Source organism: Escherichia sp. MOD1-EC5433 (assembly GCF_002966005.1).
GTDB classification, from domain to species: Bacteria; Pseudomonadota; Gammaproteobacteria; order Enterobacterales; family Enterobacteriaceae; genus Escherichia; species Escherichia ruysiae.
Genome location: NZ_PTRL01000006.1, coordinates 1 through 57,671, shown reverse-complemented (window position 1 = coordinate 57,671; position 57,671 = coordinate 1). Strand labels below are relative to the sequence as shown.

The 57,671-nt window shown below is 51.6% G+C and carries 55 protein-coding genes (1 of these 55 running past the window's edge); 38 read left to right on the top strand and 17 right to left on the bottom strand.

Annotation, left to right across the window (positions count from 1 at the left end; genetic code table 11):
- The 7 genes from mrcB to fhuB all read left to right on the top strand — a co-directional run.
- Positions 1-270: the 3' end of a bifunctional glycosyl transferase/transpeptidase gene (gene mrcB, locus C3D30_RS13520; protein WP_000918199.1), read on the top strand. It extends 2,235 nt beyond the left edge of the window; the window shows 270 of its 2,505 coding nt (coding positions 2,236-2,505); the start codon falls outside the window, past its left edge; its stop codon occupies positions 268-270.
- A gap of 326 nt (positions 271-596) precedes the next feature.
- A complete protein-coding gene (locus C3D30_RS13515; RefSeq protein ID WP_000986361.1) occupies positions 597-2,753 on the top strand; it encodes a DNA methyltransferase in 2,157 nt (718 codons plus the stop codon).
- On the top strand, positions 2,753-3,718 hold the full coding sequence (locus tag C3D30_RS13510) for a hypothetical protein (RefSeq protein ID WP_000323818.1): 966 nt from the start codon (positions 2,753-2,755) through the stop codon (positions 3,716-3,718). The genes C3D30_RS13515 and C3D30_RS13510 overlap by 1 nt, the downstream gene beginning before the upstream one ends.
- Positions 3,719-3,972: 254 nt before the next feature.
- Positions 3,973-6,216, top strand: coding sequence for a ferrichrome porin FhuA (gene fhuA / locus C3D30_RS13505; RefSeq protein WP_000135209.1), 2,244 nt, complete (start codon positions 3,973-3,975; stop codon positions 6,214-6,216).
- Between the two features lie 50 nt (positions 6,217-6,266).
- Entirely contained in the window at positions 6,267-7,064 is a 798-nt protein-coding gene (gene fhuC / locus C3D30_RS13500) for a Fe3+-hydroxamate ABC transporter ATP-binding protein FhuC (protein ID WP_001158929.1), read from the top strand.
- Positions 7,064-7,954: a Fe(3+)-hydroxamate ABC transporter substrate-binding protein FhuD gene (gene fhuD, locus C3D30_RS13495; protein WP_105286982.1), complete on the top strand. Its 891-nt coding sequence runs from the start codon at positions 7,064-7,066 to the stop codon at positions 7,952-7,954. Before fhuC ends, fhuD begins: the two co-directional genes overlap by 1 nt.
- Positions 7,951-9,933 (top strand): Fe(3+)-hydroxamate ABC transporter permease FhuB, encoded by a 1,983-nt coding sequence (fhuB, locus tag C3D30_RS13490; RefSeq protein WP_105285879.1) that lies wholly within the window; start codon positions 7,951-7,953, stop codon positions 9,931-9,933. The genes fhuD and fhuB overlap by 4 nt, the downstream gene beginning before the upstream one ends.
- 34 nt (positions 9,934-9,967) lie before the next feature.
- Here fhuB and hemL read toward each other — a convergent pair whose 3' ends face one another.
- A complete protein-coding gene (gene hemL / locus C3D30_RS13485; protein WP_105286981.1) occupies positions 9,968-11,248 on the bottom strand; it encodes a glutamate-1-semialdehyde 2,1-aminomutase in 1,281 nt (426 codons plus the stop codon).
- Between the two features lie 165 nt (positions 11,249-11,413).
- Between hemL and C3D30_RS20630 the strand changes: the two genes are divergently transcribed.
- Genes C3D30_RS20630 through erpA form a run of 4 tightly spaced genes read left to right on the top strand, consistent with a single transcriptional unit; the run spans position 11,414 to position 13,320 of the window.
- A complete protein-coding gene (locus C3D30_RS20630) occupies positions 11,414-11,476 on the top strand; it encodes a hypothetical protein (RefSeq protein ID WP_212741837.1) in 63 nt (20 codons plus the stop codon).
- Positions 11,473-12,894, top strand: a complete 1,422-nt coding sequence (gene clcA, locus C3D30_RS13480) for a H(+)/Cl(-) exchange transporter ClcA (protein ID WP_000846360.1) — start codon at positions 11,473-11,475, stop codon at positions 12,892-12,894. Before C3D30_RS20630 ends, clcA begins: the two co-directional genes overlap by 4 nt.
- A gap of 23 nt (positions 12,895-12,917) precedes the next feature.
- Complete coding sequence (gene yadW / locus C3D30_RS20380; protein ID WP_122998795.1) at positions 12,918-12,983, top strand: small protein YadW; 66 nt, start codon at positions 12,918-12,920, stop codon at positions 12,981-12,983.
- The gene (gene erpA / locus C3D30_RS13475) at positions 12,976-13,320 is read left to right on the top strand and encodes an iron-sulfur cluster insertion protein ErpA (protein ID WP_001295564.1); all 345 of its coding nucleotides are present in this window, start codon (positions 12,976-12,978) and stop codon (positions 13,318-13,320) included. Before yadW ends, erpA begins: the two co-directional genes overlap by 8 nt.
- Before the next feature lie 46 nt (positions 13,321-13,366).
- Here erpA and C3D30_RS13470 read toward each other — a convergent pair whose 3' ends face one another.
- From C3D30_RS13470 to mtnN, 3 genes are read right to left on the bottom strand one after another with little or no spacing between them, the layout of a single operon-like run.
- Positions 13,367-13,990 (bottom strand): TRIC cation channel family protein, encoded by a 624-nt coding sequence (locus C3D30_RS13470; RefSeq protein WP_000964220.1) that lies wholly within the window; start codon positions 13,988-13,990, stop codon positions 13,367-13,369.
- A gap of 36 nt (positions 13,991-14,026) precedes the next feature.
- A complete protein-coding gene (btuF, locus tag C3D30_RS13465) occupies positions 14,027-14,827 on the bottom strand; it encodes a vitamin B12 ABC transporter substrate-binding protein BtuF (RefSeq protein ID WP_105286980.1) in 801 nt (266 codons plus the stop codon).
- Positions 14,820-15,518 carry a 5'-methylthioadenosine/S-adenosylhomocysteine nucleosidase gene (gene mtnN, locus C3D30_RS13460; protein ID WP_000689855.1) on the bottom strand — a complete coding sequence of 233 codons (699 nt, stop codon included), beginning with the start codon at positions 15,516-15,518 and terminating at the stop codon, positions 14,820-14,822. Before mtnN ends, btuF begins: the two co-directional genes overlap by 8 nt.
- Positions 15,519-15,601: 83 nt before the next feature.
- Here mtnN and dgt point away from each other — a divergent pair, with 83 nt between their 5' ends.
- The 3 genes from dgt to cdaR all read left to right on the top strand — a co-directional run bounded on the left by dgt (position 15,602) and on the right by cdaR (position 19,984).
- Positions 15,602-17,119, top strand: coding sequence for a dGTPase (dgt, locus tag C3D30_RS13455; RefSeq protein ID WP_105286979.1), 1,518 nt, complete (start codon positions 15,602-15,604; stop codon positions 17,117-17,119).
- A 129-nt stretch (positions 17,120-17,248) separates the two neighbouring features.
- Positions 17,249-18,673, top strand: a complete 1,425-nt coding sequence (gene degP, locus C3D30_RS13445; protein ID WP_000753946.1) for a serine endoprotease DegP — start codon at positions 17,249-17,251, stop codon at positions 18,671-18,673.
- 153 nt (positions 18,674-18,826) lie between these two features.
- Entirely contained in the window at positions 18,827-19,984 is a 1,158-nt protein-coding gene (cdaR, locus tag C3D30_RS13440; protein ID WP_000929428.1) for a DNA-binding transcriptional regulator CdaR, read from the top strand.
- Positions 19,985-20,047: 63 nt separating this feature from the next.
- Here the strand turns inward: cdaR and C3D30_RS13435 are convergent, their stop codons facing one another.
- The 4 genes from C3D30_RS13435 to map form a co-directional block, all read right to left on the bottom strand.
- Positions 20,048-20,434: a DUF3461 family protein gene (locus C3D30_RS13435; protein WP_000272188.1), complete on the bottom strand. Its 387-nt coding sequence runs from the start codon at positions 20,432-20,434 to the stop codon at positions 20,048-20,050.
- A 315-nt stretch (positions 20,435-20,749) separates the two neighbouring features.
- Positions 20,750-21,574, bottom strand: a complete 825-nt coding sequence (gene dapD, locus C3D30_RS13430) for a 2,3,4,5-tetrahydropyridine-2,6-dicarboxylate N-succinyltransferase (RefSeq protein ID WP_001186663.1) — start codon at positions 21,572-21,574, stop codon at positions 20,750-20,752.
- Positions 21,575-21,604: 30 nt separating this feature from the next.
- Positions 21,605-24,277 carry a bifunctional uridylyltransferase/uridylyl-removing protein GlnD gene (glnD, locus tag C3D30_RS13425; RefSeq protein ID WP_105286978.1) on the bottom strand — a complete coding sequence of 891 codons (2,673 nt, stop codon included), beginning with the start codon at positions 24,275-24,277 and terminating at the stop codon, positions 21,605-21,607.
- 177 nt (positions 24,278-24,454) lie between these two features.
- A complete protein-coding gene (gene map / locus C3D30_RS13420) occupies positions 24,455-25,249 on the bottom strand; it encodes a type I methionyl aminopeptidase (RefSeq protein ID WP_001018187.1) in 795 nt (264 codons plus the stop codon).
- Positions 25,250-25,616: 367 nt separating this feature from the next.
- Here map and rpsB point away from each other — a divergent pair, with 367 nt between their 5' ends.
- From rpsB to tilS, 20 genes are all read left to right on the top strand, one after another.
- Entirely contained in the window at positions 25,617-26,342 is a 726-nt protein-coding gene (rpsB, locus tag C3D30_RS13410) for a 30S ribosomal protein S2 (protein ID WP_000246882.1), read from the top strand.
- Positions 26,343-26,476: 134 nt separating this feature from the next.
- A complete protein-coding gene (tsf, locus tag C3D30_RS13405) occupies positions 26,477-27,328 on the top strand; it encodes a translation elongation factor Ts (protein ID WP_000818112.1) in 852 nt (283 codons plus the stop codon).
- A gap of 146 nt (positions 27,329-27,474) precedes the next feature.
- A complete protein-coding gene (gene pyrH, locus C3D30_RS13400) occupies positions 27,475-28,200 on the top strand; it encodes a UMP kinase (protein WP_000224573.1) in 726 nt (241 codons plus the stop codon).
- A gap of 291 nt (positions 28,201-28,491) precedes the next feature.
- Positions 28,492-29,049, top strand: a complete 558-nt coding sequence (gene frr, locus C3D30_RS13395) for a ribosome recycling factor (protein ID WP_000622418.1) — start codon at positions 28,492-28,494, stop codon at positions 29,047-29,049.
- 92 nt (positions 29,050-29,141) lie between these two features.
- Positions 29,142-30,338, top strand: a complete 1,197-nt coding sequence (gene ispC / locus C3D30_RS13390; RefSeq protein ID WP_105282598.1) for a 1-deoxy-D-xylulose-5-phosphate reductoisomerase — start codon at positions 29,142-29,144, stop codon at positions 30,336-30,338.
- 188 nt (positions 30,339-30,526) lie between these two features.
- Positions 30,527-31,285, top strand: coding sequence for a (2E,6E)-farnesyl-diphosphate-specific ditrans,polycis-undecaprenyl-diphosphate synthase (gene ispU / locus C3D30_RS13385; protein ID WP_001517776.1), 759 nt, complete (start codon positions 30,527-30,529; stop codon positions 31,283-31,285).
- Between the two features lie 12 nt (positions 31,286-31,297).
- Positions 31,298-32,155 (top strand): phosphatidate cytidylyltransferase, encoded by an 858-nt coding sequence (gene cdsA / locus C3D30_RS13380; protein ID WP_000922433.1) that lies wholly within the window; start codon positions 31,298-31,300, stop codon positions 32,153-32,155.
- 11 nt (positions 32,156-32,166) lie between these two features.
- The gene (rseP, locus tag C3D30_RS13375) at positions 32,167-33,519 is read left to right on the top strand and encodes a sigma E protease regulator RseP (protein WP_000948225.1); all 1,353 of its coding nucleotides are present in this window, start codon (positions 32,167-32,169) and stop codon (positions 33,517-33,519) included.
- Positions 33,520-33,548: 29 nt separating this feature from the next.
- Positions 33,549-35,981 carry an outer membrane protein assembly factor BamA gene (gene bamA / locus C3D30_RS13370; protein WP_001240898.1) on the top strand — a complete coding sequence of 811 codons (2,433 nt, stop codon included), beginning with the start codon at positions 33,549-33,551 and terminating at the stop codon, positions 35,979-35,981.
- Between the two features lie 121 nt (positions 35,982-36,102).
- Positions 36,103-36,588, top strand: a complete 486-nt coding sequence (gene skp, locus C3D30_RS13365) for a molecular chaperone Skp (protein ID WP_000758956.1) — start codon at positions 36,103-36,105, stop codon at positions 36,586-36,588.
- A gap of 3 nt (positions 36,589-36,591) precedes the next feature.
- Positions 36,592-37,617, top strand: a complete 1,026-nt coding sequence (gene lpxD, locus C3D30_RS13360) for a UDP-3-O-(3-hydroxymyristoyl)glucosamine N-acyltransferase (protein ID WP_001139274.1) — start codon at positions 36,592-36,594, stop codon at positions 37,615-37,617.
- A 104-nt stretch (positions 37,618-37,721) separates the two neighbouring features.
- Positions 37,722-38,177 carry a 3-hydroxyacyl-ACP dehydratase FabZ gene (gene fabZ, locus C3D30_RS13355; RefSeq protein ID WP_000210739.1) on the top strand — a complete coding sequence of 152 codons (456 nt, stop codon included), beginning with the start codon at positions 37,722-37,724 and terminating at the stop codon, positions 38,175-38,177.
- A 3-nt stretch (positions 38,178-38,180) separates the two neighbouring features.
- Entirely contained in the window at positions 38,181-38,969 is a 789-nt protein-coding gene (gene lpxA, locus C3D30_RS13350) for an acyl-ACP--UDP-N-acetylglucosamine O-acyltransferase (RefSeq protein WP_000565966.1), read from the top strand.
- A complete protein-coding gene (gene lpxB / locus C3D30_RS13345; protein WP_105286977.1) occupies positions 38,969-40,117 on the top strand; it encodes a lipid-A-disaccharide synthase in 1,149 nt (382 codons plus the stop codon). The genes lpxA and lpxB overlap by 1 nt, the downstream gene beginning before the upstream one ends.
- Positions 40,114-40,710, top strand: coding sequence for a ribonuclease HII (gene rnhB, locus C3D30_RS13340; protein WP_105286976.1), 597 nt, complete (start codon positions 40,114-40,116; stop codon positions 40,708-40,710). The genes lpxB and rnhB overlap by 4 nt, the downstream gene beginning before the upstream one ends.
- 36 nt (positions 40,711-40,746) lie before the next feature.
- Complete coding sequence (gene dnaE, locus C3D30_RS13335; RefSeq protein WP_001294794.1) at positions 40,747-44,229, top strand: DNA polymerase III subunit alpha; 3,483 nt, start codon at positions 40,747-40,749, stop codon at positions 44,227-44,229.
- Positions 44,230-44,241: 12 nt separating this feature from the next.
- Entirely contained in the window at positions 44,242-45,201 is a 960-nt protein-coding gene (accA, locus tag C3D30_RS13330; RefSeq protein ID WP_000055746.1) for an acetyl-CoA carboxylase carboxyl transferase subunit alpha, read from the top strand.
- Positions 45,202-45,422: 221 nt separating this feature from the next.
- Positions 45,423-45,677: a DUF4282 domain-containing protein gene (locus C3D30_RS13325; protein ID WP_000644313.1), complete on the top strand. Its 255-nt coding sequence runs from the start codon at positions 45,423-45,425 to the stop codon at positions 45,675-45,677.
- Between the two features lie 164 nt (positions 45,678-45,841).
- Positions 45,842-46,231, top strand: a complete 390-nt coding sequence (locus C3D30_RS13320; RefSeq protein WP_000901104.1) for a VOC family protein — start codon at positions 45,842-45,844, stop codon at positions 46,229-46,231.
- Positions 46,232-46,295: 64 nt separating this feature from the next.
- A complete protein-coding gene (gene tilS, locus C3D30_RS13315; protein ID WP_105286975.1) occupies positions 46,296-47,594 on the top strand; it encodes a tRNA lysidine(34) synthetase TilS in 1,299 nt (432 codons plus the stop codon).
- A 48-nt stretch (positions 47,595-47,642) separates the two neighbouring features.
- On the opposite strand, the gene rof is transcribed toward tilS, so the two are convergent.
- Together rof and C3D30_RS13305 are read right to left on the bottom strand one after the other, a co-directional pair.
- The gene (gene rof / locus C3D30_RS13310; protein ID WP_000062320.1) at positions 47,643-47,903 is read right to left on the bottom strand and encodes a Rho-binding antiterminator; all 261 of its coding nucleotides are present in this window, start codon (positions 47,901-47,903) and stop codon (positions 47,643-47,645) included.
- Positions 47,890-48,090, bottom strand: a complete 201-nt coding sequence (locus C3D30_RS13305; protein ID WP_000417058.1) for a YaeP family protein — start codon at positions 48,088-48,090, stop codon at positions 47,890-47,892. Before C3D30_RS13305 ends, rof begins: the two co-directional genes overlap by 14 nt.
- Positions 48,091-48,255: 165 nt before the next feature.
- Between C3D30_RS13305 and C3D30_RS13300 the strand changes: the two genes are divergently transcribed.
- Genes C3D30_RS13300 through nlpE form a run of 3 tightly spaced genes read left to right on the top strand, consistent with a single transcriptional unit; the run spans position 48,256 to position 49,945 of the window.
- The gene (locus tag C3D30_RS13300; protein ID WP_001185297.1) at positions 48,256-48,801 is read left to right on the top strand and encodes a YaeQ family protein; all 546 of its coding nucleotides are present in this window, start codon (positions 48,256-48,258) and stop codon (positions 48,799-48,801) included.
- Positions 48,798-49,220, top strand: coding sequence for an alternative ribosome rescue aminoacyl-tRNA hydrolase ArfB (gene arfB, locus C3D30_RS13295; protein ID WP_000635551.1), 423 nt, complete (start codon positions 48,798-48,800; stop codon positions 49,218-49,220). Before C3D30_RS13300 ends, arfB begins: the two co-directional genes overlap by 4 nt.
- A 14-nt stretch (positions 49,221-49,234) precedes the next feature.
- Positions 49,235-49,945 carry an envelope stress response activation lipoprotein NlpE gene (gene nlpE, locus C3D30_RS13290; protein ID WP_000239166.1) on the top strand — a complete coding sequence of 237 codons (711 nt, stop codon included), beginning with the start codon at positions 49,235-49,237 and terminating at the stop codon, positions 49,943-49,945.
- Positions 49,946-50,100: 155 nt separating this feature from the next.
- On the opposite strand, the gene C3D30_RS13285 is transcribed toward nlpE, so the two are convergent.
- The 7 genes from C3D30_RS13285 to metN all read right to left on the bottom strand — a co-directional run bounded on the left by C3D30_RS13285 (position 50,101) and on the right by metN (position 56,565).
- Positions 50,101-50,925: a YaeF family permuted papain-like enzyme gene (locus C3D30_RS13285; protein ID WP_010351968.1), complete on the bottom strand. Its 825-nt coding sequence runs from the start codon at positions 50,923-50,925 to the stop codon at positions 50,101-50,103.
- A 52-nt stretch (positions 50,926-50,977) separates the two neighbouring features.
- A complete protein-coding gene (gene proS, locus C3D30_RS13280; RefSeq protein WP_001260711.1) occupies positions 50,978-52,696 on the bottom strand; it encodes a proline--tRNA ligase in 1,719 nt (572 codons plus the stop codon).
- 110 nt (positions 52,697-52,806) lie between these two features.
- Entirely contained in the window at positions 52,807-53,514 is a 708-nt protein-coding gene (gene tsaA, locus C3D30_RS13275) for a tRNA (N6-threonylcarbamoyladenosine(37)-N6)-methyltransferase TrmO (protein WP_000094017.1), read from the bottom strand.
- Complete coding sequence (rcsF, locus tag C3D30_RS13270) at positions 53,511-53,915, bottom strand: envelope stress sensor lipoprotein RcsF (RefSeq protein WP_001202318.1); 405 nt, start codon at positions 53,913-53,915, stop codon at positions 53,511-53,513. Before rcsF ends, tsaA begins: the two co-directional genes overlap by 4 nt.
- Before the next feature lie 117 nt (positions 53,916-54,032).
- Positions 54,033-54,848 (bottom strand): methionine ABC transporter substrate-binding lipoprotein MetQ, encoded by an 816-nt coding sequence (gene metQ / locus C3D30_RS13265; protein WP_000874226.1) that lies wholly within the window; start codon positions 54,846-54,848, stop codon positions 54,033-54,035.
- A gap of 39 nt (positions 54,849-54,887) precedes the next feature.
- Positions 54,888-55,541 carry a methionine ABC transporter permease MetI gene (locus tag C3D30_RS13260; RefSeq protein WP_001294600.1) on the bottom strand — a complete coding sequence of 218 codons (654 nt, stop codon included), beginning with the start codon at positions 55,539-55,541 and terminating at the stop codon, positions 54,888-54,890.
- The gene (metN, locus tag C3D30_RS13255) at positions 55,534-56,565 is read right to left on the bottom strand and encodes a methionine ABC transporter ATP-binding protein MetN (protein ID WP_000593991.1); all 1,032 of its coding nucleotides are present in this window, start codon (positions 56,563-56,565) and stop codon (positions 55,534-55,536) included. The genes C3D30_RS13260 and metN overlap by 8 nt, the downstream gene beginning before the upstream one ends.
- Positions 56,566-56,752: 187 nt before the next feature.
- Here metN and gmhB point away from each other — a divergent pair, with 187 nt between their 5' ends.
- Complete coding sequence (gene gmhB, locus C3D30_RS13250) at positions 56,753-57,325, top strand: D-glycero-beta-D-manno-heptose 1,7-bisphosphate 7-phosphatase (protein WP_032224508.1); 573 nt, start codon at positions 56,753-56,755, stop codon at positions 57,323-57,325.
- The last annotated feature ends 346 nt before the right edge of the window (positions 57,326-57,671 follow it).

Below are 57,671 nucleotides of genomic sequence, written 5' to 3'. Positions count from 1 at the left end.
ACGCCAACGCCGCTGAATCTTGTACCGCCGGAAGATATTGTGGATATGGGCGTGGACTACGACGGTAACTTTGTTTGCAGCGGTGGTATGAGAACCTTGCCAGTATGGACCAGCGATCCTGATTCGTTGTGCCAGCAAAGCGAGATTCAACAGCAGCCGTCGGGCAATCCGTTTGATCAGTCTTCTCAGCCGCAGCAGCCTGCGCAACAGGAACAGAAAGACAGCGACGGCGTAGCAGGCTGGATCAAGGATATGTTTGGCAGTAATTAACGTTCTTAGGTAGTAATGCGTTGATACTAATGGCAGGTTCTCTGTTGATACAGGGAACCTGCTAAATTTAGTGGGATGCAAATATCAGAAGAAATTGACCTGTTTAATATTCAACGCAATGAATTTAAATATTTTTTGCGTGAAGCATTCTTCCTTTGATGCCAAAAGACATCCTCTCAGAATGGTCGATGAAAGCGTATCGACACAGCCTTTGCCGGACTTAATGAGAAAGCGAATCAAAAAGGTAAATAGTGAATGACTATAGCAGTGCACGCTAATGAGGTATCTCTCAACGTTGTTATTGGTATTAATGAGGGGGGCAAAAGATGATGCGCTCTGGTCAGCAAGTATCACATCCTGAGAATCACTATCAGGCATTATTGCAGGAAATTATGGCATTAAGTGGCCTGGATCCGAAAGGCGTGGCGCAGTATCTCGGCACTTCTTACATTGCAGTTACTCGCTGGATTCGCGGAGATATTGAACCCAGTGCCGATACGATAAAAGAATTGCATGAGCTACTTGCGAAGCTCAATGCGGGTCTGGCGATCGATCTTGCAAATCTGAATACGACACGAACATTCGCCTCTCGTGGGATACGTAAAAAAACCACAGCCGACAAATATGAAGGCACGATTGTGCTGCGCGATGAGCCGGGCCCGGCTCTGCTCTCCCGACTTAAAAAAGGAGAACTTTGGGGCAATGGTGAATACCAGTTGGCTGAAATTCTTTCATCGCATCCTGAAGCCGCGCAGACCGTGAAAGAGGCTGTAGCGGAGGGCGTTTCAGCAGGAAAGAATACGTATACTTATGACGCGCATACATATCACACCAAAGTTCCGCCTCAAGGGATTGCCCAGGTGCTGCAAAAATATTTGCCCGAAGGCGGACTGGTGCTTGATCCCTTTGCGGGAAGCGGTATGACAGGGGTTGCGGCGCTGACGACCGGCCATGATGTCATTCTCAATGAACTGTCACCTGCAGCCAGTTTTATCGCTAATCGATTTACATCGCAATGCGATCCCGCTGCGCTCGCGGCGGCGGTAAAAGTAGTTACTGAGAGTCTGGCGGATCTGCGCAAAACCCTTTACACAACGCAATGCCGTACCTGTGGAAAAGAGGCGGAGTTGCTCTTTACTGTCTGGTCATACAAAGTCATTTGCAGCGAGTGTAGTAAGGAGTTTGTGCTTTGGGACGAATGCCGTAGCTACGGTAACACTGTGCGCGAACATAAATTTTTGCGCGAGTTCCCGTGCCCTTATTGTCATCATCAGGTCAAAAAATCGCGCCTTGCCCGAACGACGCCAGTGCCGGTTCTTGTGGGGTATAAATGCTGCGGTAAAGCTCAGTCCGAGGTGCCGCCTGTGGAGGCCGATCTCAAGCTCATTGCCGCAATTGACGCAGGCAAATATCTTGCTGAGGGGTTCATCCCGGATTTCGAGCTGCCAGATGGAGTGAATCTGGCACAGCCCAAGCGTCATGGTCTGACTAACATAAAGCATTTTTATACTGCCAGAAATCTGGCGGCGATGAGCCAGTTGTGGAAAGCGATTCATCGCGTTGAAGATACCAATATTGCCGCATTTCTCGGCTTTGTTTTCACTTCGCTCTATCAGCGTGTGACCCGGCTTTCTGAGTACCGTTTTTGGGGCGGCAGCGGTAATACGGCAAATTTTAATGTCCCGTATATTTTCAATGAAGCGAATATCTTTTTGACCTTCGAACGCAAGGCCAGATCAATTATTGATCACCTTGAAACCACGGCTAAAGCTTACGTTGGCCGTTGTCAGGTTAAAACGGGTTCCGCGACCGATCTTTCGTTTCTACCGGATAATAGTGTTGATTTGATTTTCACCGATCCGCCGTTTGGAGCCAACATTAACTATAGCGAAATGAATATGTTGTGGGAGTCCTGGTTAATGTCCTATACGGATGCCACGGATGAAGCCATAGTTAATCGCGTACAAAAAAAGGATGCCAACAGATATCAGGAATTAATGACGCAGAGTCTGGCTGAAAGTTATCGTGTGCTAAGACCAGGACACTGGATGGTGTTGGTATTTATGAACTCTTCGGAGGACATCTGGAATCGTCTGCGTAATGCAGTGCTGGATGCTGGTTTTACCATTGAAAGGATCGATATTTTCGACAAGCAGCACGGTACGTTTAAGCAATTTGTTAGCGATAACACCGCAGGTGCTGATCTCATGCTGCATTGTCGTAAAGTTGAAAATGGCAACAAGCAGGAAGTGTCAACGGCGGAGACGAAAACCATTTCAGTTAAGGAATTCCTGAGCCAGCGAAATGGTACGATCCCCGTGCTTCCTTATCTGCACGTTAAACGTGAGGCTGATATTGATTATCGCACTCTCTACAGCGAATATCTGGCTGAAAGTCTTTTACTGCATGGGAAAATGTTGGACTTCGCGACCTTCAGGTCTCAGGCAATTGCTCTTTTGGAAGGTAATAAGGATCCGTTGTAATGGCATACTTACAAGCATTTACTGATACTGAAAAGGTATTTGCTAAACGGTGGTTGGCAACTCAGGTTGCCGCCATGATGGGCAGAAAGCTGGAGGAAGGCGACTGGAGCCGCGTTTACTGCCTGGCAAAAAATATTCCCGATGGTGGCTGGAGCAATTTACATATTGATGTCAATTATCAGGGATTGGGGCTGGAGATGAAACTCTTGCGCATAGCAGGCCTGCGGGACAGACCGATCAAGTCAGTCTGCGGTACTACGCTTATGCACCCAGCTGCAACGCGTTCGATCCGTATTGATGATACCACTCGTGATGCTAACGATGTGATGCATGACGTCTTCCAGCAATACGCAGAGCTTATTGAACGTCGAACGCAAACGGTAAGAGATGCCGCACCTCATAAGACCCCTGATATGCGTACAGGCTGGCTGCTATGGGAGGATAGTCTGACGGAATTCCTCTATTTTGAAGAGCGGATGATCCCGCCAAATCCGGAGCAGTACACAGCAGTATGGAATGTTACTCCAGCTAAAGGGGCACGTAAGGCCAGCAAAAGTTTGTGGATATATGACCGGGATACAAAGCAGAAACGCTATTCAGTGACGACGAGTGCGGGTATCAAGATCCAGCCATATTTTGACGTGCCGCTGCCGTCAGACGAGAATCTTTGCTATTTTCGCGTGCAGAGTGAACCGGTGAATGAAGAGATCGTCCGCATGTGGGTTTCTGCCTCTACGGCTCAGGCACTAAAAAGCCGTCTGGGTTCGCTCGATACCGCCACCATGAATGAAGCAATTTTCCGTGCCATTGAACAGAGTGAGAACAACACTCAGGCGCCGGAAGTTGATGAAGGACTGGCGGTTTCTATAGATATCAGTAAACAAGCGCACGTTCAGCTCGCGGAAGCCTGGGAGGCCGTGAGCGATGAGCACCGCGCGCAGCTTCTTCTGAAAGCGCTATCCTGACGCTGCTTGTGTAGACTGGGGAATAAATCACTACGCCTTGTGGAGTGAATGAACACAGGGCGTAGATAAGTCAAGTTCAGTAACATCCCGCCTAAACAATTAACCCTTTCTTTTCATCTGATTGTTTATTGACCCTTCAGGGGCGCGCATATTGCGTACCGCTTGCGAACCCGTCAGCCTTTCGAATATTATCTTATCTTTATAATAATCATTCTCGTTTACGTTATCATTCACTTTACATCAGAGATATACCAATGGCGCGTTACAAAACTGCTCAGCCAAAACACTCGCTGCGTAAAATCGCAGTTGTAGTAGCCACAGCGGTTAGCGGCATGTCTGTTTATGCACAGGCAGCGGTTGAACCGAAAGAAGACACTATCACCGTTACCGCAGCACCTGCACCGCAAGAAAGCGCGTGGGGGCCGGCGGCTACCATAGCAGCGCGACAATCCGCTACCGGCACCAAAACAGATACGCCGATTCAAAAAGTGCCACAGTCTATTTCTGTTGTAACCGCCGAAGAGATGGCGCTGCATCAGCCTAAGTCAGTCAAAGAGGCACTTAGCTACACGCCGGGTGTCTCTGTTGGTACGCGTGGCGCATCCAACACCTATGACCACCTGATCATTCGCGGTTTTGCCGCAGAAGGCCAAAGCCAGAATAACTATCTGAACGGCCTGAAGTTGCAGGGTAACTTCTATAACGATGCGGTCATTGACCCGTATATGCTGGAACGTGCTGAAATTATGCGTGGCCCGGTTTCCGTGCTTTACGGTAAAAGCAGCCCTGGCGGCCTGTTGAACATGGTCAGCAAACGCCCGACTACCGAACCTCTGAAAGAAGTTCAGTTTAAAGCCGGTACTGACAGCCTGTTCCAGACCGGTTTTGACTTTAGTGATGCGCTGGATGATGACGGCGTTTACTCTTATCGCCTGACCGGTCTTGCGCGTTCTGCCAATGCTCAGCAGAAAGGGTCAGAAGAGCAGCGTTATGCTATTGCGCCGGCGTTCACCTGGCGTCCGGACGATAAAACCAATTTCACCTTCCTTTCTTACTTCCAGAACGAGCCGGAAACCGGTTATTACGGCTGGTTGCCAAAAGAGGGAACCGTTGAGCCGCTGCCGAACGGTAAGCGTCTGCCGACGGACTTTAACGAAGGCGCGAAAAACAACACCTATTCTCGTAATGAGAAGATGGTAGGGTACAGCTTCGACCACGAATTTAACGATACCTTTACCGTGCGTCAGAACCTGCGCTTTGCGGAAAACAAAACCTCGCAAAACAGCGTTTATGGTTACGGTGTCTGCTCCGATCCGGCGAATGCTTACAGCCAACAATGTGCGGCATTAGCGCCTGCGGACAAAGGCCATTATCTGGCACGTAAATACGTCGTTGATGATGAGAAACTGCAAAACTTCTCTGTTGATACCCAGTTGCAGAGCAAGTTTGCCACTGGCGATATCGACCACACCCTGCTGACCGGTGTTGATTTCATGCGTATGCGTAACGACATCAACGCCTGGTTTGGTTACGACGACTCCGTACCGCTGCTCGATCTGTACAATCCGGTGAATACCGATTTCGACTTCAATGCGAAAGATCCGGCAAACTCCGGCCCTTACCGCATTCTGAATAAGCAGAAGCAAACGGGTATTTACGTTCAGGATCAGGCGCAGTGGGATAAAGTTCTGGTCACCCTGGGTGGTCGTTATGACTGGGCGGATCAAAAATCTCTTAACCGCGTTGCCGGGACGACCGATAAACGTGATGACAAACAGTTTACCTGGCGTGGTGGTGTTAACTACCTGTTTGATAATGGCGTAACACCGTACTTCAGCTATAGCGAATCGTTTGAACCTTCTTCCCAGGTCGGAAAGGATGGTAATATTTTCGCACCGTCTAAAGGTAAGCAGTACGAAGTCGGCGTGAAATATGTGCCGGAAGATCGCCCAATTGTGGTGACAGGTGCACTGTATAATCTCACCAAAACCAATAACCTGATGGCGGACCCTGAGGGTTCTTTCTTCTCGGTTGAAGGTGGCGAGATCCGCGCACGTGGCGTAGAAATCGAAGCAAAAGCGGCGTTGTCGGCGAGTGTTAACGTGGTGGGTTCTTATACCTACACCGATGCGGAATACACCACCGATACTACCTACAAAGGCAATACGCCTGCGCAGGTGCCAAAACACATGGCTTCTCTGTGGGCTGACTACACCTTCTTTGACGGCCCACTTTCAGGTCTGACGCTGGGCACCGGTGGTCGTTATACTGGCTCCAGCTATGGTGATCCGGCTAACTCCTTTAAAGTGGGAAGTTATACGGTCGTGGATGCGTTAGTGCGTTATGATCTGGCGCGAGTCGGTATGGCTGGCTCCAACGTGGCGCTGCATGTCAACAACCTGTTCGATCGTGAATACGTCGCCAGCTGCTTTAATACCTATGGCTGCTTCTGGGGCGCAGAACGTCAGGTCGTTGCAACCGCAACCTTCCGTTTCTAATTTCTCTTTTGGGGCACGGATTTCCGTGCCCGTTTCACAAGTTGGCTGTTATGCAGGAATACACGAATCATTCCGATACCACTTTTGCACTGCGTAATATCTCCTTTCGTGTGCCCGGGCGCACGCTTTTGCATCCGCTGTCGTTAACCTTTCCTGCCGGGAAAGTGACTGGTCTGATTGGTCACAACGGTTCTGGTAAATCCACTCTGCTCAAAATGCTTGGTCGTCATCAGCCACCGTCGGAAGGTGAGATTCTTCTTGATGCCCAGCCGCTGGAAAGCTGGAGCAGCAAAGCCTTCGCCCGCAAAGTGGCTTATTTGCCGCAGCAGCTTCCTCCGGCAGAAGGGATGACCGTGCGTGAACTGGTGGCGATTGGTCGTTACCCGTGGCATGGCGCGCTGGGGCGCTTTGGTGCGGCAGATCGCGAAAAGGTCGAGGAAGCTATCTCGCTGGTTGGTTTAAAACCGCTGGCGCATCGTCTGGTCGATAGTCTCTCTGGCGGCGAACGTCAGCGGGCGTGGATCGCCATGCTGGTGGCGCAGGATAGCCGCTGTCTGTTGCTGGACGAACCGACCTCGGCGCTGGATATCGCGCACCAGGTTGACGTACTGGCGCTGGTGCATCGTTTAAGTCAGGAACGTGGTCTGACGGTCATTGCCGTGCTGCACGATATCAATATGGCAGCGCGTTACTGTGATTATCTGGTCGCCCTGCGCGGCGGTGAAATGATTGCTCAGGGAACGCCTGCGGAAATTATGCGCGGCGAAACCCTCGAAATGATTTATGGCATCCCGATGGGTATTTTGCCGCATCCGGCGGGTGCAGCACCTGTGAGTTTTGTTTATTAATGAGCGGCTTACCTCTTATTTCGCGCCGCCGACTGTTAACGGCGATGGCGCTTTCTCCGTTGTTATGGCAGATGAATACCGCCCGTGCGGCGGCTATTGATCCAAATCGTATTGTGGCACTGGAGTGGTTGCCGGTGGAGTTACTACTGGCGCTCGGCATCGTGCCTTACGGTGTGGCGGACACCATCAATTATCGTCTGTGGGTCAGCGAACCGCCGTTGCCGGAGTCGGTGATTGACGTTGGTTTGCGTACAGAACCTAACCTCGAACTGCTGACCGAAATGAAACCGTCGTTTATGGTCTGGTCGGCGGGATATGGTCCTTCACCAGAAATGTTGGCTCGTATTGCGCCGGGACGCGGATTTAACTTCAGCGACGGCAAACAGCCGCTGGCGATGGCGCGTAAATCGCTGGCGGAAATGGCCGATTTACTTAACCTGAAAAGCGCAGCAGAAACGCATTTAGCGCAATATGAAGACTTTATCCGCAGCATGAAACCCCGCTTTGTGAAGCGAGGAGCGCGTCCATTATTGCTGACAACATTGATTGATCCGCGCCATATGCTGGTCTTCGGTCCAAACAGCCTGTTCCAGGAAATTCTCGATGAGTACGGCATCCCAAATGCCTGGCAAGGGGAAACCAACTTCTGGGGCAGTACCGCCGTCAGTATCGATCGTCTGGCGGCGTATAAAGATGTTGATGTGCTCTGTTTTGATCACGACAACAGCAAAGACATGGACGCGCTAATGGCAACCCCGCTGTGGCAGGCCATGCCGTTTGTCCGCGCCGGACGTTTTCAGCGCGTTCCGGCAGTCTGGTTCTATGGCGCGACGCTTTCGGCAATGCACTTTGTGCGGATTCTGGATAACGCCATTGGAGGTAAAGCGTGAGTAAACGTATTGCGCTTTTCCCGGTGTTATTGCTGGTGCTGTTGGTGATTGCCGCTGCGGCGTTGACCTGGATGAACTTCTCGCAGGCGCTGCCGCGTAGTCAGTGGGCGCAGGCTGCCTGGTCGCCGGATATCGATGTCATTGAACAGATGATTTTTCACTACAGCTTGCTGCCGCGTCTGGCTATTTCGCTGTTGGTTGGCGCAGGTCTGGGGCTGGTGGGCGTGCTGTTTCAGCAAGTGTTGCGTAACCCTTTGGCAGAACCGACCACGCTGGGCGTCGCAACGGGCGCGCAACTGGGAATTACCGTCACCACGCTCTGGGCGATCCCCGGCGCGATGGCGAGCCAGTTTGCCGCGTTGGCAGGGGCTTGTGTCGTTGGCTTAATTGTCTTTGGCGTCGCGTGGGGGAAACGGCTTTCGCCGGTAACGCTGATCCTCGCGGGGCTGGTGGTGAGCCTTTATTGTGGAGCCATCAACCAGTTACTGGTTATCTTCCATCACGACCAGCTGCAAAGCATGTTCCTGTGGAGCACCGGAACGCTGACGCAAACCGACTGGGGCGGCGTTGAGCGTTTATGGCCGCAGCTGCTGGGTGGCGTGATGCTGACGTTACTGCTATTGCGTCCGTTAACCCTGATGGGGCTTGATGATGGCGTGGCGCGCAATCTCGGGCTGGCCTTGTCGCTCGCGCGTCTGGCGGCGCTGTCGCTGGCGATTGTCATCAGTGCTCTGCTGGTGAACGCGGTAGGGATTATCGGCTTTATCGGCTTGTTCGCGCCACTGCTGGCAAAAATGCTGGGGGCGCGGCGTTTGCTGCCACGACTGCTGCTGGCGTCGCTGATTGGTGCGTTGATCCTCTGGCTTTCCGATCAAATCATCCTCTGGCTGACTCGCGTGTGGATGGAAGTTTCCACCGGATCGGTGACTGCGTTGATAGGTGCGCCGCTGCTACTGTGGCTGCTGCCGCGTTTACGCAGCATTAGCGCGCCGGATATGAAGGTTAACGATCGTGTCGCGACTGAACGCCAACATGTGCTGGCGTTTGCCCTCGCGGGCGGCGTGCTGCTGCTGATTGCTGTGGTGGTGGCGCTGTCGTTTGGCCGTGATGCGCACGGCTGGACGTGGGCGAGCGGGGCGCTGCTTGATGATTTAATGCCCTGGCGCTGGCCGCGAATTATGGCAGCACTGTTTGCGGGCGTAATGCTGGCGGTGGCGGGCTGCATTATTCAGCGGCTGACTGGCAACCCGATGGCAAGCCCGGAAGTGCTGGGGATTAGTTCCGGTGCGGCGTTTGGCGTCGTGTTGATGCTGTTTCTGGTGCCGGGCAACGCCTTTGGCTGGCTGTTGCCTGCGGGAAGTCTCGGCGCGGCGGTGACCTTGTTAATCATTATGATCGCTGCCGGTCGCGGAGGTTTTTCCCCACACCGGATGTTGCTTGCGGGGATGGCGTTAAGCACCGCGTTCACCATGCTTTTGATGATGTTGCAGGCGAGTGGTGACCCGCGAATGGCGCAAGTGCTGACCTGGATTTCCGGTTCGACCTACAACGCGACCGATGCACAGGTCTGGCGCACCGGAATTGTGATGGTGATTTTGCTGGCGATTACCCCGCTGTGCCGCCGCTGGCTGACCATTTTGCCGCTGGGTGGCGATACCGCACGAGCTGTGGGAATGGCGCTGACGCCGACGCGAATTGCGTTGCTGATGCTGGCGGCCTGTCTGACAGCGACCGCGACGATGACTATTGGACCGTTGAGTTTTGTTGGTCTGATGGCACCGCATATCGCGCGGATGATGGGCTTTCGACGGACGATGCCGCACATTGTGATTTCGGCGTTGGTGGGAGGTTTATTGCTGGTATTCGCTGACTGGTGTGGGCGGATGGTGCTGTTTCCGTTCCAGATCCCAGCGGGGCTGCTATCGACGTTTATTGGCGCGCCGTACTTTATCTATTTGTTGAGAAAGCAGAGCCGTTAATTGAATGCCTCGCCCGGTGGGCGAGGCAAAATCATCACAATTTCGCAAACACCCGACGCGCAGCATCGATGGTGTTGTTGATATCTTCCATGCTGTGCGCTACAGACATAAAGCCCGCTTCAAACGCTGACGGTGCCAGGTAAATACCTTCGTCCAGCATCATATGGAAGAAACGCTTAAAGCGTTCCACGTCACAGGCCATCACGTCCTGGTAGCACGTCACGGACTCGGCGTCGGTAAAGAAAATACCGAACATGCCGCCAACATGGTTAACGACCAGCGGAATTCCCGCTTCTTCTGCCGCTTCCAGCAGACCTTCTGCCAGACGCGTGGTTAACTCATTCAGCGTTTCGTGAATGCCCGGCTGCGCGACTTCATTCAGACAGGCGAAACCTGCTGCCATCGCAATTGGGTTACCGGAAAGCGTACCTGCCTGATAGACCGGGCCGGTCGGAGCCAGTGCATCCATTACATCACGACGACCGCCGAATGCGCCTACTGGCATCCCACCGCCGATGATTTTGCCCAGGCAGGTGAGATCCGGCACCACGCCGTAATAATCCTGTGCGCCTGCCAGCGCCACGCGGAAGCCGGTCATAACTTCATCTATGATCAGCAATGCGCCAAACTCGTCACACAGCGCGCGCAGACCCGGCAGGAACTCTGGCAGCGGAGGAACACAGTTCATGTTGCCTGCCACTGGCTCGACGATAATGCAGGCAATCTCTTGCGGATACTGTTCAAACGCGGCGCGTACAGACGCCAGATCGTTATAGGTACAGGTTAAGGTATGTTTGGCGAAATCTGCCGGAACGCCCGGAGAGTTTGGCTGACCTAACGTGAGCGCACCAGAACCGGCTTTCACCAGCAGGCAGTCAGCGTGGCCGTGGTAACAACCTTCAAATTTAATGATTTTGTCGCGACCGGTAAAACCACGCGCCAGGCGGATGGCGCTCATCGTTGCTTCGGTGCCGGAGTTCACCATGCGCACCATATCCATCGTCGGCACGAGTTCGGTCACCAGCTCCGCCATTTTTACTTCCATTTCGGTCGGCGCGCCAAAGCTCAGACCACGTTCAGCGGCTTCAATCACTGCATTGCGGATCGCCGGATGATTATGACCCAGCACCATCGGCCCCCAGGAACCGACATAATCGATATAGGCTTTGCCATCAACGTCGTACAGATAAGCACCGTCCGCTTTTTCGATAAACAGTGGAGTGCCGCCCACGCCGGTAAAGGCGCGAACAGGAGAGTTCACACCGCCAGGGATCAGCTCGCGCGCTGCGCTGTAAAGGTTTTCAGACTTACTCATGGAGGGTTCCTGATTCGTAGAAAAAGTGAATGGCTGCTATTCTATGTTATTCATAACAAGTTAAATACTCGTCAAACATCAGGTTGCTTATACTGCTGCAACCTGGATTTCTAAGAGTATAAAAGTTTTGAGTATTTGAAACATTACGCTTTGCAAAGGATTTTCATGGAACGAGCGAGTAAAATGCCGTCATCTTATTTGTATGACCAATATGTGATCATTGGATGAAAACCGAAACTCCTTCTTATGAAATACCGCAGGCCGCGCGTCTGCGACGCAGACAACTGATTCGCCAACTTCTTGAGCGCGATAAAACGCCATTAGCCATTTTGTTTATGGCGGCGGTCGTCGGCACCCTTGTCGGGCTGGCGGCAGTTGCTTTTGACAAAGGCGTCGCCTGGTTGCAAAACCAACGTATGGGCGCGCTGGTACATACCGCTGATAATTACCCACTTCTGTTAACCGTCGCTTTTCTTTGTTCGGCGGTGCTGGCAATGTTCGGCTACTTTCTGGTGCGTAAATACGCGCCAGAAGCAGGTGGTTCGGGGATTCCGGAAATTGAAGGGGCGCTGGAAGATCAACGTCCCGTTCGCTGGTGGCGTGTATTGCCGGTGAAATTCTTTGGCGGGTTGGGGACACTCGGTGGTGGCATGGTTCTTGGGCGTGAAGGACCAACCGTGCAAATCGGCGGTAACATTGGCCGTATGGTGCTTGATATTTTCCGCATGAAAGGTGATGAAGCTCGCCACACGTTGCTGGCAACCGGTGCAGCGGCTGGTCTGGCGGCGGCCTTTAACGCGCCGCTGGCGGGTATTCTATTTATTATCGAAGAGATGCGTCCGCAATTTCGCTATACGCTGATTTCGATTAAGGCGGTATTTATTGGCGTCATTATGTCGACCATTATGTACCGGATATTTAATCACGAAGTCGCGTTAATTGACGTCGGTAAACTTTCTGACGCGCCGCTCAATACGCTGTGGCTTTATCTGATCCTCGGTATTATTTTTGGTATTTTCGGCCCTATTTTTAATAAATGGGTGCTGGGGATGCAGGATTTACTGCACCGTGTGCACGGCGGCAATATCACTAAATGGGTGCTGATGGGCGGTGCGATTGGCGGTCTGTGCGGTTTGCTGGGGTTCGTTGCGCCAGAAACTTCAGGCGGCGGTTTTAACCTGATTCCTATCGCCACAGCGGGGAATTTCAGCATGGGAATGCTGATTTTTATTTTTGTCGCACGGGTGATCACTACGCTGCTTTGCTTCTCTTCCGGTGCGCCGGGCGGTATTTTCGCTCCGATGCTGGCGCTCGGTACGGTTTTGGGAACGGCATTTGGCATGGCTGCCACGGAGATATTTCCGCAATACCACCTTGAAGCAGGGACATTTGCTATTGCTGGAATGGGGGCGTTACTGGCGGCCTCTGTTCGTGCGCCGTTGACCGGGATCATCCTGGTGCTTGAGATGACAGATAACTATCAGCTCATTTTGCCAATGATTATTACCGGTCTTGGCGCAACACTATTAGCACAATTTACTGGTGGAAAACCGTTATACTCGGCGATTCTTGCCCGCACGCTGGCAAAACAGGAAGCGGAGCAGCTGGCGCGAAGCAAGGCCGTGGCTGCCAGCGAGAATACTTGAACGAAATACCAGGGTATTAGATAATGGCAGTTATTATTGGGTTAGAATTTGCCCAATTGCCGATGTCGTTTGGAGCAAAATATGAGTGATGACGTAGCACTGCCGCTGGAGTTTACCGACGCAGCAGCCAACAAAGTTAAAAGCCTGATCGCTGACGAAGATAACCCGAATCTGAAATTACGCGTGTATATCACCGGTGGCGGTTGCAGCGGCTTCCAGTATGGTTTCACCTTTGATGATCAGGTGAACGAAGGCGATATGACTATCGAAAAACAGGGCGTTGGCCTGGTGGTTGATCCGATGAGCCTGCAATATCTGGTCGGCGGTTCCGTTGATTATACCGAAGGTCTGGAAGGTTCACGCTTCATCGTAACCAACCCGAATGCGAAAAGCACCTGCGGTTGCGGTTCTTCCTTCAGCATCTAATCTGCTGTTAATGTGCCGGATAAACTATCCGGCACATCTTCTCTCTTCAACGCCCATTCTCATCCAGCGCAAACGTCGGCAATTTCAGATGCCACCGAATAGCCGCCAGCCGTATCAATAGCGTTACAACCATTCCCATCATACTGGCTGTTTCCAGCGGTACGGAGAAGGTGTAATGAGCTGTAGCATGGACAATACCGCCGATAATACAGGCCGTCGCGTAGATTTCTGTGCGTAATATCATGGGGATTTCGCGCGCCAGTACATCGCGGATGATCCCGCCGCCAACGCCGGTGATCACACCCATACAAACCGCGATTAACGGACCGGCTTCCGCATTAAAGGCTTTGTTGACGCCAATACCAACGAACACTGCCAGACCAACAGCATCCAGCACTGGCAGCATCCATTTGGGTAAGCGCCTTGGCTGGCGTACCAGAACGATAGTCAGCATACTGGTCACCATCGCGACAACCAGATCGGTGGGATCTTTCACCCAAAATACCGGACCGTGATCCAGCGCCATGTCACGAATTGTCCCGCCACCTACTGCGGTAACCACGCCCAGAACCAGGACGCCAAAAGGGTCCATACGCAATTTTCCGGCCAGCAAAACGCCGGAGATGGCAAATACCGCTGTACCGACTATATCCAGCCAATAGACGAGCATTTTTCAATCCCCACTGAGCACCTGAAAGGTCAGGCGCTAATCCACTTGTGAAAGCGCATTACAGAGTTGTTGTGCAGCGAGGATAATACGTGGGCTTGCGCGTTCAAACCAGTCACTTGTGAGAGGAATAACGGGAATTTTGAGTTGTTCGCCCCAGTATTGCTTTATTTTAGGAATTTTATCCGCTCCGCCAGTGATGACAATGGCCTGCGGTGCGCGTGCTAATACTTGCTCACGGCTAACCTGCGGCCAGGGAACTCGACTGTCTTTAAAGATGTTTTCTCCGCCGCAAACTTCCAGTATCTGGTTCTGAATCGACTCTTTTCCGCTGGTGAACGGCGGATTAATGCCGAATTGTAAGAAAACACGTTTTTTCGGTTTATCAGCATATTGCGCTTTCAGTTGCGCATACTGTTCCAGTAAGGTTTGCGCGACTTTCCCGGCCTTGTCAGGTTGCGGACTCCAGGGGGCCAGTTGACGTAACGCATCGGCAATTTGTTCAATGCTTGTCGCATCGACCCACATGACTTTTATTCCCAGCGAAGCAAGCTGGTCAACCTGCCGCTCGGCATTGCCTCCGCGCCAGGCAACCACCAAATCGGGTTTCAGCGCCACGATGCGTTCCAGATTCATCCCTTGCCAGGTGGAAACCTGCTCAATCTTCTGTGCTTCTGGCGGATAGTCGGAATAACTGCTGACCCCTACCGGCGTGATCCCGGCGGCAAAGGCAAGTTCAGTGTTGGCGGGGGAAAGTGTGATAACGCGCGGCGCGGCGTTGAGCCACAGCGGCGCGAGAAAAGACAGGGCGACCAGCGCCCTGAACAGTGACTTAGCCATGAGCCAGTTTCTGCACCAGTGACTCAACCATCAGGCTGGACTGTTTGGCTGCAACGGCCAGAAATTCGTCGAAGCTGAGATGAGACTGTTGATCGGCCACGTCGGAGATGGCGCGTACCACCACAAACGGTACGTTAAAATTGTGGCAAACATGAGCGATAGCTGTCGCTTCCATCTCTACCGCAATGGCCTGCGGGAAGTTGTGGCGGATTTTCGCCAGGCCAACAGAGCCGTTGATGAATGCGTCGCCGCTGACAATCAGGCCACGTACAGCGTTAAGATTCAGTTCGGCAATGCAGGACTCGGCGGCAGCGATCAGTTTATCATCAGCTTTGAAGCCTGCCGGACAGCCAGGTAACTGACCATATTCATAACCAAATGCCGTGACATCCGCGTCGTGATAGCGTGCTTCGTCAGAGACAACGATATCGCCCACTTTCAGCGTTGGCGCCAGGCCCCCTGCAGAACCGGTGTTAATAATCACATCTGGTTTGCAGTGTTCCAGCAGCAGAGTCGCACCCAGCGCCGCAGCGACTTTACCGATGCCCGATTTCAGAAGCGCAACCTCGGTTCCGTTCAGTTGACCTGTGTAGATTTCACAGCCACCCAGACGGAGAGTTTGACGGTTTTCGATTTTGTCACGCAGCAGCGTAACTTCTTCTTCCATTGCACCAATGATGCCGATTTTCATAGATTTACTCGCGATAAGCCCGATTTGAGGGCATAGTTTATCATGCGCTTACGGGGAAGCGTATTTCTCACGCGGGAGAGGGCATGGCACAGATTGATTTCCGAAAAAAAATAAACTGGCATCGTCGTTATCGTTCACCGCAGGGTGTTAAAACCGAGCATGAGATCTTGCGGATCTTCGAAAGCGATCGCGGACGTATTATCAACTCTCCGGCGATTCGTCGTCTGCAACAAAAGACCCAGGTTTTTCCACTTGAGCGCAATGCCGCCGTACGCACGCGTCTTACCCATTCAATGGAAGTTCAGCAGGTGGGGCGCTATATCGCCAAAGAGATTTTAAGTCGTCTGAAAGAACTTAAATTGCTGGAGGAGTACGGCCTGGATGAACTGACCGGGCCGTTTGAAAGCATTGTCGAGATGTCATGCCTGATGCACGATATCGGTAATCCACCGTTTGGTCATTTTGGCGAAGCGGCTATAAATGACTGGTTTCGCCAGCGTTTGTACCCGGCGGATGCCGAAAGTCAGCCGCTGACTGACGATCGCTGTAGCGTGACAGCGTTGCGATTGCGGGAAGGAGAGGAACAACTTAACGAGCTGCGGCGCAAAATTCGTCAGGACTTATGTCATTTTGAAGGTAATGCACAAGGTATTCGTCTGGTGCATACATTGATGCGGATGAATCTCACCTGGGCGCAGGTTGGCGGTATTTTAAAATATACTCGTCCGGCGTGGTGGCGTGGTGAAACGCCTGAGACTCACCACTATTTAATGAAAAAACCGGGCTATTATCTTTCTGAAGAAGCCTATATTGCCCGTTTGCGTAAAGAACTTAATTTGGCGCTTTACAGTCGTTTTCCATTAACGTGGATTATGGAAGCAGCTGACGATATCTCTTATTGTGTGGCTGATCTTGAAGATGCGGTAGAGAAAAGAATATTTACCGTTGAGCAGCTTTATCATCATTTGCATGATGCGTGGGGTCAGCATGAGAAAGGTTCTCTGTTTGCACAAGTGGTAGAAAATGCTTGGGAAAAATCGCGCTCAAATAGTTTAAGCCGCAGTACGGAAGATCAGTTTTTTATGTATTTACGGGTGAACACCCTCAATAAGCTGGTGCCCTATGCGGCACAACGATTTATTGATAATTTGCCGACGATTTTTGCCGGAACGTTTAATCATGCCCTGTTAGAAGATGCCAGTGAATGTAGTGAACTTTTGAAGTTATATAAAAATGTCGCCGTAAAACATGTGTTTAGCCATCCAGATGTCGAGCAGCTTGAGTTGCAGGGGTATCGGGTGATTAGCGGGTTATTAGAGATTTATCGTCCTTTATTAAGCATGTCATTATCAGACTTTACTGAACTGGTAGAAAAAGAGCGAGTAAAACGTTTCCCCATTGAATCACGCTTATTCCATAAGCTCTCAACGCGCCATCGGCTGGCCTATGTCGAGGCTGTCAGTAAATTACCGTCAGATTCTCCTGAGTTCCCGTTATGGGAATATTATTATCGTTGTCGGCTGTTACAGGATTATATCAGTGGCATGACGGACCTTTATGCGTGGGATGAATATCGGCGGCTGATGGCGGTAGAACAATAACCAGGCTTTTGTAAAGACGGACAATAAATTTTTACTTTTTGCAGAAACTTTAGTTCGGAACTTCGCGCTATAAAACGAATCTGAAGAACACAGCAATTTTGCGTTATCTGTTAATCGAGACTGAAATACATGAAAAAAACCACATTAGCACTGAGTGCACTGGCTCTGAGTTTAGGTTTGGCGTTATCTCCGCTCTCTGCAACGGCGGCTGAGACTTCTTCAGCAACGACAGCCCAGCAGATGCCAAGCCTTGCACCGATGCTCGAAAAGGTGATGCCTTCAGTGGTCAGCATTAACGTAGAAGGTAGCACAACCGTTAATACGCCGCGTATGCCGCGTAATTTCCAGCAGTTCTTCGGCGATGATTCTCCGTTCTGCCAGGAAGGTTCTCCGTTCCAGAGCTCTCCGTTCTGCCAGGGCGGGCAGGGCGGTAACGGCGGCGGCCAGCAACAAAAATTTATGGCGCTGGGGTCTGGCGTTATTATTGATGCCGATAAAGGCTATGTCGTCACCAACAACCACGTTGTCGATAACGCGACAGTCATTAAAGTTCAGTTAAGTGATGGTCGTAAGTTCGACGCGAAAATGGTCGGCAAAGATCCGCGTTCTGATATCGCGCTGATCCAAATCCAGAACCCGAAAAACCTGACTGCAATTAAGATGGCGGATTCCGACGCGCTGCGCGTGGGGGATTACACCGTCGCTATCGGTAACCCGTTTGGTCTGGGCGAGACGGTAACTTCCGGTATCGTCTCTGCGTTGGGGCGTAGCGGCCTGAATGCCGAAAACTACGAAAACTTCATCCAGACCGATGCGGCGATCAACCGTGGTAACTCCGGTGGTGCGCTGGTTAACCTGAACGGCGAACTGATCGGTATCAACACCGCGATCCTCGCACCGGACGGCGGTAACATCGGTATCGGTTTTGCTATCCCGAGTAACATGGTGAAAAACCTGACCTCGCAGATGGTGGAATACGGCCAGGTGAAACGCGGTGAGCTGGGTATTATGGGGACTGAGCTGAACTCCGAACTGGCGAAAGCGATGAAAGTTGACGCCCAGCGCGGTGCTTTCGTAAGCCAGGTTCTGCCTAATTCCTCCGCTGCAAAAGCGGGCATTAAAGCGGGAGATGTGATCACCTCACTGAACGGTAAGCCAATCAGCAGCTTTGCCGCACTGCGTGCTCAGGTGGGTACTATGCCGGTGGGCAGCAAACTGACCCTGGGCTTGCTGCGCGACGGTAAGCAGGTTAACGTGAACCTGGAACTGCAGCAGAGCAGCCAGAATCAGGTTGATTCCAGCTCCATCTTCAACGGCATTGAAGGCGCTGAGATGAGCAACAAAGGCAAAGATCAGGGCGTCGTCGTGAACAACGTGAAAACGGGCACCCCGGCTGCACAGATTGGCCTGAAAAAAGGTGATGTGATTATTGGCGCGAACCAGCAGGCAGTGAAAAACATCGCTGAACTGCGTAAAGTTCTCGACAGCAAACCGTCCGTGCTGGCACTGAACATTCAGCGCGGCGACAGCACCATCTACCTGTTAATGCAGTAATCTCCCTTAACCCCTTCCCGCCCAGGGAAGGGGGTCTTCATGCAATCTGTGAACTACCCCACAACTCCATATATATCTTCGTTCCTTTGGGCATTTGCACAATGCCGCGCTTCCCTCACTTCCTTATGCTAAACCGTGCACAACGGAGGGCTTATGGCTGGCTGGCATCTTGATACCAAAATGGCGCAGGACATTGTGGCGCGCACCATGCGCATTATCGATACCAATATCAATGTAATGGATGCTCGCGGGCGCATTATTGGCAGCGGCGATCGTGAACGTATTGGTGAATTGCACGAAGGTGCGTTGCTGGTACTTTCGCAGGGACGAGTAGTCGATATCGATGACGCGGTAGCACGTCATCTGCACGGTGTGCGGCAGGGGATTAATCTACCGTTACGGCTGGAAGGTGAGATTGTCGGCGTAATTGGCCTGACTGGTGAACCAGAGAATCTGCGCAAATATGGCGAACTGGTCTGTATGACGGCTGAAATGATGCTGGAACAGTCGCGGTTGATGCACCTGCTGGCGCAGGATAGCCGTTTGCGGGAAGAACTGGTGATGAACCTGATTCAGGCCGAGGAGAATACACCCGCACTCACTGAATGGGCGCAACGGCTGGGGATCGACCTCAATCAACCGCGAGTGGTGGCTATTGTCGAGGTCGACAGCGGTCAGCTTGGCGTAGATAGCGCAATGGCGGAGTTACAGCAATTGCAAAACGCGCTGATTACACCCGAGCGTAATAATCTGGTGGCGATTGTCTCGCTGACCGAAATGGTGGTGTTGAAACCGGCGTTGAATCCGTTTGGGCGCTGGGATGCAGAAGAACATTGTAAGCGAGTTGAGCAGCTCATTACTCGTATGAAAGAGTACGGTCAGCTGCGATTTCGCGTTTCGTTGGGTAATTATTTTACCGGACCTGGCAGTATTGCTCGCTCTTACCGCACGGCGAAAACAACGATGGTGGTTGGTAAACAGCGAATGCCCGAAAATCGCTGCTATTTTTATCAGGATTTGATGCTGCCAGTCTTACTTGATAGTTTGCGCGGCGACTGGCAGGCCAACGAACTGGCGCGACCGCTGGCGCGATTGAAAGCGATGGACACTAACGGCTTGCTGCGGCGAACGCTGGCAGCGTGGTTTCGCCATAATGTGCAACCGCTGGCAACGTCAAAGGCGCTGTTTATCCATCGAAATACGCTGGAGTATCGACTTAATCGCATCTCTGAATTAACCGGGCTGGATTTGGGCAATTTTGATGACAGGTTGCTGCTGTATGTGGCGCTGCAACTGGATGAGGAGCGGTAGGTTCATAACAAAATTAAAGCCGGGTGATACTTTACCCGGCTCGCAGAATGACATCAGTTACTATTATTTGCGTGTCAGCTTTTCCAGATCCGCTTCAATCTCACTGATCTTATTGGTTACCACTGACTCCAGGTGACGCAAGTCATCGAGGATCTTACGCTTAAGATCAACTTCGCTACGGTCACGCTGGCAGATTTGATCAAGCTCATCAATGATATAACGAAGATTCGGGCTGATTTCCTGCACTTCTTTATAACCCTGACCCACACCATCGGCGACCACCGTTTTGCGCTGACGCGGATATTTAAACTTCACGCTCTTGGCGAAAAACTCACCTTTGTCTTTCTGAAAATAGATTTTCAGAATATCGTTGTTGGCTTCCTGCCGGAGGCTGTAACGATCAATTTCTTCAGGATTGGTAATACCCAGACTTTTCAGATTGTCGTACATAGCGTTACCTCAAAATGAGTCAGTAAATTGTGCTTATCTTAGCATTTGGCCTGGCCCGCCCGGCTCGACTGTGATCGCAGAAAGCCTTTTTCTTCCAGACTTCTATCATGGCGTAAAAATCAAAAAATTACCTGCTTTATTCTGGCGATATTCCATGGGATGGATTAGCACATTTATCTTCGTTTTGCGAATTACATGACAGTCCGAAACAAGATGAAAAAGTATTTAAAAAAGGGGGGGAGGAAGAATGAGTAGGACGAATTATTCTGAGCCAGAAAGCACACGGGCAGCATCGTGCTGCCCGTTTGCATACTTTTAGTCGATGGTACGCAGCAGTTCGTTAATGCCGACTTTGCCGCGAGTTTTCGCGTCAACTTTCTTAACGATAACCGCACAGTAGAGGCTGTATTTGCCATCTTTCGACGGCAGGTTGCCAGAAACAACCACAGAACCTGCCGGAACGCGGCCGTAGTGGATTTCGCCGGTTTCACGGTCGTAAATACGGGTGCTCTGACCGATATATACACCCATGGAAATGACGGAGCCTTCTTCGACAATCACCCCTTCAACCACTTCAGAGCGTGCGCCGATGAAGCAGTTATCTTCAATAATGGTCGGGTTAGCCTGCAGCGGCTCCAGCACGCCGCCGATACCCACGCCACCGGAAAGGTGGACGTTTTTACCAATCTGCGCACAGGAACCGACGGTCGCCCAGGTATCAACCATGGTGCCTTCATCAACGTATGCGCCGATGTTGACGTAAGACGGCATCAGCACGGTGTTACGGGCAATAAACGCACCCTGACGCACTGCCGCTGGCGGTACTACGCGGAAACCTTCTTTCTGGAAACGCGCTTCGTCGTAGTTGGCGAATTTCATCGGCACTTTATCGAAGTAGCGGCTTTCTGCCCCTTCGATCACCTGATTATCATTAATACGGAAAGAGAGCAGCACCGCTTTTTTCAACCACTGATGCGTCACCCACTGACCGTCGATTTTTTCCGCAACACGCAGAGCGCCGGAGTCCAGCAGCGAGATCACCTGATTTACCGCTTCGCGGGTAACGGTGTCTGCATTGGCTGGCGTGATTTCGGCACGGCGTTCAAAAGCGGTTTCAATAATGTTCTGTAACTGCTGCATTGTTAAACTCTTTTCATATCAGTAAACACATCACCCTTTATCGTTTGGATTGAGGGCCTCTGTCAACCGCTGATGCACTTCCTGCTGCAACTCATTATTAAGTGCACGTCGGTCGGCGGTGGCGATTATGAATAAATCTTCTACTCGCTCACCAATGGTTGTAATTCGGGCGCCATGAAGCGAAATTCCCAGATCGGCAAAAATTTTCCCCACCCTCGCCAGCAAGCCTGGTTGATCCAGCGCGATCAATTCGAGGAATGATTTTCGGTCGGTATGGGTCGGCAAAAACGTCACTTCGGTTTCAACAGTAAAGTGACGTAATTTAGCCGGTTGGCGACGCGGCTGTGGCGGTTGCCAGGTGCTTTGTGTCAGCACCTGTTCCAGACCAAACCGAATAACCTCATGACGATCTGCGGATAGCGGGCTACCATCGGGTTCCAGCACGATGAAGGTATCCATCGCCATACCGTCGCGAGTGGTGAAAATTTGTGCGTCGTGGACACTTAAATTGCGGCGGTCTAATTCGGCACAGACGGCGGCAAACAGATAGGGGCGGTCCGGGCTCCAGATAAAAATCTCGGTGCCGCCGCGCGTAGCCTGTGGGCTAAGTAATACCAGCGGCTTGCTTAAATCATGCTGTAATAAATGGCGAGCGTGCCAGGCCAGTTGATTTGGGCTATGGCGGACAAAATAGTTAGCGCGACAGCGAGACCAGATCTGGTGTAGCGCCTCTTCGTCGATATTGTCCATACGCAGCAGCGCCAGTGCCTGAAGCTGGTGATGGCGAACCCGTTCGCGCATATCTGGCGTGTTTTGCATTCCGCGTCGTAGCTGTTTTTCGGTGGCAAAATAGAGTTCGCGCAACAGACTTTGCTTCCAGCTATTCCACAGTGTTTCGTTAGTGGCGCAAATATCGGCTACCGTTAAACAGACCAGAAAACGCAGTCGATTTTCCGTTTGTACTTCTTCGGCGAATTGTTTGATGACTTCCGGATCCTGAATATCGCGGCGCTGGGCGGTGACCGACATCAGCAAGTGCTGGCGAACCAGCCAGGCGACCAGTTGCGTTTCGCGTGAGTTCAGACCGTGGAGTTCGGCAAAATGCACTACATCCTGAGCACCGAGAATGGAGTGGTCGCCACCGCGTCCTTTGGCGATATCGTGAAACAGCGCGGCGATGAAAATCAGCTCAGTTGACGGCAGGCGCGGCCAGACGTCCACACACAACGGATGGCGCTGGCGCGTTTCTTCACTGGCAAAACTCTCCAGTTTCAGCATCACGCGGATAGTATGTTCATCCACCGTGTAGGCGTGGAACAGATCAAACTGCATCTGCCCGACGATATGCGACCATTGCGGCATATACGCGCCGAGTACGCTATGGCGATGCATTGGCAATAGCCCGCGCCGCACCGCTCCGGGGTGACGCAGAATGCTCAAAAACAGTTTTCGTGCTTCCGGAATATTACACAGCGGTTGTTGCAGATGGCGACGGGCATGGCGTAACTGGCGCAGCGTGGTGGAATAAATGCCGGTGATCGCACTGTTGCGCACCATGGTGTAGAACATACGCAAGATGGCTTCTGGCTGGCGCATAAACAGCGTTTCATCGCGCAGGTCGATAAGCGTACCGCGTAGCTGAAATTCATCGTCAATCGGACGCGGCTTTTCATCGGCGGGCAGGGCGAGGATGGCTTCATCGAACAGTTGCAGCAGCATCTGGTTGAGTTCACTGACGCGGCGTGTCACGCGGAAGTAATCCTTCATCATCCGCTCGACCGGTTCGTTACCTTCGCCACTGTAATTCAGACGCTGGGCGACGCTAAGCTGGCGATCAAACAACAGGCGGTTATCGTAACGGCTGACGACCAGATGCAGGGCAAAGCGAATACGCCACAAAATATGCAGGCACTCGTTTAATTCTGCTCGTTCCGCTGAGGTTAAGAAGCCAAACCCGACCATTTCATCCAGCGATGTTGCGCCAAAATGGCGGCGGGCCACCCACTGTAAAGTGTGTATATCACGTAAGCCACCGGGGCTGCTTTTGATGTCTGGCTCAAGGTTGTAGCTGGTTCCGTGGTAACGCTGATGGCGCTGGTTCTGTTCTTCAACTTTCGCCGCGTAGAACTTGTCGGAAGGCCAGAATCCTTCGCTGAAAATGTGTTTTTGCAGTTCGAGAAATAGCGCCACATCGCCAATCAACAGGCGTGATTCAATTAAATTGGTGGCGACGGTTAAATCCGATAACCCTTCCAGGATGCATTCTTCAAGCGTACGTACGCTATGACCAACTTCCAGTTTCACATCCCAGAGCAGCGTTAACAGCTCGCCTACTTTTTGTGCCTGGTCGTCCGGGAGTTTCTTACGGCTTAAGATCAGTAAATCGACGTCTGAAAGCGGATGCAGCTCGCCACGACCATAGCCACCGACAGCGACCAGCGCCAGGTCGGCAATCTGGCTGAAACCGGCTTCAATCCATAACCGTTGCAGGAGTTGGTCGATAAACTCGGTACGGGCTTCAATCAATTGTTCTGCGGAGATCCCGCTATCAAAGGCATCGCCCAGCCAACGCTGGAAGGTATCAATATGGGCTTTTATCCCAGAGACGGTTAATTCGTCACGGGGCCAGACGCATGGATTTTGCGGTTGACCGGGCAGGGTGGGGAGAGCGGTATTTGCGTACTGTTCTGGAAGGGTATTCATTGTGCGCCACCCATAGGATTAAATTATCGCATTAAAAAAGCCGGCATTCGCCGGCTTCAGATTGTTGACAAAGTACGCTTTGTTCATGCCGGGTGCTCCAGCCTACAACTCCTTGCAAATGGAGAAGGTAGGCCTGATAAGCGTTGCACATCAGGCATTTTTGCGTTTGTCTGCCTCTTATTCGTCGTGCGAGATTATCGCCGGGATGGTGTCATCCTTGCGTAGCGTCAGAATTTCGCAGCCGTTATCAGTCACCACAATAGTATGCTCGTATTGTGCAGACAAGCTGCGATCTTTGGTTTTTACCGTCCAGCCATCTTTCATGGTGCGGATCTCTTTTTTACCCGCGTTGACCATTGGCTCGATGGTGAACGTCATCCCTGGTTTCAGCACGACATTGGTTTCAGGAGAGTCATAGTGCAGCACCTGCGGTTCTTCATGGAAGCCGCGACCAATACCGTGACCGCAATATTCTCGAACGACGGAGAAGCCTTCTGCTTCGACAAATTTCTGAATCGCTGCGCCGATTTCGCGCAGATTGATGCCTGGTTTTACCATACGCAGCGCCAGGTACAGGCTCTCTTGCGTGATGCGGCACAGGCGTTCTCCCATGATGGTTGGCTTACCGACGATAAACATTTTCGAGGTGTCGCCGTGGAAACCGTCTTTAATTACGGTGACGTCAATGTTAACGATATCGCCGTCTTTCAGCAGCTTGGCGTCGTCCGGGATACCGTGGCACACCACTTCATTAATAGAGATGCAAACGGATTTCGGATAACCGTGATAGCCGAGGCAGGCAGAAACCGCGTGTTGTTCATTCACAATGTAATCATTACAGATGCGATCCAGCTCGCCGGTGCTGATGCCCGGTTTAACATAGGGTTCGATCATTTCCAGCACTTCGGCAGCCAGGCGGCCAGCGACGCGCATTTTTTCGATATCTTCAGGGGTCTTGATTGAGATAGCCATTAATTCTGTCCATCAGCGTCGGTGATACCGACAATATATATGTAAGTGCTGTCAATGGTATCACACCCTGTCAAATTGAGAATCATTCTGAACTTCGCGAAACGTGCCACCGAGGGTTTTCTATAATAGAAAATTCAGCGTCTGATGCTGTACACAGCGCCAACAATTATTGGAGTCCACGGCGTATTTGTGGTATAAAGCGCGCCGGACTTCCGATCCATTTCGTATACACAGACTGGACGGAAGCGACAATCTCACTTTGTGTAACAACACACACGTATCGGCACATATTCCGGGGTGCCCTTTGGGGTCGGTAATATGGGATACGTGGAGGCATAACCCCAACTTTTATATAGAGGTTTTAATCATGGCAACTGTTTCCATGCGCGACATGCTCAAGGCTGGTGTTCACTTTGGTCACCAGACCCGTTACTGGAACCCGAAAATGAAGCCGTTCATCTTCGGTGCGCGTAACAAAGTTCACATCATCAACCTTGAGAAAACTGTACCGATGTTCAACGAAGCTCTGGCTGAACTGAACAAGATTGCTTCTCGCAAAGGTAAAATCCTTTTCGTTGGTACTAAACGCGCTGCAAGCGAAGCGGTGAAAGACGCTGCTCTGAGCTGCGACCAGTTCTTCGTGAACCATCGCTGGCTGGGCGGTATGCTGACTAACTGGAAAACCGTTCGTCAGTCCATCAAACGTCTGAAAGACCTGGAAACTCAGTCTCAGGACGGTACTTTCGACAAGCTGACCAAGAAAGAAGCGCTGATGCGCACTCGTGAGCTGGAGAAACTGGAAAACAGCCTGGGCGGTATCAAAGACATGGGCGGTCTGCCGGACGCTCTGTTTGTAATCGATGCTGACCACGAACACATTGCTATCAAAGAAGCAAACAACCTGGGTATTCCGGTATTTGCTATCGTTGATACCAACTCTGATCCGGACGGTGTTGACTTCGTTATCCCGGGTAACGACGACGCAATCCGTGCTGTGACCCTGTACCTGGGCGCTGTTGCTGCAACCGTACGTGAAGGCCGTTCTCAGGATCTGGCTTCCCAGGCGGAAGAAAGCTTCGTAGAAGCTGAGTAATAAGGCACGCTCGTACGAGCCCTTATAGACCAGGTAGTACACGTTTGGTTAGGGGGCCTGCATATGGCCCCCTTTTTCACTTTTATATCTGTGCGGTTTAATGCCGGGCAGATCACATCTCCGAGGATTTTAGAATGGCTGAAATTACCGCATCCCTGGTAAAAGAGCTGCGTGAGCGTACTGGCGCAGGCATGATGGATTGCAAAAAAGCACTGACTGAAGCTAACGGCGACATCGAGCTGGCAATCGAAAACATGCGTAAGTCCGGTGCTATCAAAGCAGCGAAAAAAGCAGGCAACGTTGCTGCTGACGGCGTGATCAAAACCAAAATCGACGGCAACTACGGCATCATTCTGGAAGTTAACTGCCAGACTGACTTCGTAGCAAAAGACGCTGGTTTCCAGGCGTTCGCAGACAAAGTTCTGGACGCAGCTGTAGCTGGCAAAATCACTGACGTTGAAGTTCTGAAAGCACAGTTCGAAGAAGAACGCGTTGCGCTGGTAGCGAAAATCGGTGAAAACATCAACATTCGCCGCGTTGCTGCGCTGGAAGGCGACGTTCTGGGTTCTTATCAGCACGGTGCGCGTATCGGCGTTCTGGTTGCTGCTAAAGGCGCTGATGAAGAGCTGGTTAAACACATCGCTATGCACGTTGCTGCAAGCAAGCCGGAATTCATCAAGCCGGAAGACGTATCTGCTGAAGTGGTAGAGAAAGAATACCAGGTACAGCTGGATATCGCGATGCAGTCTGGTAAGCCGAAAGAAATCGCAGAGAAAATGGTTGAAGGCCGCATGAAGAAATTCACCGGCGAAGTTTCTCTGACCGGTCAGCCGTTCGTAATGGAACCGGCAAAAACTGTTGGTCAGCTGCTGAAAGAGCATAACGCTGAAGTGACTGGCTTCATCCGCTTCGAAGTGGGTGAAGGCATCGAGAAAGTTGAGACTGACTTTGCAGCAGAAGTTGCTGCGATGTCCAAGCAGTCTTAATTATCGAAAAGGAGCCGCCTGAGGGCGGCTTCTTTTTGCGCCCATCTTGTAAATTCAGCTAACCCTTATGGGGCTGCGCTGAAAAGCGACGTACAATGTCGCTAGTATTAATTCATTTCAATCGTTGACAGTCTCAGGAAAGAAACATGGCTACCAATGCAAAACCCGTCTATAAACGCATTCTGCTTAAGTTGAGTGGCGAAGCTCTGCAGGGCACTGAAGGCTTCGGTATTGATGCAAGCATACTGGATCGCATGGCTCAGGAAATCAAAGAACTGGTTGAACTGGGTATTCAGGTTGGTGTGGTGATTGGTGGGGGTAACCTGTTCCGTGGCGCTGGTCTGGCGAAAGCGGGTATGAACCGCGTTGTGGGCGACCACATGGGGATGCTGGCTACCGTAATGAACGGTCTGGCAATGCGTGATGCACTGCACCGCGCCTATGTGAACGCTCGTCTGATGTCCGCTATTCCATTGAATGGCGTATGCGACAGCTACAGCTGGGCAGAAGCTATCAGTCTGTTGCGCAACAACCGTGTGGTGATCCTCTCCGCCGGTACTGGTAATCCATTCTTTACCACTGACTCCGCAGCTTGCCTGCGTGGTATCGAAATTGAAGCCGATGTGGTGCTGAAAGCAACCAAAGTTGACGGTGTGTTTACCGCTGACCCGGCGAAAGATCCAACTGCAACTATGTACGAGCAGCTGACCTACAGTGAAGTTCTGGAAAAAGAGCTGAAAGTAATGGACCTGGCGGCCTTCACGCTGGCTCGTGACCACAAATTACCGATTCGTGTTTTCAACATGAATAAACCGGGTGCGCTGCGCCGTGTGGTAATGGGTGAAAAAGAAGGGACTTTAATCACGGAATAATTCCCGTGATGGATAAATAAGGGTAAGATTCCGCATAAGTATCGCGGGGGCGTAAGTCTGGTTATAAGGCGTTATTGTTGCAGGCAGTTTGGTCACGGCCAGCGCGCAGCCACCGGAGCGTACATAAGTACGTGAGGATGGCGAGCACTGCCCGGGGGCAAAATGGCAAATAAAATAGCCTAATAATCCAGATGATTACCCGTAATATGTTTAATCAGGGCTATACTTAGCACACTTCCACTGTGTGTGACTGTCTGGTCTGACTGAGACAAGTTTTCAAGGATTCGTAACGTGATTAGCGATATCAGAAAAGATGCTGAAGTACGCATGGACAAATGCGTCGAAGCGTTCAAAACCCAAATCAGCAAAATACGCACGGGTCGTGCTTCTCCCAGCCTGCTGGATGGCATTGTCGTGGAATATTACGGCACGCCGACGCCGCTGCGTCAGCTGGCAAGCGTAACGGTAGAAGATTCCCGCACTCTGAAAATCAACGTGTTTGATCGTTCAATGTCTCCGGCCGTTGAAAAAGCGATTATGGCGTCCGATCTCGGCCTGAACCCGAACTCTGCAGGTAGCGACATCCGTGTTCCGCTGCCGCCGCTGACGGAAGAACGTCGTAAAGATCTGACTAAAATCGTTCGTGGTGAAGCTGAACAGGCGCGTGTTGCAGTACGTAACGTGCGTCGTGATGCGAACGATAAAGTGAAAGCACTGTTGAAAGATAAAGAGATCAGCGAAGACGACGATCGCCGTTCTCAGGACGATGTACAGAAACTGACTGATGCTGCAATCAAGAAAATTGAAGCGGCGCTGGCAGACAAAGAAGCAGAACTGATGCAGTTCTGATTTCTTGAACGACAAAAAACGCCGCTCAGTAGATCCTTGCGGATCGGCTGGCGGCGTTTTGCTTTTTATTCTGTCTCAACTCTGGATGTTTCATGAAGCAACTCACCATTCTGGGCTCGACCGGCTCGATTGGTTGCAGCACGCTGGACGTGGTGCGCCATAATCCCGAACACTTCCGCGTAGTTGCGCTGGTGGCAGGCAAAAATGTCACTCGCATGGTAGAACAGTGCCTGGAATTTTCTCCCCGTTATGCCGTAATGGACGATGAAGCGAGTGCGAAACTTCTTAAATCGACGCTACAACAACATGGTAGTTGCACCGAAGTCTTAAGCGGTCAGCAGGCTGCCTGCGATATGGCGGCGCTTGAAGATGTTGATCAGGTGATGGCGGCGATTGTCGGTGCTGCTGGCCTGTTACCTACGCTTGCCGCTATCCGTGCGGGTAAAACCATACTGCTGGCTAACAAAGAATCACTGGTCACCTGTGGACGTCTGTTTATGGACGCCGTAAAGCAGAGTAAAGCGCAGTTATTACCGGTCGATAGCGAACATAACGCCATTTTTCAGAGTTTACCGCAACCTATCCAGCACAATCTGGGATACGCTGACCTTGAGCAAAATGGCGTGGTGTCCATTTTGCTTACCGGATCTGGTGGCCCTTTCCGTGAGACGCCATTGCACGATTTGGCAACAATGACGCCCGATCAAGCCTGCCGTCATCCGAACTGGTCGATGGGACGTAAAATTTCTGTCGATTCGGCTACCATGATGAACAAAGGTCTGGAATACATTGAAGCTCGCTGGTTGTTTAACGCCAGTGCCAGCCAGATGGAAGTGCTGATTCACCCGCAGTCAGTGATTCACTCAATGGTGCGTTATCAGGACGGCAGCGTTCTGGCGCAACTGGGAGAACCCGATATGCGTACGCCAATTGCCCACACCATGGCATGGCCGAATCGCGTGAACTCTGGCGTGAAGCCGCTCGACTTTTGCAAACTGAGTGCGTTGACATTTGCCGCACCGGATTATGATCGCTATCCATGCCTGAAACTGGCGATGGATGCTTTCGAACAAGGCCAGGCTGCGACGACCGCATTGAATGCCGCAAACGAAATCACCGTTGCTGCGTTTCTTGCGCAACAAATCCGCTTTACGGATATCGCCGCATTGAATTTATCCGTTCTGGAAAATATGGATATGCGCGAACCACAATGCGTGGACGATGTGTTGTCTGTCGATGCCTGTGCGCGTGAGGTCGCCAGAAAAGAGGTGATGCGTCTCGCAAGCTGAGGATAATCCGGCTACAGAGAGTTGTGCTATTTGTTAGCGTAGTGCTTCAGTGATATAGTCTGCGCCATCTGATCGTAAGTAGTTGGCTTTCTAAGGTCAGGTATGCCGTGGTTTTACACGGCTTTTTTTTGTATAGGCTTCAGTATTCCTGAGTACCGTAAACCCTGTCAGGGAATAAGAAACGCGTGATGTTGTCTGCTACTCAACCACTTAGCGAAAAATTGCCAGTTCATGGCTGTCGCCATGTCGCGATCATTATGGATGGCAACGGGCGCTGGGCAAAAAAGCAAGGGAAGATTCGTGCCTTTGGGCATAAAGCCGGGGCTAAATCGGTCCGCCGGGCGGTCTCTTTTGCGGCCAACAACGGTATTGAGGCGTTAACGCTGTATGCCTTTAGTAGTGAAAACTGGAACCGACCAGCGCAGGAAGTCAGTGCGTTAATGGAACTGTTTGTGTGGGCGCTCGATAGCGAAGTAAAAAGCCTGCACCGACATAACGTGCGTCTGCGTATTATTGGCGATACCAGTCGTTTTAACTCGCGTTTGCAAGAACGTATTCGTAAATCTGAAGCGTTAACTGCCGGGAATACCGGTCTGACGTTGAATATTGCGGCGAACTACGGTGGACGTTGGGATATAGTCCAGGGCGTCAGGCAACTGGCTGAAAAGGTGCAGCAAGGAAACCTGCAACCGGATCAGATAGATGAAGAGATGCTAAACCAGCATGTCTGTATGCATGAACTGGCCCCTGTAGATTTAGTAATTAGGACTGGGGGGGAGCATCGCATTAGTAACTTTTTGCTTTGGCAAATTGCCTATGCCGAACTTTACTTTACAGATGTTCTCTGGCCCGATTTCGATGAACAAGACTTTGAAGGGGCACTAAATGCCTTTGCTAATCGAGAGCGTCGTTTCGGCGGCACCGAGCCCGGTGATGAAACAGCCTGATGGGGGTCGCTTTTGCTGAAGTATCGCCTGATATCTGCTTTTGTTTTAATACCTGTCGTCATCGCGGCGCTATTTTTATTGCCGCCGGTGGGGTTCGCTATTGTTACGCTGGTAGTCTGTATGCTGGCAGCGTGGGAATGGGGACAGCTTAGCGGTTTTACCTCTCGCTCGCAGCGGGTATGGCTGGCGGTGCTGTGCGGGTTATTGTTGGCGCTGATGCTTTTTCTGTTGCCGGAATATCACCGAAATATCCATCAACCACTGGTTGAGGTCTCACTTTGGGCTTCGCTTGGCTGGTGGGTTGTCGCGTTATTGCTGGTGTTATTCTATCCCGGTTCCGCGACAATATGGCGTAAGTCCAAAACATTGCGCATTATCTTTGGCGTGCTAACTATTGTTCCCTTCTTTTGGGGCATGTTGGCGTTACGAGCCTGGCACTATGACGAGAATCATTACAGTGGCGCGATATGGCTGCTCTATGTCATGATCCTGGTCTGGGGCGCTGACTCTGGCGCATATATGTTTGGCAAATTGTTTGGCAAACATAAGCTGGCACCGAAGGTTTCTCCGGGTAAAACCTGGCAAGGCTTTATTGGCGGACTCGCGACCGCAGCGGTAATCTCATGGGGTTATGGCATGTGGGCGAATCTGGACGTTGCACCCGTCACCTTACTCATTTGCTCTATTGTCGCAGCGTTAGCCTCAGTGCTTGGCGATCTGACCGAGAGCATGTTTAAGCGTGAAGCAGGAATTAAGGACAGCGGTCATTTAATTCCAGGACATGGCGGTATTTTGGATCGTATTGATAGCCTGACGGCTGCTGTACCGGTCTTTGCTTGCCTGCTGTTGCTGGTATTCAGGACGCTTTAACGGAAGGTATTATGCTGAGTTTTCTCTGGGATTTGGCTTCGTTCATCGTTGCATTGGGTGTACTTATCACCGTGCATGAATTTGGTCATTTCTGGGTTGCCCGGCGTTGCGGTGTTCGCGTTGAGCGTTTCTCTATAGGTTTTGGTAAGGCGCTCTGGCGCCGAACTGATAAGCTAGGCACCGAATATGTCATCGCCCTGATCCCTTTGGGCGGTTATGTCAAAATGCTGGATGAGCGTGCTGAACCGGTTGTTCCGGAGCTTCGCCACCATGCCTTCAATAATAAATCTGTTGGCCAACGTGCGGCGATCATTGCCGCAGGTCCGGTTGCAAACTTCATTTTTGCTATCTTTGCTTACTGGCTGGTTTTTATCATTGGTGTGCCTGGCGTACGCCCGGTGGTTGGTGAAATATCAGCCAATTCGATAGCTGCACAAGCACAAATTGCACCAGGAACGGAACTAAAAGCCGTAGATGGTATCGAAACGCCTGATTGGGATGCCGTGCGTTTGCAGTTGGTCGATAAAATTGGTGATGAAAGCACCATCATTACCGTAGCACCATTTGGTAGCGACCAGCGGCGAGATGTAAAGCTCGATTTACGTCAGTGGGCATTTGAGCCTGATAAAGAAGATCCAGTATCTTCTTTGGGGATTCGTCCCCGTGGGCCGCAAATTGAACCTGTAGTGGAAAATGTGCAGCCAAATTCGGCGGCAAACAAGGCGGGTTTGCAAGCAGGCGACAGGATCGTTAAAGTCGATGGTCAGCCATTAACGCAATGGGTGACCTTTGTGATGCTTGTCCGGGATAATCCGGGTAAATCCTTAGCGTTGGAAATCGAAAGACAGGGGAGTCCCTTGTCTTTAACATTAGTCCCGGAGAGCAAACCGGGCAATGGTAAGGCGATTGGTTTTGTCGGCATTGAGCCGAAAGTCATTCCTTTGCCAGATGAGTATAAAGTTGTACGCCAGTATGGGCCGTTCAACGCCATCGTCGAAGCCACGGACAAAACGTGGCAGTTGATGAAGCTGACGGTCAGTATGCTGGGAAAATTGATCACCGGTGATGTGAAACTGAACAACCTCAGTGGGCCGATCTCTATCGCCAAGGGGGCTGGGATGACAGCGGAACTCGGGGTTGTTTATTATCTACCGTTTCTTGCGCTTATTAGCGTGAACTTAGGGATAATTAACCTGTTTCCGTTGCCCGTACTTGACGGGGGGCATCTGCTGTTCCTTGCGATCGAAAAGATCAAGGGCGGACCGGTATCCGAGCGGGTTCAAGACTTTTGTTATCGCATTGGCTCGATTCTGCTGGTGCTGTTAATGGGGCTTGCACTTTTCAATGATTTCTCTCGGTTATGAGAGTTAGTTAGGAAGAACGCATAATAACGATGGCGATGAAAAAGTTGCTCATAGCGTCGCTGCTGTTTAGCAGCGCCACCGTATACGGTGCTGAAGGGTTCGTAGTGAAAGATATTCATTTCGAAGGCCTTCAGCGTGTCGCCGTTGGTGCGGCCCTCCTCAGTATGCCGGTGCGCACAGGCGACACGGTTAATGATGAAGATATCAGTAATACCATTCGCGCTCTGTTTGCTACCGGCAACTTTGAGGATGTTCGTGTCCTTCGTGATGGTGATACCCTTCTGGTTCAGGTAAAAGAACGTCCGACCATTGCCAGCATCACTTTCTCCGGGAACAAATCGGTGAAAGATGACATGCTGAAGCAAAACCTCGAGGCTTCTGGCGTGCGTGTGGGCGAATCTCTTGATCGCACCACCATTGCTGATATCGAAAAAGGTCTGGAAGACTTCTACTACAGCGTCGGTAAATATAGCGCCAGCGTAAAAGCTGTCGTGACTCCACTGCCGCGTAACCGTGTTGACCTTAAACTGGTGTTCCAGGAAGGTGTGTCAGCAGAAATCCAACAAATCAATATTGTTGGTAACCATGCTTTCACCACCGACGAACTGATCTCTCATTTCCAGCTGCGTGACGAAGTGCCGTGGTGGAACGTGGTAGGCGATCGTAAATACCAGAAACAGAAACTGGCGGGCGACCTTGAAACCCTGCGCAGTTACTATCTGGATCGCGGTTATGCCCGTTTCAACATCGACTCGACCCAGGTCAGTCTGACGCCGGATAAAAAAGGTATCTACGTCACGGTGAACATCACCGAAGGCGATCAGTACAAGCTTTCTGGCGTTGAAGTGAGCGGTAACCTTGCCGGGCACTCCGCTGAAATTGAGCAGTTGACTAAGATCGAGCCGGGCGAGCTGTATAACGGCACCAAAGTGACCAAAATGGAAGATGACATTAAAAAGCTTCTCGGTCGCTATGGTTATGCCTATCCGCGCGTACAGTCGATGCCTGAAATTAACGATGCCGACAAGACCGTTAAATTACGTGTGAACGTTGATGCGGGTAACCGTTTCTATGTGCGTAAGATCCGTTTTGAAGGTAACGACACGTCGAAAGATGCTGTTCTGCGCCGTGAAATGCGCCAGATGGAAGGGGCATGGCTGGGTAGCGATCTGGTCGATCAGGGTAAAGAGCGTCTGAATCGTCTGGGCTTCTTTGAAACAGTCGACACTGACACTCAGCGTGTTCCGGGTAGCCCGGATCAGGTTGATGTGGTCTACAAGGTCAAAGAACGTAACACCGGTAGCTTCAACTTTGGTATTGGTTACGGTACTGAAAGTGGCGTGAGCTTCCAGGCTGGCGTGCAACAGGATAACTGGTTAGGTACGGGTTATGCTGTTGGTATCAACGGAACCAAAAACGATTACCAGACCTATGCTGAACTGTCGGTAACCAACCCGTACTTCACCGTAGATGGCGTAAGCCTCGGTGGCCGTCTCTTCTATAATGACTTCCAGGCAGATGACGCCGACCTGTCCGACTATACCAACAAGAGTTATGGTACAGACGTGACGTTGGGCTTCCCGATCAACGAATATAACTCGTTGCGTGCAGGTCTGGGTTATGTGCATAACTCCCTGTCCAACATGCAGCCGCAGGTTGCGATGTGGCGTTATCTGTACTCTATGGGTGAACATCCGAGCACCTCTGATCAGGATAACAGCTTCAAAACGGACGACTTCACGTTCAACTATGGTTGGACCTATAACAAACTTGACCGTGGGTACTTCCCGACAGATGGTTCGCGTGTCAACTTGACGGGTAAAGTGACCATTCCGGGATCGGATAACGAATACTACAAAGTGACGTTAGACACGGCGACTTATGTACCGATCGATGACGATCACAAATGGGTTGTTCTGGGTCGTACTCGTTGGGGTTACGGTGATGGTTTAGGCGGCAAAGAGATGCCGTTCTACGAGAACTTCTATGCCGGTGGTTCCAGCACCGTGCGTGGCTTCCAGTCCAACACCATTGGTCCGAAAGCAGTTTACTTCCCGCATCAGGCCAGTAATTATGATCCGGACTACGATTACGAATGTGCGACTCAGGACGGAGCGAAAGACCTGTGTAAATCGGATGATGCTGTAGGTGGTAACGCCATGGCGGTTGCCAGCCTCGAACTCATCACCCCGACGCCATTCATTAGCGACAAGTATGCTAACTCGGTTCGTACTTCCTTCTTCTGGGATATGGGCACCGTTTGGGATACAAACTGGGATTCCAGCCAATATTCTGGATATCCGGACTATAGCGATCCAAGCAATATCCGTATGTCTGCGGGTATCGCATTACAATGGATGTCCCCATTGGGGCCGTTGGTGTTCTCCTACGCCCAGCCGTTCAAAAAGTACGATGGAGACAAGGCAGAACAGTTCCAGTTTAACATCGGTAAAACCTGGTAAGTGTTCTCCACAAAGGAATGTAGTGGTAGTGTAGCGATGACTTTAGGCGATCAATATAAGATCGCCGGGCCACGCAAAGAACTGCACCCTCCGGTGCAAATGGGATGGTAAGGAGTTTATTGTGAAAAAGTGGTTATTAGCTGCAGGTCTCGGTTTAGCACTGGCAACTTCTGCTCAGGCGGCTGACAAAATTGCAATCGTCAATATGGGCAGCCTGTTCCAGCAGGTAGCACAGAAAACCGGTGTTTCTAACACGCTGGAAAATGAGTTCAAAGGCCGTGCCAGCGAACTGCAGCGTATGGAAACCGATCTGCAAGCTAAAATGAAAAAGCTGCAGTCTATGAAAGCCGGTAGCGATCGTACTAAGCTGGAAAAAGACGTGATGGCTCAGCGCCAGACTTTTGCTCAGAAAGCGCAGGCTTTTGAGCAGGATCGCGCACGTCGTTCCAACGAAGAACGCGGCAAACTGGTTACTCGTATCCAGACTGCTGTGAAATCCGTTGCCAACAGCCAGGATATCGATCTGGTTGTTGATGCAAACGCCGTTGCTTACAACAGCAGCGATGTAAAAGACATCACTGCCGACGTACTGAAACAGGTTAAATAAGTAATGCCTTCAATTCGACTGGCTGATTTAGCGCAGCAGTTGGATGCAGAACTACACGGTGATGGCGATATCGTCATCACCGGCGTTGCGTCCATGCAATCTGCACAAACAGGTCACATCACGTTCATGGTTAACCCAAAATACCGTGAGCATTTAGGCTTGTGCCAGGCGTCTGCGGTTGTCATGACCCAGGACGATCTTCCTTTCGCGAAAAGTGCCGCGCTGGTAGTGAAGAATCCCTACCTGACTTACGCGCGCATGGCGCAAATTTTAGATACCACGCCGCAGCCCGCGCAGGACATTGCACCCAGTGCAGTGATCGACGCGACGGCGAAGCTGGGTAACAACGTTTCGATTGGCGCGAACGCGGTGATTGAGTCCGGTGTTGAGCTGGGCGATAACGTGATTATTGGTGCCGGTTGCTTCGTTGGTAAAAACAGCAAAATCGGCGCAGGTTCGCGCCTTTGGGCGAACGTAACCATTTACCATGAGATCCAGATCGGTCAGAATTGCCTGATCCAATCCGGAACGGTGGTAGGCGCGGACGGTTTTGGCTATGCCAACGATCGTGGTAACTGGGTGAAGATCCCTCAGATTGGTCGCGTGATTATTGGCGATCGCGTGGAGATCGGCGCCTGTACTACCATCGATCGTGGTGCTCTGGATGACACCATTATCGGTAATGGCGTGATCATTGATAACCAGTGCCAGATTGCACATAACGTTGTGATTGGCGACAATACGGCGGTTGCCGGTGGCGTCATTATGGCGGGCAGCCTGAAAATTGGTCGTTACTGCATGATCGGCGGTGCCAGCGTAATCAACGGGCATATGGAAATATGCGATAAAGTGACGGTTACGGGCATGGGTATGGTGATGCGTCCTATCACTGAACCTGGCGTCTATTCCTCAGGCATTCCGCTGCAACCCAACAAAGTCTGGCGCAAAACCGCTGCACTGGTGATGAACATTGATGATATGAGCAAGCGTCTGAAATCGCTTGAGCGCAAGGTTAATCAACAAGACTAACGTTCCATCTTTTGTTCGCCAAACTTTACGGCCTGTCTCATTCTTACGATTGCGGCAGGCCGTGTTATTATTGTCGTTTCTTATATTTTGACAGGAAGAGTATCTTGACTACTAACACTCATACTCTGCAGATTGAAGAGATTTTAGAACTTCTGCCACACCGTTTCCCGTTCTTACTGGTGGATCGCGTGCTGGATTTTGAAGAAGGTCGTTTTCTGCGCGCAGTAAAAAATGTCTCTGTCAATGAGCCATTCTTCCAGGGCCATTTCCCTGGAAAACCGATTTTCCCGGGTGTGCTGATTCTGGAAGCAATGGCACAGGCAACAGGTATTCTGGCGTTTAAAAGCGTAGGAAAACTGGAACCGGGTGAGCTGTACTACTTCGCCGGTATTGACGAAGCGCGCTTTAAGCGCCCGGTCGTGCCAGGCGATCAAATGATCATGGAAGTCACTTTCGAAAAAACGCGCCGTGGCCTGACCCGTTTTAAAGGGGTTGCTCTGGTCGACGGTAAAGTAGTTTGCGAAGCAACGATGATGTGTGCTCGTAGCCGGGAGGCCTGATACGTGATTGATAAATCCGCCTTTGTGCATCCAACCGCCATTGTGGAAGAGGGCGCGTCGATTGGCGCCAATGCTCACATTGGTCCTTTTTGTATCGTTGGACCCCATGTCGAAATTGGTGAGGGTACCGTACTGAAATCTCACGTTGTCGTGAATGGCCATACTAAAATTGGTCGCGACAATGAGATTTATCAGTTCGCCTCCATCGGCGAAGTTAACCAGGATCTGAAATATGCTGGCGAACCGACCCGTGTGGAAATCGGCGATCGTAACCGCATTCGCGAAAGCGTCACCATTCATCGTGGCACAGTCCAGGGCGGTGGATTGACGAAGGTGGGCAGCGACAACTTACTGATGATCAATGCTCACATTGCGCACGATTGTACGGTAGGTAACCGCTGTATTCTCGCCAACAACGCAACGCTGGCGGGGCACGTATCGGTAGATGACTTCGCGATCATCGGCGGCATGACCGCAGTCCATCAGTTCTGCATCATTGGTGCGCACGTGATGGTTGGCGGTTGCTCCGGTGTGGCGCAGGACGTCCCTCCTTATGTTATTGCGCAGGGTAACCACGCAACGCCGTTCGGTGTCAATATCGAAGGGCTGAAGCGTCGCGGTTTTAGCCGTGAGGCGATTACCGCTATCCGCAATGCGTATAAGCTGATTTATCGCAGCGGAAAAACGCTCGATGAAGTGAAACCGGAAATTGCTGAACTGGCGGAAACTTATCCGGAAGTGAAAGCGTTTACCGATTTCTTTGCACGCTCAACGCGCGGTCTGATTCGTTAATGGCTGAACAGCGTCCATTAACGATTGCCCTGGTCGCCGGAGAAACCTCCGGCGATATCCTGGGAGCCGGTTTAATCCGCGCTCTGAAAGAGCGTGTGCCCAACGCCCGCTTTGTTGGTGTTGCCGGGCCTCGGATGCAGGCTGAAGGCTGCGAAGCCTGGTACGAAATGGAAGAGCTGGCGGTGATGGGCATTGTTGAAGTGCTCGGTCGTTTGCGTCGCTTACTGCATATTCGAGCCGATCTGACGAAACGTTTTGGTGAGCTAAAGCCAGATGTTTTTGTCGGCATTGATGCGCCTGACTTCAATATTACCCTCGAAGGTAACCTCAAAAAGCAGGGTATCAAAACCATTCATTACGTCAGTCCGTCCGTGTGGGCGTGGCGACAGAAACGCGTTTTCAAAATAGGCAGAGCCACCGATCTGGTGCTCGCATTTCTGCCTTTCGAAAAAGCGTTTTATGACAAATACAACGTGCCGTGCCGTTTTATCGGTCACACCATGGCTGATGCCATGCCGTTAGATCCAGATAAAAACGCCGCCCGTGATGTGTTGGGGATACCCCACGATGCCCACTGCCTGGCGTTGCTGCCTGGCAGTCGTGGCGAGGAAGTTGAGATGCTTAGTGCCGATTTCCTGAAAACGGCCCAGCTTTTGCGCCAAACATATCCCGATCTTGAGATTGTGGTGCCGCTGGTGAATGCCAAACGCCGCGAGCAGTTTGAACGCATCAAAGCTGAAGTTGCGCCAGACCTTGCTGTTCATCTCTTAGATGGATTGGGGCGTGAGGCGATGGTGGCAAGCGATGCGGCGTTACTGGCGTCGGGCACGGCGGCACTCGAGTGTATGCTGGCGAAATGCCCGATGGTGGTGGGGTATCGCATGAAGCCTTTCACCTTCTGGCTGGCGAAGCGACTGGTGAAAACTGATTATGTCTCTCTACCCAATTTGCTGGCTGGCAGAGAGTTAGTCAAAGAGTTATTGCAGGAAGAGTGTGAGCCGCAAAAACTGGCTGCGGCGCTGTTACCGCTGTTGGCGGATGGTAAAACCAGCCACGCAATGCACGACACCTTCCGCGAACTGCATCAGCAGATCCGCTGCAATGCCGATGAGCAGGCGGCACAAGCCGTTCTGGAGTTAGCACAATGATCGAATTTGTTTATCCGCACACGCAGCTTGTTGCGGGTGTGGATGAAGTCGGGCGCGGGCCGTTGGTTGGCGCGGTTGTCACCGCTGCCGTGATCCTCGACCCGGCGCGTCCGATTGTCGGGCTAAATGATTCCAAAAAGCTGAGCGAAAAACGCCGTCTGGCGTTGTATGAAGAGATTAAAGAGAAAGCGTTAAGCTGGAGTCTGGGTCGCGCGGAACCCTATGAAATCGACGAACTGAATATTCTACACGCGACCATGCTGGCGATGCAGCGTGCGGTTGCGGGGCTGCATATTGCGCCGGAATATGTGTTGATTGATGGTAACCGCTGTCCGAAATTACCGATGCCGTCGATGGCTGTAGTTAAAGGCGACAGCCGCGTGCCGGAAATCAGTGCCGCGTCTATTCTGGCGAAAGTCACGCGCGACGCTGAAATGGCGGCGCTGGACATCGTTTATCCACAATATGGTTTTGCCCAACACAAAGGGTATCCAACAGCTTTTCATCTTGAAAAACTGGCTGAACACGGCGCGACCGAACACCATCGGCGCAGCTTTGGCCCTGTCAAACGCGCACTGGGACTTGCGTCCTGATTCTTGTGTCGAGATTAAGTAAACCGGAATCTGAAGATGTCTGAACCACGTTTCGTTCACCTACGGGTGCACAGCGACTACTCGATGATCGATGGCCTGGCAAAAACCGCGCCGCTGGTAAAAAAGGCGGCGGCGTTGGGTATGCCAGCACTGGCGATCACCGATTTCACCAACCTTTGCGGTCTGGTGAAGTTCTACGGAGCGGGACATGGCGCAGGGATTAAACCCATCGTCGGGGCGGATTTTAACGTCCAGTGCGATCTGTTGGGGGATGAGTTAACTCACCTGACGGTACTGGCGGCTAACAATACCGGCTATCAGAATCTGACGTTGCTGATCTCAAAAGCGTATCAGCGCGGGTACGGTGCAGCCGGGCCAATCATCGATCGCGACTGGCTTATCGAATTAAACGAAGGGCTGATCCTCCTTTCCGGCGGGCGCATGGGCGACGTCGGACGCAGCCTTTTGCGTGGTAACAGCACGCTGGTGGATGAGTGTGTTGCGTTTTATGAAGAACACTTCCCGGATCGCTATTTTCTCGAATTGATTCGCACCGGCAGGCCGGACGAAGAAAGCTATCTGCACGCGGCGGTAGAACTGGCGGAAGCGCGCGGTTTGCCCGTCGTGGCGACCAACGACGTGCGCTTTATCGACAGCAGCGACTTTGACGCGCACGAAATCCGCGTCGCGATCCACGACGGCTTTACTCTCGATGATCCTAAACGCCCACGTAACTATTCGCCGCAGCAATATATGCGTAGCGAAGAGGAGATGTGCGAGCTGTTTGCCGACATCCCCGAAGCCCTTGCCAACACCGTTGAGATCGCCAAACGTTGTAACGTAACTGTGCGTCTGGGTGAATACTTCCTGCCACAGTTCCCGACCGGGGACATGAGCACCGAAGATTATCTGGTCAAGCGCGCAAAAGAAGGGCTGGAAGAGCGTCTGGCATTTTTATTCCCTGACGAGGAAGAACGTCTTAAGCGTCGCCCGGAATATGACGAACGTCTGGATACTGAACTTCAGGTTATCAACCAGATGGGCTTCCCCGGCTACTTCCTCATCGTTATGGAATTTATCCAGTGGTCGAAAGATAACGGCGTACCGGTAGGGCCAGGTCGTGGCTCCGGTGCGGGTTCTCTGGTGGCTTATGCGCTGAAAATCACCGACCTCGATCCGCTGGAATTTGACCTGCTGTTCGAACGTTTCCTTAACCCGGAACGTGTCTCCATGCCTGACTTCGACGTTGACTTCTGTATGGAGAAACGCGACCAGGTTATCGAACACGTGGCGGACATGTACGGTCGCGATGCGGTATCGCAGATCATCACCTTCGGTACGATGGCGGCAAAAGCGGTGATCCGCGACGTAGGCCGCGTGCTGGGGCATCCGTATGGCTTTGTCGATCGTATCTCGAAACTGATCCCGCCCGATCCGGGGATGACGCTGGCGAAAGCGTTTGAAGCAGAGCCGCAGCTGCCGGAAATCTACGAAGCGGACGAAGAAGTTAAGGCGCTGATCGACATGGCGCGCAAACTGGAAGGGGTCACCCGTAACGCCGGTAAACACGCCGGTGGGGTGGTTATCGCGCCGACCAAAATTACCGATTTTGCGCCGCTTTATTGCGATGAAGAGGGCAAACATCCGGTCACGCAGTTTGATAAAAGCGACGTTGAATACGCCGGGCTGGTGAAGTTCGACTTCCTCGGTTTGCGTACGCTCACCATCATCAACTGGGCGCTGGAGATGATCAACAAGCGGCGGGCGAAGAATGGCGAGCCGCCGCTGGATATCGCTGCGATCCCGCTGGATGACAAGAAAAGTTTTGACATGCTGCAACGCTCGGAAACCACGGCGGTATTCCAGCTTGAATCGCGCGGCATGAAAGACCTGATCAAGCGTCTGCAACCTGACTGCTTCGAAGATATGATCGCACTGGTGGCACTATTCCGCCCCGGTCCGTTGCAATCAGGGATGGTGGATAACTTTATCGACCGTAAACATGGTCGCGAAGAGATCTCCTATCCGGACGTGCAGTGGCAGCATGAAAGTCTGAAACCAGTACTGGAACCGACTTACGGCATTATCCTGTATCAGGAACAGGTAATGCAGATTGCCCAGGTACTTTCTGGTTATACCCTCGGCGGTGCAGATATGTTGCGTCGTGCGATGGGTAAGAAAAAGCCGGAAGAGATGGCTAAGCAGCGTTCTGTTTTTGCTGAAGGTGCAGAAAAGAACGGGATCAACGCCGAACTGGCGATGAAAATCTTCGACCTGGTGGAGAAATTCGCCGGTTACGGATTTAACAAATCGCACTCTGCGGCCTATGCTTTGGTGTCATATCAAACGTTATGGCTGAAAGCGCACTATCCGGCAGAGTTTATGGCGGCGGTGATGACCGCCGATATGGATAATACCGAGAAGGTGGTTGGCCTGGTGGATGAGTGCTGGCGGATGGGGCTGAAAATCCTGCCACCAGATATAAACTCCGGTCTTTACCATTTCCACGTCAACGATGACGGCGAAATCGTGTATGGTATTGGCGCCATCAAAGGGGTAGGTGAGGGGCCAATTGAGGCCATCATCGAAGCCCGTAATAAAGGCGGCTACTTTCGCGAACTGTTTGATCTCTGCGCCCGCACCGACACCAAAAAGTTGAACCGTCGTGTGCTGGAAAAACTGATCATGTCCGGGGCGTTTGACCGTCTGGGGCCACACCGCGCGGCGCTGATGAACTCGCTGGGCGATGCGTTAAAAGCGGCAGATCAACACGCGAAAGCAGAAGCCATCGGCCAGGCCGATATGTTTGGCGTACTGGCGGAAGAGCCGGAGCAAATTGAACAATCTTACGCTAGCTGCCAGCCGTGGCCGGAACAGGTGGTGTTAGATGGGGAACGTGAAACGTTAGGTCTGTACCTGACGGGCCACCCTATCAACCAGTATTTAAAAGAGATTGAGCGTTATGTCGGAGGCGTAAGGCTGAAAGACATGCACCCGACAGAACGTGGTAAAGTCACCACGGCTGCGGGGCTCGTTATTGCCGCGCGGGTTATGGTCACCAAGCGCGGCAATCGTATCGGTATCTGCACGCTGGATGACCGTTCCGGGCGGCTGGAAGTCATGTTGTTTACTGACGCCCTGGATAAATACCAGCAATTGCTGGAAAAAGACCGCATACTTATCGTCAGCGGACAGGTCAGCTTTGATGACTTCAGCGGTGGGCTTAAAATGACCGCTCGCGAAGTGATGGATATTGACGAAGCCCGGGAAAAATATGCTCGCGGGCTTGCTATCTCGCTGACGGACAGGCAAATTGATGACCAGCTTTTAAACCGACTCCGTCAGTCTCTGGAACCCCACCGCTCTGGGACAATTCCAGTACATCTCTACTATCAGAGGGCGGATGCACGTGCGCGGTTGCGTTTTGGCGCGACGTGGCGTGTCTCTCCGAGCGATCGTTTATTAAACGATCTCCGTGGCCTCATTGGTTCGGAGCAGGTGGAACTGGAGTTTGACTAATACAGGAATACTATGAGTCTGAATTTCCTTGATTTTGAACAGCCGATTGCAGAGCTGGAAGCGAAAATCGATTCTCTGACTGCGGTTAGCCGCCAGGATGAGAAACTGGATATTAACATCGATGAAGAAGTGCATCGTCTGCGTGAAAAAAGCGTAGAACTGACGCGTAAAATCTTCGCCGATCTCGGTGCATGGCAAATTGCGCAACTGGCTCGCCATCCACAGCGTCCTTATACCCTGGATTACGTTCGCCTGGCATTTGATGAATTTGACGAACTGGCAGGTGATCGCGCGTATGCAGATGACAAAGCTATCGTTGGTGGTATCGCCCGTCTCGATGGTCGTCCGGTGATGATTATTGGTCACCAGAAAGGTCGTGAAACCAAAGAAAAAATTCGCCGTAACTTTGGTATGCCAGCGCCAGAAGGTTACCGCAAAGCACTGCGTCTGATGCAAATGGCTGAACGCTTTAAGATGCCAATCATCACCTTTATCGACACACCGGGGGCATATCCAGGCGTGGGCGCAGAAGAGCGTGGTCAGTCTGAAGCCATCGCGCGTAACCTGCGTGAAATGTCTCGCCTGAGCGTACCGACTATTTGTACCGTTATTGGTGAAGGTGGTTCTGGTGGCGCGCTGGCGATTGGCGTGGGCGATAAAGTGAATATGCTGCAATACAGCACCTATTCTGTTATCTCGCCGGAAGGGTGTGCTTCCATTCTGTGGAAGAGCGCCGATAAAGCGCCGCTGGCGGCTGAAGCGATGGGCATCATCGCTCCGCGTCTGAAAGAACTGAAATTGATCGACTCCATCATCCCGGAACCGCTGGGCGGCGCTCACCGTAACCCGGAAGCGATGGCGGCGTCTTTGAAAGCGCAACTGCTGGCGGATCTGGCCGATCTCGACGTGTTAAGCACTGAAGATTTAAAAAATCGTCGTTATCAGCGCCTGATGAGCTACGGCTACGCGTAATCAGCAAATGTTCTGAAAAGGGTCACTTCGGTGACCTTTTTTGTATGTGGTTTATTTAGTCATATTATAAATACATTTAGATAATCTTACTTTCATTTCCCTCATCCCAAAAACTCTTGAACTCATGTTGATAACTCCGATTTCGGAGGCATATACCAATATACACAGTAGTTAAAAATAATATAAATTTATCAGGCTCATAGAATTTTTAAGGATAAAATATGAAAGCAATTTTAGGATTTGATCGTCTTCTTATGCCGCGTGTACTGGTGTTTTTTTACTGGCTGGCTATGGTGCTGACACTGATAGGCGGTGTCTTCTCCATATTTAGCGGAAACTTTCTCTTAGGGTTAGCTTATACCGTCATTGGTCTTATAAGCTGTCGTATGACTTTCGAATTAATTATGATAGCGTTTAAGAATAACGAATATTTGCGCCGCATTGCTGAGAGTGTTAGCAAGAATAGCGCAGAGTAATCTCCTGTAAAACGCTTCACCAAACCGCATCTCAACCGCTATTACAGGCGTTTGAGATGTTGTTTTAAAGTCAGTGTAAATGTCTGATTCATCTTTCCTGCAATTTATGCGTATTATCAATATATCGCGATGCACGTGCGTATCATATCAATGCAGGAGATTCTATGTTGGGTTTAAAACAGGTTCACCATATTGCGATTATTGCGACGGATTATGCGGTGAGCAAAGCTTTCTACTGCGATATTCTCGGCTTCACGCTGCAAAGTGAAGTCTATCGTGAAGAGCGCGATTCGTGGAAAGGAGATTTGGCGCTTAACGGACAATATGTGATTGAACTTTTCTCATTTCCGTTCCCGCCGGAGCGCCCCAGCCGACCGGAAGCCTGCGGCCTGCGGCATCTGGCGTTTAGCGTTGATGATATCGATGCGGCAGTGGTGCACTTGCAAAGCCATAACGTGAAGTGTGAAGCCATCCGTGTCGATCCATACACGCAAAGACGCTTCACGTTCTTTAACGATCCTGACGGGCTGCCGCTGGAACTGTATGAGCAGTAAGGCTTGTCATCGCCGCATTTGCCCGGTAACGTGCCGGGCATTGCTACTGTAAAATCGCACCATCATGACACTCACGCTGAATAGACAACTTCTCACCTCACGCCAGATTCTGGTGGCCTTTAGCGGCGGGCTTGACTCTACCGTTCTGCTGCATCAGCTGGTGCAGTGGCGGATGGAAAATCCGGACGTCACTCTGCGCGCTATCCATGTGCATCACGGTTTAAGTGCCAATGCCGATGCCTGGGTTACGCATTGCGAAAATATCTGCCAACAGTGGCAGGTGCCACTGGTGGTTGAGCGCGTACAACTTGCGCAAGAGGGGCTAGGTATTGAGGCCCAGGCACGGCAGGCGCGTTATCAGGCATTTGCTCGTACCTTGTTACCTGGCGAAGTGCTGGTTACCGCGCAGCATCTTGACGATCAATGTGAAACCTTTCTGCTGGCGCTAAAACGCGGTAGCGGCCCTGCCGGGCTTTCGGCTATGGGGGAAGTCTCCGATTTTGCCGGAACGCGGCTTATCCGCCCGTTGCTCGCCCGCACGCGGGGGGAACTGGAGCTGTGGGCGCGTGAGCATGATTTACGCTGGATTGAAGACGAAAGTAATCAGGATGATTCCTACGATCGTAATTTCCTGCGCCTGCGCGTAGTGCCGTTATTGCAGCAGCGTTGGCCGCATTTTGCCGAAACAACGGCCCGCAGCGCCGCACTTTGTGCTGAACAAGAGAGCCTGCTGGATGAACTGCTGGCAGATGATTTAGCACACTGTCAATCGCCGCAGGGGACGCTGCAGATTGCGCCAATGCTGGCGATGAGTGATGCCCGTCGCGCGGCGATTATTCGCCGCTGGCTGGCAGGGCAGAATGCACCGATGCCTTCCCGCGACGCGCTGGTGAGGATCTGGCAGGAAGTGGCGCTGGCGCGGGAAGATGCCTCCCCCTGTTTACGCTTGGGCGCGTTTGAAATCCGACGCTATCAGTCGCAACTGTGGTGGATTAAATCCGTCACCGGGCAAAGCGAAAACATTGTGCCGTGGCAGACGTGGCTTCAACCGCTGGAATTACCGGCGGGGCTGGGAAGTGTACAGCTTAATGCGGGAGGCGATATTCGCCCTCCGCGTGCAGACGCAGCGGTCAGCGTGCGTTTCAAAGCGCCAGGATTGCTGCATATTGTCGGGCGTAACGGCGGACGTAAGCTAAAGAAAATCTGGCAAGAGCTGGGCGTGCCGCCGTGGCTACGTGACACCACGCCACTGCTGTTTTATGGCGAAACGCTGATTGCGGCGGCAGGGGTATTTGTGACGCAAGAAGGTGTGGCTGAAGGTGAGAATGGTGTAAGTTTTATCTGGAATAGAACGCTTAGTTAAGTGAAGGCCGGATATGACGCATCAAACGTCGCATCCGGCGAAAGTCAATCAGGACTCGCTCACCACCACCGTACCGATTTCCGGGTGGCTAAAGCTGGTAATTTTATCCAGACGTAGCTCGCGGGTTTCGCCAGCGGCTTCGACGACCAGATACTCCACATTTTTGCGGGAGACTAAATCGCTGGCCTTCCCCTGCAATTTTTCACCATCTTTCATCTCAAGTGTCAGCATTAAATGATGCTGGCAGGCGAGCTCAAGATTATCGTAATCATCACAATTGATTGGTTGATACGTATCATTCATTGACATAATCGCTCACCAGTAAGTTTGCCGCAGCGTATGCTGCTTTTTCCCTGACAGCCTCTGAAAGGGCGTCGTCGGCAGCCATTTCATTCAGCACTTTCAAAACGCAGCCCAGCGCGTCCGGAACGTATCCTAAGTCTCCGCTGGCGATTTCCGCGTACCGCTTGCGTATTAACTCACAATATTTTTCCACATGCCCTCCTGTCAGCACTCTGACTTAACCGTGGATGCAAGTCTAAGCCTACGAAGATAAACTCTGTTTCGCAAGGTGACTATACCACACTCATTTCTGCAATATCAGCGTCGCAACTGCACGTATTCCGTTACAATGGCCTCCTGATTCGAAAGGAGTTTTCTTATGGCGCTTAAAGCGACAATTTATAAAGCGACGGTTAATGTAGCCGATCTCGACCGCAACCAGTTTCTCGATGCCTCTCTGACGCTGGCGCGCCATCCTTCAGAAACCCAGGAGCGTATGATGCTGCGCCTGCTGGCGTGGCTGAAATATGCTGATGAACGTTTGCAATTTACCCGTGGCTTGTGTGCCGATGATGAGCCGGAAGCGTGGCTGCGTAACGATCACCTGGGCATTGATTTGTGGATTGAGCTGGGGCTGCCGGATGAGCGGCGGGTTAAGAAAGCCTGTACTCAGGCCGCAGAAGTGGCGCTGTTTGCCTATAATAGTCGGGCCGCGCAAATCTGGTGGCAGCAAAATCAGAGCAAATGCGCGCAGTTTGCCAATCTTTCCGTCTGGTATCTGGACGACGAGCAACTGGCAAAAGTGAGCGCCTTTGCCGATCGTACCATGACGCTGCAGGCAACGATTCAGGATGGTGTTATCTGGTTATCGGATGATAAGAATAATCTGGAAGTGAACTTAACCGCCTGGCAACAACCTTCATGATTGTGATTTCCCGACATGTCGCTATCCCCGATGGTGAGCTTGAGATCACTGCCATTCGTGCACAGGGCGCGGGCGGGCAGCATGTTAATAAGACCTCAACGGCTATTCATCTGCGTTTTGACATTCGGGCGTCCAGCCTGCCAGAGTATTACAAAGAGCGTCTGCTCGCCGCCAGCCATCATTTGATCAGCAGTGATGGCGTGATTGTCATTAAGGCACAGGAATACCGCAGTCAGGAACTGAACCGCGAAGCGGCACTGGCCCGGCTGGTGGCTGTGATTAAAGAATTAACAACAGAACAAAAAGCCCGACGACCCACGCGCCCCACCCGTGCATCGAAAGAGCGCAGGCTGGCGTCGAAAGCACAAAAATCAAGCGTGAAGGCGATGCGCAGCAAAGTGCGCAGCGGTCGGGAATAAAAAGTAAGGAATGGATGGTGAAAAAAGCGATAGTGACAGCGATGGCTGTAATCAGCCTCTTTACTCTAATGGGATGTAATAATCGGGCCGAAGTCGATACGCTTTCTCCGGCGCAGGCTGCCGAACTGAAACCGATGCCGCAAAGTTGGCGCGGCGTGCTGCCGTGTGCCGATTGCGAAGGAATCGAAACCTCTCTGTTCCTCGAAAAAGACGGAACATGGGTGATGAATGAACGTTATCTGGGGGCGCGTGAAGAGCCTTCCTCTTTCGCTTCCTACGGTACATGGGCGCGAACCGCTGACAAGCTGGTATTAACCGACAGCAAAGGTGAAAAGTCATATTATCGGGCGAAAGGGGATGCGCTGGAGATGCTCGATCGTGAAGGTAATCCGATTGAATCGCAGTTCAACTACACGCTGGAACCTGCAAAGTCCAGCCTCCCCATGACACCGATGACTCTGCGTGGCATGTATTTTTATATGGCTGATGCGGCGACCTTTACTGATTGCGCGACCGGAAAACGTTTCATGGTAGCGAATAACGCAGAGCTGGAACGGGGCTACCTGGCTGCGCGCGGTAACAGTGAAAAATCCGTGTTACTGTCTGTAGAAGGTCACTTTACGCTTGAGGCTAACCCGGATACCGGTGCGCCGACCAAAGTATTAGCGCCCGATACGGCGGGTAAATTTTACCCGAACAAGGATTGCAGTAGTTTGAGTCAGTAAACCTGCTTGAGGCAGAAACAAACGCAAAATTGCCAGATGCGCTGCGCTTATCAGGCCTACAGCATATAGTGCAACATTTTGAATTAACACGATTTTGTAGGCCGGATAAGGCGTTTACGCCGCATCCGGCATTTTGTGCACGAGGCTGGCTTTTATCACCGAGTCAGCCCAACAAAGCGACCCGCTTTGATATAAATTCCTGGCTTCAGGTGCCCAATATACTGTAACTGTGTTTCTGGCTTAAACGCAGAGACATCACCAGCACGCATATGCATTAGATCGGCAGGGCTAATCCAGCCTGACTGCGCCAGCGTAAGCGGATGCCCGGCTTTGGCAAATGCATCAGTGACAAACTCCGAACAAAACCACGACTTTTTGTCTCCTTCTCCCACACCGCTTAACTGCGATTTCGCCAGGCCGCTGACGCACTGTTGGCGAAAATCTTCGGAGAAAGGATTTAGTGAGCACATCTGGCGGGTCACCATAAACGGAATGAACTCGACAATGCCGCGATAGTTGTAACCGCTATTTTTGATTTTATTGGCGAACGCGGTGATTTCTGTGGCTTGTTGCGGGGTAAGGTCCGGGACTCGTAAGACGAAAAGCTTATCGCTATGCCTCATGGCTTTTTTAAGGGGGACAATCTGGACGCCGTCTCCAGTCGCTTCTGCAACGTTATTTTCACCCAAATAGATTGCAACGTGACTTACAGAGGAAGTGCTGAAGACGCGGATACCAAATGAGGTTACCCCAAGGCTTGAGGAGAACAGCAAATCGCCGGGTTTGAGATCAGGTTCGGTTATTTCTTTTATTGATCGTTCGGTGAAAGAGCTTTGATGCTGGAATTTGACTGCCCATGTTTTCGCCTCGGCATCTACCGCTGTGGCTGATGAGTCTGGCTGGCTGATATCAACGGTACAGGCCGAAAGTAAAAGAAAGCTGGGGAGAAGCAGGCGGTAGTACGCCTTTGGTTTATCCATTTTATACAATCCATGTAAAAAAGGGCCCTGAAATTCAGGACCCTTTCTGGCATCAGCCTTTAATCTGTTTCACCAGATAATCGACGATGTCACCAGTCTTAATTAACTGTTTCTCGCCGTTACGACGATATTTATATTCGATATCGTCGTTGTCAAGGTTACGGTCGCCCAGCACAATAGTGTGCGGAATACCGATCAGTTCCATATCAGCAAACATCACGCCCGGACGCTCTTTGCGGTCATCCAGCAGCACTTCGATACCCTGCGCGCGCAGTTCGCTGTACAGTTTCTCGGCCAGTTCCTGTACGCGGAAGGATTTGTGCATGTTCATCGGCAGAATTGCGACCTGGAACGGTGCGATAGCATCAGGCCATACGATGCCGCGTTCGTCGTAGTTCTGCTCAATTGCCGCAGCCACAACGCGCGTTACCCCGATACCGTAGCAACCCATCGTCAGGATCTGGTTACGACCATCTTCGCCCTGAACGGAGGCTTTCAGTGCTTCGGAGTACTTAGTACCCAGCTGGAAGATGTGACCGACTTCGATACCACGTTTGATCAGCAGCGTACCCTGACCATCCGGGCTTGGATCGCCTGCCACCACGTTACGGATATCAGCAACTTCCGGGGTGGCGACATCGCGATCCCAGTTGATACCGAAGTAGTGTTTGCCATCGATGTTAGCACCGGCAGCAAAATCACTCATTGCCGCAACGGTACGGTCAATCACCACCGGAATCGGCATGTTTACCGGACCCAGTGAGCCTGGGCCTGCTTTAACCACGGCACGAATTTCTTCTTCGGTCGCGAAAGTCAGCGGGCTGGCAACCTGTGGCAGTTTTTCTGCTTTAACTTCGTTCAGCTCGTGGTCACCACGCACCAGCAACGCAACCAGCGGGAAGCTACTGCCTTCAACCGCTTTAACCAGCAGAGTCTTAACCGTTTTCTCAATCGGCAGATTGAACTGTTCAACCAGTTCAGCGATGGTTTTCGCGTTCGGCGTATCAACCAGAGTCATTTCCTGGGTGGCAGCAGCGCGCGGTTCTTTCGGCGCGATAGCTTCTGCCAGTTCAATGTTCGCTGCATAGTCAGAGGTGTCGGAGAAAACCACATCGTCTTCACCGCTCTGCGCCAGCACCTGGAATTCGTGAGAGGCGCTGCCGCCGATAGAACCGGTGTCAGCCTGTACGGCGCGGAAATCCAGCCCCATACGGCTAAAGATTTTGCTGTAGGCCGCATACATTGCATCGTAGGTTTCCTGCAGGGATTCCTGAGAAGTGTGGAAAGAGTAAGCATCTTTCATCAGGAATTCGCGGGAACGCATGACGCCGAAACGCGGACGCACTTCATCACGGAACTTGGTCTGGATCTGATAGAAGTTCAACGGCAGCTGTTTGTAAGAGCTAAGCTCGTTACGAATCAGGTCAGTGATCACTTCTTCGTGAGTTGGGCCGAGTACGAACGGACGCTCGCCACGGTCAACAAAACGCAGCAGTTCCGGACCGTACTGTTCCCAACGACCACTCTCTTGCCACAAATCGGCTGGCTGAACCACCGGCATCGACACCTCGATCGCACCGGCGTTGTTCATCTCTTCACGCACGATGTTTTCGACTTTTTTCAGAACGCGCACGCCGGTCGGCAGCCAGGTATATAACCCGGAGGCCAGCTTGCGGATCATCCCGGCGCGCAGCATCAGCTGATGGCTGATCACCTCGGCGTCGGCAGGTGTCTCCTTGAGAGTGGAGAGCAGGTATTGGCTAGTACGCATGTTGTTACGGTTCCAGTTGGAAGGTAGAACAGGCTCAAGGCGAGCCTGGGACAAAAAAAGTGATTTAGTTTACCAGTGCAAAAGAAATGTCAAAAGAGAAGGGCGTGAATTTAACGCGGTTCCAGCGCAAAGACTTCAAAACCTGCGTCGGTGACGCGCCAGCGAACGTTAAAATCATGTAGCCAGACGGCATAGGTTTTGCCCGTTTCCTCACCTTTACGATAGGCCGGGCGCGGGTCCTGCGCCAGTACTTCGCGGATAAACAGCGTTAACTGCGGATAACGCTTCTCCAGCGTCAAAAGCTGCTTTTCGACCTCTGCGGTAAAACTCACCGGCATTTCTGCCGCTGGCGCACTTTGCGCATAGCTGGCACTGGCATCGGGAAGCGATTCGGCAAAGGGGAGATACGGTTTGATATCCACTACCGGCGTACCATCGACCAGATCCAGACTGCCGAGCTTCAGAATCACGCTGTCTTTATGGCAAACAACCTCTTTCAGCTCTACCAGCGACATACCAATTGGGTTAGGGCGAAAAGTGGAGCGTGTAGCGAAAACACCCATTCTGGCATTACCACCAAGACGAGGCGGACGCACAGTCGGACGCCAGCCGCCTTCCATCGTTTGATGAAAGACGAAAAGGATCCATAAATGGCTGAATGCTTCCAGGCCGCGAACGGCGTCGGCCTGGTTGTAGGGAGCAATGAGATGCAGTTCGCCGTTGGCGCTTTTTACCAGACCCGGCTGGCGCGGAACGGCGAATTTTTCTTTATAGGGCGAGCGAATAACGCCTATTTGCTCAAACTGGAAACTGCTCATTTTGCCGTAATGTTAAGCGCAGAACCGATACATACAGCCTGACGATAGCAGCCTGGTGTACCGCTGGTGACTTCACAGCTATGCAGTAAAACCGCATTGGCTTTCATTTTAGAGGCGTTGATTTGCATTCGTTTGCGCGCGGTCGGGATGCTCGGCGGAGAATCCTGATTAGAGGCCTGGCAAGAATCACCACTGACTTCCCCAAGATCGCGGAATGGCTTACCGACTAATTCTTCAGCATTAGTATAAATTCGGACCGGCGTGGCGCGCGGTGCTTTCGGTTTTGCTGGCTCCGCTTTTGGCTGGGGTGCGGTGCTTTGAACAGGTTCGACAGGGGATCTGCTTAACATGGAACAGCCGCTCAGCATGAGTGCTAATAAACAGATCGGTAAAGCACGCATAGTATTTCCTCAATGTATGATCAAAACGTCAATATTGAATCAGGCGCTTATAAAAATGACAAGACGGGCAAGCGCCCGTCCTGAATGATATTACAAATTGTGGAAACAGCCTAAAAATTACCAGCCTTTAACTGCACCGCCGTTAAACACTTTGTTTGCTGCTTCATAAACTTCGTCAGACTGATAAGCCTGGACGAATTTCTTCACGTTTTCCGCGTCTTTGTTATCTTCACGCGTTACGATCAGGTTTACGTACGGAGACTCTTTATCTTCGACAAAGATACCGTCTTTCGCCGGAGTCAGGCCAATCTGGCTGGCATAGGTGGTGTTGATAACTGCCAGAGCGATTTGCGCGTCGTCCAGAGAGCGCGGCAGTTGTGGTGCTTCCAGTTCAACAATTTTCAGGTTTTTTGGGTTCTCAACAACATCAAGAACGGTCGGCAGCAGGCCAACGCCATCTTTCAGTTTGATCAAGCCCACTTTTTGCAGCAGCAGCAGTGAACGACCGAGGTTAGTTGGGTCGTTTGGCACGGCAACCTGCGAACCATCCTGCAGTTCATCCAGAGATTTGATCTTCTTGGAGTAACCGGCAATTGGATAAACAAAAGTGTTGCCTACAGCTACCAGTTTGTAGCCACGATCTTTCAGTTGCTGATCAAGATACGGCTTGTGCTGGAAAGCGTTAGCGTCGATATCGCCTTTGCTCAATGCTTCGTTTGGCAGAACATAGTCGTTGAAGGTTACCAGTTCAACGTCCAGACCATATTTGTCTTTCGCGACTTTTTGCGCGACTTCTGCAACCTGCTGTTCGGCACCGACAATGACGCCGACTTTAATGTGGTTCGGATCTTTTTCATCCTGACCGCAACCTACCAGTGCCAGTGATCCAATCAGGGCTCCCACTGCCGCAAAGGTTTTGAATTTGAACGCCATACCTTATTCCTTCTTCAATTATTTATGTTGTGTTGAACGTTACTTGCGAGTGACAGCCCGGACGATGCGGTCGCCTGCGAACTGAATTAAATAAACCAGAATGACCAGCAATACCAGTACCGTATTCATCACTGTCGCGTTATAGCCGATGTAGCCATACTGATAGCCAATCTGACCTAAACCACCGGCACCGACTGCGCCACCCATTGCGGAATAACCGACCAGGGTAATCAGGGTGATAGTTGCGGCGTTTACCAGACCCGGCAACGCTTCCGGTAACAGCACTTTACGGACGATCTGCATTGGCGTGGCACCCATTGCGCGGGAGGCTTCAATTAACCCGGTTGGGATCTCCAGCAGGGCGTTCTCGACCATACGCGCAATAAACGGTGCTGCACCAACGGTCAGTGGAACAATCGCTGCCTGCAAACCAATCGATGTACCGACAATAACGCGAGTAAACGGAATCATCCATACCAGCAAGATAATGAACGGGATGGAACGGAAAATGTTCACAATCGCTGAAACGGTACGATACAACTTCGCGTTAGCAATAATTTGCCCCGGACGCGTGACATAAAGCAGGACGCCAACCGGCAGACCAATCACAAACCCAAAAAAACCGGATACGAAGGTCATTGCCAGCGTTTCCCATACGCCACGAACCAGCAGCCACATCATCGGCTCAGACATAACCCAGTACCTCTACTTTTACATGGTGTTCCTGCAGCCAGGCAATGGCGGCTTGCGTATCTTGTTGTGTGCCGTGCATTTCAGTCAGCATGATGCCGAACTTAACGCCACCGGCGTAATCCATCTGCGCGCTAATAATGTTGTTGTTGACATTGAAACGACGCGCGGTTTCAGAAAGCAGCGGGGCATCGACCGACTGGCCGGTAAACTCAAGGCGCAGCATCGGTACGCAGTCTGCGAATGGCTCCGCTTGCAGACGTTCCTGATAATCTTCCGGGATATCCAGATGCAGGGTTGACTGAATAAACTTCTGCGCCAGCGGCGTTTTCGGATGCGAGAACACTTCGCTTACCGTGTCTTGCTCGATCAGTTCGCCATTGCTGATGACCGCCACACAATCACAAATGCGCTTAACAACGTCCATTTCGTGGGTGATCAACAGAATCGTCAAACCCAGACGGCGGTTGATGTCTTTTAGCAGTTCGAGAATAGAACGCGTGGTTGCCGGGTCCAGCGCGCTGGTGGCTTCATCGCACAGCAATACTTTGGGATTGCTGGCTAATGCACGGGCAATCGCCACACGTTGTTTCTGCCCGCCGGAAAGGTTCGACGGGTAGCTATCATGCTTATCGCCAAGGCCAACCAATGACAGCAATTCTGTCACGCGACGTTTAATCTCGTCTTTCGGCGTGTTGTCCAGCTCCAGCGGCAGCGCCACGTTGCCAAAAACAGTACGCGAAGAGAGCAGGTTAAAATGCTGGAAAATCATACCAATCTGGCGGCGAGCTTTGGTCAACTCGGATTCTGACAGCGTAGTCAGTTCCTGGCCATCTACCAGCACGCTACCCTCGGTTGGGCGCTCCAGCAGGTTTACACAACGTATAAGCGTACTCTTACCCGCGCCTGAGGCACCGATAACGCCATAAATTTGTCCAGCTGGCACATGCAGGCTGACGTTGTTCAACGCCTGGATGGTGCGGGTGCCCTGGTGGAACACTTTGGTGATATTCGAAAGTTTTATCATTGATTATTTATTATCGTCATTAAGTTAGTCGTGGCATTTCGAATGCCTGGAACGGGCAACGCCGTCAATGAAATGGATGTTAAGGCATCCAGACGTCTAAATCAATCAGGTTTATGCGAAGAGCACTTTCTTGCAGGTCGAAACATGCGATACTAGCGTCACATGCCTTATTAAGGAGCTATAAAAGGTGGCGAAGAGCGTACCCGCAATTTTTCTTGACCGTGATGGCACCATTAATGTCGATCACGGCTATGTCCATGAGATCGACAACTTTGAATTTATCGACGGTGTTATTGACGCCATGCGCGAGCTGAAAAAAATGGGCTTTGCGCTGGTGGTAGTAACCAACCAGTCTGGCATTGCTCGCGGTAAATTTACTGAAGCACAGTTTGAAACGCTGACCGAGTGGATGGACTGGTCGCTGGCGGACCGCGATGTCGATCTGGATGGCATCTATTATTGCCCGCATCATCCGCAGGGTAGTGTTGAAGAGTTTCGCCAGGTCTGCGATTGCCGTAAACCGCATCCGGGGATGCTTTTGTCGGCACGCGATTATTTGCATATTGATATGGCCGCTTCTTATATGGTGGGCGATAAATTAGAAGATATGCTGGCAGCGGCTGCGGCGAACGTGGGAACAAAAGTGCTGGTGCGTACGGGTAAACCTGTTACGCCTGAAGCAGAAAATGCAGCGGATTGGGTGTTAAATAGCCTGGCAGACCTGCCGCAAGCGATAAAAAAGCAGCAAAAACCGGCGTAATGATTAAAAGATGAGCGGTTGAAATAAAAATGCATTTTTCCGCTTGTCTTCCTGAGACGACTCCCTATAATGCGCCTCCATCGACACGGCGGATGTGAATCACTTCACACAAACAGCCGGTTCGGTTGAAGAGAAAAATCCTGAAATTCAGGGTTGACTCTGAAAGAGGAAAGCGTAATATACGCCACCTCGCGACAGTGAGCTGAAAGCCGCGTCGCAACTGCTCTTTAACAATTTATCAGACAATCTGTGTGGGCACTCGAAGATACGGATTCTTAACGTCCTCGGACGATAAATGAATACCAAGTCTCAAGAGTGAACACGTAATTCATTACGAAGTTTAATT

Bases quoted from the DNA above. Each gene is read 5' to 3' on its own strand.
- C3D30_RS13515 (WP_000986361.1), top strand. From the start codon at position 597: ATGATGCGCTCTGGTCAGCAAGTATCACATCCTGAGAATCACTATCAG.
- C3D30_RS13510 (WP_000323818.1), top strand. From the start codon at position 2,753: ATGGCATACTTACAAGCATTTACTGATACTGAAAAGGTATTTGCTAAA.
- fhuA (WP_000135209.1), top strand. From the start codon at position 3,973: ATGGCGCGTTACAAAACTGCTCAGCCAAAACACTCGCTGCGTAAAATC.
- fhuC (WP_001158929.1), top strand. From the start codon at position 6,267: ATGCAGGAATACACGAATCATTCCGATACCACTTTTGCACTGCGTAAT.
- fhuD (WP_105286982.1), top strand. From the start codon at position 7,064: ATGAGCGGCTTACCTCTTATTTCGCGCCGCCGACTGTTAACGGCGATG.
- hemL (WP_105286981.1), bottom strand. From the start codon at position 11,248: ATGAGTAAGTCTGAAAACCTTTACAGCGCAGCGCGCGAGCTGATCCCT.
- clcA (WP_000846360.1), top strand. From the start codon at position 11,473: ATGAAAACCGAAACTCCTTCTTATGAAATACCGCAGGCCGCGCGTCTG.
- erpA (WP_001295564.1), top strand. From the start codon at position 12,976: ATGAGTGATGACGTAGCACTGCCGCTGGAGTTTACCGACGCAGCAGCC.
- C3D30_RS13470 (WP_000964220.1), bottom strand. From the start codon at position 13,990: ATGCTCGTCTATTGGCTGGATATAGTCGGTACAGCGGTATTTGCCATC.
- btuF (WP_105286980.1), bottom strand. From the start codon at position 14,827: ATGGCTAAGTCACTGTTCAGGGCGCTGGTCGCCCTGTCTTTTCTCGCG.
- mtnN (WP_000689855.1), bottom strand. From the start codon at position 15,518: ATGAAAATCGGCATCATTGGTGCAATGGAAGAAGAAGTTACGCTGCTG.
- dgt (WP_105286979.1), top strand. From the start codon at position 15,602: ATGGCACAGATTGATTTCCGAAAAAAAATAAACTGGCATCGTCGTTAT.
- degP (WP_000753946.1), top strand. From the start codon at position 17,249: ATGAAAAAAACCACATTAGCACTGAGTGCACTGGCTCTGAGTTTAGGT.
- cdaR (WP_000929428.1), top strand. From the start codon at position 18,827: ATGGCTGGCTGGCATCTTGATACCAAAATGGCGCAGGACATTGTGGCG.
- C3D30_RS13435 (WP_000272188.1), bottom strand. From the start codon at position 20,434: ATGTACGACAATCTGAAAAGTCTGGGTATTACCAATCCTGAAGAAATT.
- dapD (WP_001186663.1), bottom strand. From the start codon at position 21,574: ATGCAGCAGTTACAGAACATTATTGAAACCGCTTTTGAACGCCGTGCC.
- glnD (WP_105286978.1), bottom strand. From the start codon at position 24,277: ATGAATACCCTTCCAGAACAGTACGCAAATACCGCTCTCCCCACCCTG.
- map (WP_001018187.1), bottom strand. From the start codon at position 25,249: ATGGCTATCTCAATCAAGACCCCTGAAGATATCGAAAAAATGCGCGTC.
- rpsB (WP_000246882.1), top strand. From the start codon at position 25,617: ATGGCAACTGTTTCCATGCGCGACATGCTCAAGGCTGGTGTTCACTTT.
- tsf (WP_000818112.1), top strand. From the start codon at position 26,477: ATGGCTGAAATTACCGCATCCCTGGTAAAAGAGCTGCGTGAGCGTACT.
- pyrH (WP_000224573.1), top strand. From the start codon at position 27,475: ATGGCTACCAATGCAAAACCCGTCTATAAACGCATTCTGCTTAAGTTG.
- ispC (WP_105282598.1), top strand. From the start codon at position 29,142: ATGAAGCAACTCACCATTCTGGGCTCGACCGGCTCGATTGGTTGCAGC.
- ispU (WP_001517776.1), top strand. From the start codon at position 30,527: ATGTTGTCTGCTACTCAACCACTTAGCGAAAAATTGCCAGTTCATGGC.
- rseP (WP_000948225.1), top strand. From the start codon at position 32,167: ATGCTGAGTTTTCTCTGGGATTTGGCTTCGTTCATCGTTGCATTGGGT.
- bamA (WP_001240898.1), top strand. From the start codon at position 33,549: ATGGCGATGAAAAAGTTGCTCATAGCGTCGCTGCTGTTTAGCAGCGCC.
- lpxD (WP_001139274.1), top strand. From the start codon at position 36,592: ATGCCTTCAATTCGACTGGCTGATTTAGCGCAGCAGTTGGATGCAGAA.
- lpxB (WP_105286977.1), top strand. From the start codon at position 38,969: ATGGCTGAACAGCGTCCATTAACGATTGCCCTGGTCGCCGGAGAAACC.
- rnhB (WP_105286976.1), top strand. From the start codon at position 40,114: ATGATCGAATTTGTTTATCCGCACACGCAGCTTGTTGCGGGTGTGGAT.
- dnaE (WP_001294794.1), top strand. From the start codon at position 40,747: ATGTCTGAACCACGTTTCGTTCACCTACGGGTGCACAGCGACTACTCG.
- accA (WP_000055746.1), top strand. From the start codon at position 44,242: ATGAGTCTGAATTTCCTTGATTTTGAACAGCCGATTGCAGAGCTGGAA.
- C3D30_RS13325 (WP_000644313.1), top strand. From the start codon at position 45,423: ATGAAAGCAATTTTAGGATTTGATCGTCTTCTTATGCCGCGTGTACTG.
- C3D30_RS13320 (WP_000901104.1), top strand. From the start codon at position 45,842: ATGTTGGGTTTAAAACAGGTTCACCATATTGCGATTATTGCGACGGAT.
- tilS (WP_105286975.1), top strand. From the start codon at position 46,296: ATGACACTCACGCTGAATAGACAACTTCTCACCTCACGCCAGATTCTG.
- rof (WP_000062320.1), bottom strand. From the start codon at position 47,903: ATGTCAATGAATGATACGTATCAACCAATCAATTGTGATGATTACGAT.
- C3D30_RS13300 (WP_001185297.1), top strand. From the start codon at position 48,256: ATGGCGCTTAAAGCGACAATTTATAAAGCGACGGTTAATGTAGCCGAT.
- arfB (WP_000635551.1), top strand. From the start codon at position 48,798: ATGATTGTGATTTCCCGACATGTCGCTATCCCCGATGGTGAGCTTGAG.
- nlpE (WP_000239166.1), top strand. From the start codon at position 49,235: ATGGTGAAAAAAGCGATAGTGACAGCGATGGCTGTAATCAGCCTCTTT.
- C3D30_RS13285 (WP_010351968.1), bottom strand. From the start codon at position 50,925: ATGGATAAACCAAAGGCGTACTACCGCCTGCTTCTCCCCAGCTTTCTT.
- proS (WP_001260711.1), bottom strand. From the start codon at position 52,696: ATGCGTACTAGCCAATACCTGCTCTCCACTCTCAAGGAGACACCTGCC.
- tsaA (WP_000094017.1), bottom strand. From the start codon at position 53,514: ATGAGCAGTTTCCAGTTTGAGCAAATAGGCGTTATTCGCTCGCCCTAT.
- rcsF (WP_001202318.1), bottom strand. From the start codon at position 53,915: ATGCGTGCTTTACCGATCTGTTTATTAGCACTCATGCTGAGCGGCTGT.
- metQ (WP_000874226.1), bottom strand. From the start codon at position 54,848: ATGGCGTTCAAATTCAAAACCTTTGCGGCAGTGGGAGCCCTGATTGGA.
- C3D30_RS13260 (WP_001294600.1), bottom strand. From the start codon at position 55,541: ATGTCTGAGCCGATGATGTGGCTGCTGGTTCGTGGCGTATGGGAAACG.
- metN (WP_000593991.1), bottom strand. From the start codon at position 56,565: ATGATAAAACTTTCGAATATCACCAAAGTGTTCCACCAGGGCACCCGC.